General features: G+C 58.8%; 51 protein-coding genes and 9 tRNA genes (1 of these 60 running past the window's edge). 27 read left to right on the forward strand and 33 right to left on the reverse strand.

Annotated features, from left to right (window positions below):
- The first annotated feature begins 71 nt into the window (after positions 1-71).
- Positions 72-452 carry an autonomous glycyl radical cofactor GrcA gene (grcA, locus tag I6L47_RS08245; protein ID WP_005334936.1) on the forward strand — a complete coding sequence of 127 codons (381 nt, stop codon included), beginning with the start codon at positions 72-74 and terminating at the stop codon, positions 450-452.
- A 116-nt stretch (positions 453-568) separates the two neighbouring features.
- Here grcA and I6L47_RS08250 read toward each other — a convergent pair whose 3' ends face one another.
- The 7 genes from I6L47_RS08250 to hemA all read right to left on the reverse strand — a co-directional run bounded on the left by I6L47_RS08250 (position 569) and on the right by hemA (position 7,763).
- Positions 569-1,849 carry a dicarboxylate/amino acid:cation symporter gene (locus tag I6L47_RS08250; protein WP_005353887.1) on the reverse strand — a complete coding sequence of 427 codons (1,281 nt, stop codon included), beginning with the start codon at positions 1,847-1,849 and terminating at the stop codon, positions 569-571.
- A 310-nt stretch (positions 1,850-2,159) separates the two neighbouring features.
- The gene (gene kdsA / locus I6L47_RS08255) at positions 2,160-3,014 is read right to left on the reverse strand and encodes a 3-deoxy-8-phosphooctulonate synthase (RefSeq protein WP_005334937.1); all 855 of its coding nucleotides are present in this window, start codon (positions 3,012-3,014) and stop codon (positions 2,160-2,162) included.
- Positions 3,015-3,197: 183 nt separating this feature from the next.
- On the reverse strand, positions 3,198-3,998 hold the full coding sequence (locus tag I6L47_RS08260) for a SirB1 family protein (RefSeq protein WP_005362204.1): 801 nt from the start codon (positions 3,996-3,998) through the stop codon (positions 3,198-3,200).
- 12 nt (positions 3,999-4,010) lie between these two features.
- On the reverse strand, positions 4,011-4,394 hold the full coding sequence (locus I6L47_RS08265) for a SirB2 family protein (protein WP_216949078.1): 384 nt from the start codon (positions 4,392-4,394) through the stop codon (positions 4,011-4,013).
- A gap of 56 nt (positions 4,395-4,450) precedes the next feature.
- Entirely contained in the window at positions 4,451-5,302 is an 852-nt protein-coding gene (prmC, locus tag I6L47_RS08270; protein ID WP_216949079.1) for a peptide chain release factor N(5)-glutamine methyltransferase, read from the reverse strand.
- A gap of 61 nt (positions 5,303-5,363) precedes the next feature.
- Positions 5,364-6,452 (reverse strand): peptide chain release factor 1, encoded by a 1,089-nt coding sequence (prfA, locus tag I6L47_RS08275; protein ID WP_005353897.1) that lies wholly within the window; start codon positions 6,450-6,452, stop codon positions 5,364-5,366.
- A gap of 51 nt (positions 6,453-6,503) precedes the next feature.
- Positions 6,504-7,763: a glutamyl-tRNA reductase gene (gene hemA / locus I6L47_RS08280; RefSeq protein ID WP_005362209.1), complete on the reverse strand. Its 1,260-nt coding sequence runs from the start codon at positions 7,761-7,763 to the stop codon at positions 6,504-6,506.
- A gap of 126 nt (positions 7,764-7,889) precedes the next feature.
- Between hemA and lolB the strand changes: the two genes are divergently transcribed.
- The 15 genes from lolB (at position 7,890) to I6L47_RS08355 (ending at position 15,709) form a co-directional block, all read left to right on the forward strand.
- Positions 7,890-8,468, forward strand: a complete 579-nt coding sequence (gene lolB / locus I6L47_RS08285) for a lipoprotein insertase outer membrane protein LolB (RefSeq protein ID WP_216949080.1) — start codon at positions 7,890-7,892, stop codon at positions 8,466-8,468.
- Complete coding sequence (gene ispE, locus I6L47_RS08290) at positions 8,468-9,316, forward strand: 4-(cytidine 5'-diphospho)-2-C-methyl-D-erythritol kinase (protein WP_118854712.1); 849 nt, start codon at positions 8,468-8,470, stop codon at positions 9,314-9,316. The genes lolB and ispE overlap by 1 nt, the downstream gene beginning before the upstream one ends.
- A gap of 1 nt (position 9,317) precedes the next feature.
- Positions 9,318-9,392 (forward strand) — tRNA-Gln (locus tag I6L47_RS08295).
- A gap of 197 nt (positions 9,393-9,589) precedes the next feature.
- On the forward strand, positions 9,590-10,537 hold the full coding sequence (locus tag I6L47_RS08300) for a ribose-phosphate pyrophosphokinase (protein ID WP_005343846.1): 948 nt from the start codon (positions 9,590-9,592) through the stop codon (positions 10,535-10,537).
- A gap of 115 nt (positions 10,538-10,652) precedes the next feature.
- Positions 10,653-12,641, forward strand: coding sequence for a bifunctional UDP-sugar hydrolase/5'-nucleotidase (locus tag I6L47_RS08305; RefSeq protein WP_216949081.1), 1,989 nt, complete (start codon positions 10,653-10,655; stop codon positions 12,639-12,641).
- Positions 12,642-12,859: 218 nt separating this feature from the next.
- The gene (gene pth, locus I6L47_RS08310) at positions 12,860-13,456 is read left to right on the forward strand and encodes an aminoacyl-tRNA hydrolase (protein WP_058059203.1); all 597 of its coding nucleotides are present in this window, start codon (positions 12,860-12,862) and stop codon (positions 13,454-13,456) included.
- A gap of 116 nt (positions 13,457-13,572) precedes the next feature.
- Entirely contained in the window at positions 13,573-14,664 is a 1,092-nt protein-coding gene (gene ychF, locus I6L47_RS08315; RefSeq protein ID WP_005353921.1) for a redox-regulated ATPase YchF, read from the forward strand.
- Positions 14,665-14,898: 234 nt separating this feature from the next.
- Positions 14,899-14,975, forward strand: a tRNA-Met gene (locus I6L47_RS08320).
- Between the two features lie 8 nt (positions 14,976-14,983).
- Positions 14,984-15,058: transfer RNA gene (locus tag I6L47_RS08325), tRNA-Gln, on the forward strand.
- 46 nt (positions 15,059-15,104) lie between these two features.
- Positions 15,105-15,179: transfer RNA gene (locus I6L47_RS08330), tRNA-Gln, on the forward strand.
- Between the two features lie 46 nt (positions 15,180-15,225).
- Positions 15,226-15,300 (forward strand) — tRNA-Gln (locus I6L47_RS08335).
- 39 nt (positions 15,301-15,339) lie between these two features.
- Positions 15,340-15,416: transfer RNA gene (locus I6L47_RS08340), tRNA-Met, on the forward strand.
- A gap of 10 nt (positions 15,417-15,426) precedes the next feature.
- Positions 15,427-15,501, forward strand: a tRNA-Gln gene (locus I6L47_RS08345).
- 39 nt (positions 15,502-15,540) lie between these two features.
- Positions 15,541-15,617: transfer RNA gene (locus tag I6L47_RS08350), tRNA-Met, on the forward strand.
- 8 nt (positions 15,618-15,625) lie between these two features.
- Positions 15,626-15,709, forward strand: a tRNA-Leu gene (locus I6L47_RS08355).
- A gap of 218 nt (positions 15,710-15,927) precedes the next feature.
- On the opposite strand, the gene I6L47_RS08360 is transcribed toward I6L47_RS08355, so the two are convergent.
- Complete coding sequence (locus I6L47_RS08360; protein WP_216949082.1) at positions 15,928-17,760, reverse strand: SLC13 family permease; 1,833 nt, start codon at positions 17,758-17,760, stop codon at positions 15,928-15,930.
- Between the two features lie 263 nt (positions 17,761-18,023).
- On the opposite strand from I6L47_RS08360, the gene pnuC reads away from it, so the two are divergent.
- From pnuC to nifJ, 7 genes are all read left to right on the forward strand, one after another.
- Positions 18,024-18,740 carry a nicotinamide riboside transporter PnuC gene (pnuC, locus tag I6L47_RS08365; protein ID WP_042656944.1) on the forward strand — a complete coding sequence of 239 codons (717 nt, stop codon included), beginning with the start codon at positions 18,024-18,026 and terminating at the stop codon, positions 18,738-18,740.
- A gap of 3 nt (positions 18,741-18,743) precedes the next feature.
- Positions 18,744-19,469 carry a nucleoside phosphorylase gene (locus I6L47_RS08370; RefSeq protein WP_216949083.1) on the forward strand — a complete coding sequence of 242 codons (726 nt, stop codon included), beginning with the start codon at positions 18,744-18,746 and terminating at the stop codon, positions 19,467-19,469.
- A 105-nt stretch (positions 19,470-19,574) separates the two neighbouring features.
- On the forward strand, positions 19,575-20,246 hold the full coding sequence (locus I6L47_RS08375; protein WP_216949084.1) for a Crp/Fnr family transcriptional regulator: 672 nt from the start codon (positions 19,575-19,577) through the stop codon (positions 20,244-20,246).
- 42 nt (positions 20,247-20,288) lie between these two features.
- The gene (gene yqfB, locus I6L47_RS08380; RefSeq protein ID WP_216949085.1) at positions 20,289-20,612 is read left to right on the forward strand and encodes a N(4)-acetylcytidine aminohydrolase; all 324 of its coding nucleotides are present in this window, start codon (positions 20,289-20,291) and stop codon (positions 20,610-20,612) included.
- 67 nt (positions 20,613-20,679) lie between these two features.
- Complete coding sequence (locus I6L47_RS08385) at positions 20,680-21,060, forward strand: DUF1622 domain-containing protein (protein WP_127005888.1); 381 nt, start codon at positions 20,680-20,682, stop codon at positions 21,058-21,060.
- 200 nt (positions 21,061-21,260) lie between these two features.
- On the forward strand, positions 21,261-22,901 hold the full coding sequence (locus tag I6L47_RS08390; protein ID WP_216949086.1) for an alpha-glucosidase: 1,641 nt from the start codon (positions 21,261-21,263) through the stop codon (positions 22,899-22,901).
- A 228-nt stretch (positions 22,902-23,129) separates the two neighbouring features.
- Positions 23,130-26,675, forward strand: a complete 3,546-nt coding sequence (gene nifJ / locus I6L47_RS08395) for a pyruvate:ferredoxin (flavodoxin) oxidoreductase (RefSeq protein WP_216949087.1) — start codon at positions 23,130-23,132, stop codon at positions 26,673-26,675.
- A gap of 111 nt (positions 26,676-26,786) precedes the next feature.
- On the opposite strand, the gene I6L47_RS08400 is transcribed toward nifJ, so the two are convergent.
- Positions 26,787-28,163 carry an MDR family MFS transporter gene (locus I6L47_RS08400; protein WP_216949088.1) on the reverse strand — a complete coding sequence of 459 codons (1,377 nt, stop codon included), beginning with the start codon at positions 28,161-28,163 and terminating at the stop codon, positions 26,787-26,789.
- Between the two features lie 173 nt (positions 28,164-28,336).
- On the opposite strand from I6L47_RS08400, the gene I6L47_RS08405 reads away from it, so the two are divergent.
- Complete coding sequence (locus I6L47_RS08405) at positions 28,337-28,939, forward strand: HAD family phosphatase (protein WP_216949089.1); 603 nt, start codon at positions 28,337-28,339, stop codon at positions 28,937-28,939.
- A gap of 85 nt (positions 28,940-29,024) precedes the next feature.
- On the opposite strand, the gene I6L47_RS08410 is transcribed toward I6L47_RS08405, so the two are convergent.
- The 19 genes from I6L47_RS08410 to tapM form a co-directional block, all read right to left on the reverse strand.
- On the reverse strand, positions 29,025-29,285 hold the full coding sequence (locus I6L47_RS08410) for a hypothetical protein (protein ID WP_216949090.1): 261 nt from the start codon (positions 29,283-29,285) through the stop codon (positions 29,025-29,027).
- A gap of 234 nt (positions 29,286-29,519) precedes the next feature.
- Positions 29,520-30,317 carry a DUF1338 domain-containing protein gene (locus I6L47_RS08415; RefSeq protein WP_021229798.1) on the reverse strand — a complete coding sequence of 266 codons (798 nt, stop codon included), beginning with the start codon at positions 30,315-30,317 and terminating at the stop codon, positions 29,520-29,522.
- A gap of 191 nt (positions 30,318-30,508) precedes the next feature.
- Positions 30,509-31,978, reverse strand: a complete 1,470-nt coding sequence (gene astD, locus I6L47_RS08420) for a succinylglutamate-semialdehyde dehydrogenase (protein WP_216949091.1) — start codon at positions 31,976-31,978, stop codon at positions 30,509-30,511.
- Between the two features lie 72 nt (positions 31,979-32,050).
- On the reverse strand, positions 32,051-33,070 hold the full coding sequence (gene astA / locus I6L47_RS08425; RefSeq protein WP_005334994.1) for an arginine N-succinyltransferase: 1,020 nt from the start codon (positions 33,068-33,070) through the stop codon (positions 32,051-32,053).
- Positions 33,071-33,146: 76 nt separating this feature from the next.
- Positions 33,147-34,364, reverse strand: coding sequence for an aspartate aminotransferase family protein (locus tag I6L47_RS08430; RefSeq protein WP_058055649.1), 1,218 nt, complete (start codon positions 34,362-34,364; stop codon positions 33,147-33,149).
- A 277-nt stretch (positions 34,365-34,641) separates the two neighbouring features.
- Positions 34,642-35,223 (reverse strand): aminodeoxychorismate synthase component II, encoded by a 582-nt coding sequence (locus I6L47_RS08435; RefSeq protein ID WP_139441861.1) that lies wholly within the window; start codon positions 35,221-35,223, stop codon positions 34,642-34,644.
- A gap of 21 nt (positions 35,224-35,244) precedes the next feature.
- The gene (locus I6L47_RS08440) at positions 35,245-35,460 is read right to left on the reverse strand and encodes a hypothetical protein (RefSeq protein WP_005334997.1); all 216 of its coding nucleotides are present in this window, start codon (positions 35,458-35,460) and stop codon (positions 35,245-35,247) included.
- A 118-nt stretch (positions 35,461-35,578) separates the two neighbouring features.
- Positions 35,579-36,583 (reverse strand): tryptophan--tRNA ligase, encoded by a 1,005-nt coding sequence (trpS, locus tag I6L47_RS08445; protein ID WP_005334999.1) that lies wholly within the window; start codon positions 36,581-36,583, stop codon positions 35,579-35,581.
- Between the two features lie 42 nt (positions 36,584-36,625).
- Positions 36,626-37,294 carry a phosphoglycolate phosphatase gene (locus I6L47_RS08450; protein WP_005335004.1) on the reverse strand — a complete coding sequence of 223 codons (669 nt, stop codon included), beginning with the start codon at positions 37,292-37,294 and terminating at the stop codon, positions 36,626-36,628.
- Positions 37,281-37,955 carry a ribulose-phosphate 3-epimerase gene (gene rpe, locus I6L47_RS08455; RefSeq protein WP_005335006.1) on the reverse strand — a complete coding sequence of 225 codons (675 nt, stop codon included), beginning with the start codon at positions 37,953-37,955 and terminating at the stop codon, positions 37,281-37,283. The genes I6L47_RS08450 and rpe overlap by 14 nt, the downstream gene beginning before the upstream one ends.
- Before the next feature lie 188 nt (positions 37,956-38,143).
- Positions 38,144-39,016 (reverse strand): Dam family site-specific DNA-(adenine-N6)-methyltransferase, encoded by an 873-nt coding sequence (locus tag I6L47_RS08460; protein ID WP_005335008.1) that lies wholly within the window; start codon positions 39,014-39,016, stop codon positions 38,144-38,146.
- A 70-nt stretch (positions 39,017-39,086) separates the two neighbouring features.
- Complete coding sequence (locus tag I6L47_RS08465; RefSeq protein ID WP_216949092.1) at positions 39,087-40,667, reverse strand: SPOR domain-containing protein; 1,581 nt, start codon at positions 40,665-40,667, stop codon at positions 39,087-39,089.
- On the reverse strand, positions 40,657-41,739 hold the full coding sequence (gene aroB, locus I6L47_RS08470) for a 3-dehydroquinate synthase (RefSeq protein ID WP_139460497.1): 1,083 nt from the start codon (positions 41,737-41,739) through the stop codon (positions 40,657-40,659). Before aroB ends, I6L47_RS08465 begins: the two co-directional genes overlap by 11 nt.
- 14 nt (positions 41,740-41,753) lie before the next feature.
- Positions 41,754-42,272, reverse strand: coding sequence for a shikimate kinase AroK (gene aroK / locus I6L47_RS08475; RefSeq protein WP_005335014.1), 519 nt, complete (start codon positions 42,270-42,272; stop codon positions 41,754-41,756).
- A 191-nt stretch (positions 42,273-42,463) separates the two neighbouring features.
- Positions 42,464-44,698: a type IV pilus secretin PilQ family protein gene (gene pilQ, locus I6L47_RS08480; RefSeq protein WP_216949093.1), complete on the reverse strand. Its 2,235-nt coding sequence runs from the start codon at positions 44,696-44,698 to the stop codon at positions 42,464-42,466.
- A gap of 16 nt (positions 44,699-44,714) precedes the next feature.
- Positions 44,715-45,248, reverse strand: a complete 534-nt coding sequence (locus tag I6L47_RS08485; protein ID WP_005335020.1) for a pilus assembly protein PilP — start codon at positions 45,246-45,248, stop codon at positions 44,715-44,717.
- Positions 45,245-45,844 (reverse strand): PilO family type IV pilus biogenesis protein TapO, encoded by a 600-nt coding sequence (tapO, locus tag I6L47_RS08490; protein WP_019446350.1) that lies wholly within the window; start codon positions 45,842-45,844, stop codon positions 45,245-45,247. Before tapO ends, I6L47_RS08485 begins: the two co-directional genes overlap by 4 nt.
- Positions 45,841-46,419, reverse strand: a complete 579-nt coding sequence (tapN, locus tag I6L47_RS08495) for a PilN family type IV pilus biogenesis protein TapN (RefSeq protein ID WP_005353997.1) — start codon at positions 46,417-46,419, stop codon at positions 45,841-45,843. Before tapN ends, tapO begins: the two co-directional genes overlap by 4 nt.
- Positions 46,407-47,468: a PilM family type IVa pilus assembly protein TapM gene (gene tapM / locus I6L47_RS08500; protein ID WP_042082638.1), complete on the reverse strand. Its 1,062-nt coding sequence runs from the start codon at positions 47,466-47,468 to the stop codon at positions 46,407-46,409. The genes tapN and tapM overlap by 13 nt, the downstream gene beginning before the upstream one ends.
- Before the next feature lie 300 nt (positions 47,469-47,768).
- Between tapM and I6L47_RS08505 the strand changes: the two genes are divergently transcribed.
- A complete protein-coding gene (locus tag I6L47_RS08505) occupies positions 47,769-50,240 on the forward strand; it encodes a penicillin-binding protein 1A (protein ID WP_216949094.1) in 2,472 nt (823 codons plus the stop codon).
- A gap of 49 nt (positions 50,241-50,289) precedes the next feature.
- Here the strand turns inward: I6L47_RS08505 and oxyR are convergent, their stop codons facing one another.
- From oxyR to I6L47_RS08525, 4 genes are all read right to left on the reverse strand, one after another.
- Positions 50,290-51,189: a DNA-binding transcriptional regulator OxyR gene (oxyR, locus tag I6L47_RS08510; protein WP_005354003.1), complete on the reverse strand. Its 900-nt coding sequence runs from the start codon at positions 51,187-51,189 to the stop codon at positions 50,290-50,292.
- Positions 51,190-51,345: 156 nt separating this feature from the next.
- Positions 51,346-52,986 (reverse strand): methyl-accepting chemotaxis protein, encoded by a 1,641-nt coding sequence (locus I6L47_RS08515; RefSeq protein ID WP_019446348.1) that lies wholly within the window; start codon positions 52,984-52,986, stop codon positions 51,346-51,348.
- 172 nt (positions 52,987-53,158) lie between these two features.
- Positions 53,159-53,803, reverse strand: a complete 645-nt coding sequence (locus tag I6L47_RS08520) for a DsbA family protein (RefSeq protein ID WP_216949331.1) — start codon at positions 53,801-53,803, stop codon at positions 53,159-53,161.
- A gap of 76 nt (positions 53,804-53,879) precedes the next feature.
- Positions 53,880-54,740: a Vmh family MBL fold metallo-hydrolase gene (locus tag I6L47_RS08525; protein WP_005335035.1), complete on the reverse strand. Its 861-nt coding sequence runs from the start codon at positions 54,738-54,740 to the stop codon at positions 53,880-53,882.
- 126 nt (positions 54,741-54,866) lie between these two features.
- On the opposite strand from I6L47_RS08525, the gene I6L47_RS08530 reads away from it, so the two are divergent.
- Positions 54,867-55,766: a LysR family transcriptional regulator gene (locus tag I6L47_RS08530; RefSeq protein ID WP_005362277.1), complete on the forward strand. Its 900-nt coding sequence runs from the start codon at positions 54,867-54,869 to the stop codon at positions 55,764-55,766.
- 66 nt (positions 55,767-55,832) lie between these two features.
- On the opposite strand, the gene I6L47_RS08535 is transcribed toward I6L47_RS08530, so the two are convergent.
- On the reverse strand, positions 55,833-56,612 hold the full coding sequence (locus I6L47_RS08535) for a BPSS1780 family membrane protein (RefSeq protein WP_042054576.1): 780 nt from the start codon (positions 56,610-56,612) through the stop codon (positions 55,833-55,835).
- A gap of 302 nt (positions 56,613-56,914) precedes the next feature.
- On the opposite strand from I6L47_RS08535, the gene I6L47_RS08540 reads away from it, so the two are divergent.
- Positions 56,915-57,671: the 5' portion of a peptidoglycan DD-metalloendopeptidase family protein gene (locus I6L47_RS08540; RefSeq protein WP_216949095.1), read on the forward strand. 65 nt of this gene lie beyond the right edge of the window; the window shows 757 of its 822 coding nt (coding positions 1-757); it begins with the start codon at positions 56,915-56,917; the stop codon falls past the right edge of the window.

The following is a 57,671-nucleotide window of genomic DNA, read 5'->3' on the forward strand; positions in this document are numbered from 1 at the left end:
CGACGGTAGCTTAAATACATCAGGGTAATTTCCTTACAGTTGGATTCGCGTTCCCATTGAGGAGTCATACCATGATCAAAGGCATTCAAATCACCCAGGCCGCCAACACCGCTCTGCTGAACTCTTTCTGGCTGCTGGACGAAGAGAAGCAACAAGCTCGCTGCATCTGCGTCAAAGGCGATGCTTTCGCTGCCGATCAAGAAGTGCAACTGGCTGACCTGGGTCAGTTCGAATACCGCGAACTGCCGGTTCAGGCTGAGCCTGCTGTTGAAGGTGGCCAGCACCTGAACGTCAACGTGCTGCGTCGCGAAACTCTGGAAGATGCTATCGAAAACCCGGAGAAGTACCCGCAGCTGACCATCCGTGTATCTGGCTACGCAGTGCGTTTCAACGCCCTGACCCCGGAACAGCAGCGTGACGTGGTTACCCGTACTTTCACCCAGAGCCTGTAATCAGCGCCCTGCAGTGAAGAGCTGATACTTGCGGTATCAGCACAAAAAAACGGCCAATCGGCCGTTTTTTTATTGCCCCCGCACCAGCCAACGCGGTCGTGCGGGGGAAACAGCGCTTACGCCCTGTCCGCTTCCAGTTGCCCGACCTTGCCGCCGAGCACTGCATCCATTTTCTTCTCGTCCAGCTGCTTGCAGTATTTGGCGACCACCACGGTGGCAACCCCGTTACCGATCAGGTTGGTCAACGCCCGCGCTTCGGACATAAAACGGTCGATCCCCAGGATCAGCGCCAAACCAGCCAGTGGCAGATGGCCCACCGCCGAAATAGTCGCCGCCAGCACGATAAAGCCACTACCGGTCACCCCTGCCGCCCCTTTCGAGGAGATCAGCAGTACCACCAGCAGGGTGATCTGTTGGAACAGATCGAGCGGCGTATTGGTAGCCTGGGCGATAAAAATCGCCGCCATAGTCAGATAGATGGAGGTGCCATCCAGGTTAAAGGAGTACCCGGTCGGAATGACCAGCCCCACCACCGATTTCTGGCAACCCAGCTTCTCCATCTTGTCCAGCATCCGCGGCAGTACCGACTCGGAAGAGGAAGTCCCCAGCACGATCAGCAACTCCTCACGAATGTAGGAGATGAAACGCAGGATGCTAAAACCTGAGGCTTTAGCGATGCTGCCCAGCACAATGAAGATAAAGAAGAGGCAGGTGAGATAGAAGCAGGCAATAAGCTGGCCCAGCTGTACCAGTGAACCTACTCCATATTTGCCGATGGTAAATGCCATTGCCCCGAATGCACCGACCGGCGCCAGTCTCATTATCATATTGATAATGCCAAATATGACTTTGGAGAAACTGTCGATGACGCCGAAAATAACCTGTCCCTTTTCACCGATATGATGCAGGGAGAAGCCGAACAGTACCGCAAACAGTAACACCTGCAAGATATTACCGCTGGCAAAGGCACCGATCACACTGCCCGGAATAATATCCAGTAAAAAGGCGATAATGCCCTGAGATTTGGCCTGCTCCGCATAGGCGGAGATGGCGCTGGCATCCAGCGCAGCCGGATCGACGTTCATACCGGCACCCGGTTGCAGCAGGTTGACCACACACAGCCCGATGATCAAGGCGATAGTGCTGACCACCTCGAAGTAGAGCAGAGCAATGGCGCCGGTCTTGCCGACCGCCTTCATGCTCTCCATCCCGGCAATGCCGGTAACCACGGTACAGAAAATAACGGGGGCGATGATCATCTTGATCAATTTGACGAAGCCATCACCGAGGGGCTTCATATCGGCGCCCAGTTCTGGATAGACATGCCCCAGAAATACCCCGAGGGTAATCGCGAGCAATACCTGAAAATAGAGGCTGCTAAATAGTTTCTTTCGCATTATTAACGTCCTGTTAATTTAATTGCACATTGTTATGGCAGCAATAAACATGCAGATAGCCGGACGAGATATTTGCGTACCTCACCCGATCCATGCTGTTTCTGCATTACTACGGTCACCACTTTACATGTAATAAAAAACAATTAAGAGACATCAATCACACAACAAAATTAACACCATTAACACCATTAACACCACGGCAACCGATAATTGTTTGCTCGCAGATTAATTTGAGTCTTCAACTAAATATGGCAGATATAAAAATACCCCGCATTGCGGGGCATTTTCATCAGGCATGACAGCGTCGGGATCAGGCCGAAGTATCGAGGGGTTCGAAGCCCTTGATCAGGTCATCGATGGCCTTCATCTGTTTGAGGAAGCCTTCCAGCTTCTCCAGCGGCAGGGCGCTCGGGCCATCACAACGGGCAATTTTCGGGTCTGGGTGGGATTCAATAAAGAGACCGGCCAGACCGACCGCCATACCGGCGCGCGCCAGCTCGGTCACCTGCTCGCGACGACCACCGGAGGCGGCCCCCAGCGGATCACGGCACTGCAGGGAGTGGGTCACGTCAAAGATCACCGGATAGCCACCAGTGCTCTTCTTCATCACGCCCAGGCCCAGCATGTCCACCACCAGGTTGTCGTAGCCGAAATTGGCACCGCGCTCGCAGAGGATCAGCTGATCGTTGCCGCACTCCTCAAACTTGTCGGTGATGTTCTTCATCTGGCTTGGGCTGAGGAACTGCGGCTTCTTGATGTTGATAACGTTGCCGGTGCGGGCCATGGCTTCCACCAGATCAGTCTGGCGCGCCAGGAAAGCGGGCAGCTGGATAACGTCAACCACCTCGGCGACCGGCTTGGCCTGATGGGGTTCGTGCAGATCGGAGATGACCGGCATGCCGAAGGTCGCTTTCAGCTCCTGGAAAATCTTCATCCCCTCTTCCAGACCCGGACCGCGGTAGGAGTGGATGGAGGAGCGGTTGGCCTTGTCCCAGCTCGCCTTGAACACAAACGGGATGCCCAGCTTGCTGGTCACTTCCACGTACTTCTCGCACACAGCCATCGCCATATCGCGGGATTCCAGCACGTTCATGCCGCCAAACAGCACGAACGGTTTGTCGTTGGCAACGTCGATCTGGTTGATCTTGATATTCTTCTGTTCCATCTAAGACTTCCTTAATGAAGGGGCCTGAAGCCAAGTTACTCCGTTGCAGCCGAGCGCTGCGGCCTTGATATTCTTCTGTTTCAACTCCAAGACATCCTTAATAAAAGGGCCTGAAGCCTAGTTACTCCGTTGCGACCGGACGCAGCGGCCTTGATATTCTTCTGTTTAAGTTTCAAGCCGCCCTTAATGGAGGGGCTTGGGGCTCAGATCCAGCGCGGCCAGTTGCACTTTCAGCACATCGGCGACCGGATCGTCCGGGCATTGTTCAATAAAATATTCAAAATCGTCGGCGGCCTGGCGCGGGCAATCGAGCTGCTCGTAGATAAAGCCGCGATCCCGCGTCTCCAGCGGATCGCCGGGCTTCATACGCAACAACAGCTCGCTGCAACGCAGCGCCTCGGGCATACGATCTTCCCGCAGTAGGGCCCCCTTGCTGACGTTGAGCAGCCGTTCGATGATCTCCCACTGGCCGGAGGGCTGCAGGTAGTCGGGGGTCAGGGTCGCCAAGTCCCCCAACGCACCGCGCAGCAGCAGCTCGATGCGGGCCAGACTCAGCTCGTCGCCGGTAAAGGGGTCGACATAGACCTCCCCCTCGCCACCGGCAAAGCTCACCAGGAAGTGACCGGGGAAGCAGATCCCCTCTACATCGAGCCCAAGCTTGCGCCCCAGCTGAATGATGAGAATGCCGAGGCTGACCGGGATCCCCTTGCGCTGAACCAGCACCTGATTGAGATCGCAGTTGTTGGCAGAGAAATAATCCTGCCAGTCGCCATGAAAACCGAGGCTGTGGTAGAAGCCCTGCAGCAACTGCTGGCGCACCTCGTCGCAGGTGCCCTCTTCGATCTGCTCATCCAGCCACTCGTCCAGCAGGTTCAACTCGCGGATCCCCTCCTCGACCGAGCCATAAATTTCGTCACTGACTGACAACGCCAGCTCGGTGATGTCGTGGGCTTCGAAATCGGTCCATTCGTCTATGTGTAACATTCTCTTCATGCCTTAGCCGAACACACTCGTCTGTTTGAGCACTGCCAACTTGGCAATAAAGTAGATCCAGCCGAGCGCCCCCAGAAAGGAGCACCAGCGCACCAGATTGCTTTTGGCCAGCCGCAGCGCCATCGCCGCCAGAAATACCAGCACCAGAATGGCCATCAGCTTCTCGCTGAGCCAGGGCGTTCCGTTATTGAGCGGGTTGAGATCCAGCACCATGCAGAGCAATACGCCGGAGAGCACCACCAGACCGTTGAGCCAGCCGCTGACCTTCATCACCGGCGCGCTGTAGGCTCGGCCAGTAGCGGTCTGTACCCAGTAGAAGCGGAGCATAAACATCAGCACGGCCACGGCTATCAGGGTGAGGTGCAGGTGTTTGAGCACAAAAACCATATTCAATCCTTGCATGGGGGCGCACAGGCAACCCGCCGTGTAACAGTGAGGAACCGTCAGCGCAGCGGGCAGAGGCCCAGTGTCACCCTGTCGTTATCCCCGTAATCACGCACCGTGGCTACCTCGCGGTAACCGCCATCGCGCAGCAACTGACGCACCGCCTCACCCTGATCCCAGCCATGCTCCAGCAGCAACCAGCCATCGGCCAGCAGATAAGCGGGGGCATGGGCCACGATGTGGCGGATATCAGCCAGCCCGGCGTCATCGGCAACCAGCGCCGAGCGGGGCTCAAAGCGCACGTCACCCTGCTCGAGATGGGGATCGGCGCCATCAATATAGGGGGGATTGGAGACAATCACCGCAAAACGTGGCGTATTGTCGCGATCCGGCTCGCCAAGGGGCTCGAACCAGCTGCCGTCGCGCACCTCGATGGGTAACCCCAGCGCGGCGCTGTTCTCGCGAGCCAGTGCGGCAGCGTCCACCATCCGATCCACCGCCCACACATCGATTTCGGGCCGCTCGGACTTGAGCGCCAGCGCGATGGCGCCGGTGCCGGTGCCCAGATCCAGCACGGCGCACGGCCCCTGCGGGATTTTGGTCAACGCTTGCTCGACCAGTACCTCGGTATCGGGGCGCGGGATCAGGGTCGCCGGACTTACCTTGAGGGGCAGCGACCAGAACTCCCGCTCTCCCACCAGATGGGCGATGGGTTCGCCATTGAGACGTCGGGTCAGCCACGCTTGCAGGGTGGCCTGCTGGGCGGCATCCAGCTCGCACTCTGGCCAGGTCATCAGATAGCTGCGACGACACCCGAGCAGATGGCAGAGCAGTACATCGGCGTCGGCGCGGGGGGATTCTCCCTCAGCCAACACAGTCATGATATGGGCGCGGGCCTGCTGGATCTGCATCAGTGCCACTCCACTTTATGGGCAGAACACTTAATACGAGCTTGCCGGATCACCATTTGCATCAGTTGTTCTCGGCCAGCGAGGCGAGCTGATCGGCCTGATACTCCTGCACCAGCGGGGTGATGACGCAGTCCAGATCCCCTTCCAAAATTTCGGAGAGGCGATAGAGGGTCAGGTTGATGCGGTGCTCGGAGAGGCGGCCCTGCGGATAGTTGTAGGTCCGGATGCGCTCGGAGCGATCGCCGGAGCCCACCAGATTGCGGCGGGTGCTCTGCTCGGCGGCGCGGTGGCGCTCATCCTCGGCCGCTTGCAGGCGGGCGGAGAGCACCGACATTGCCTTGGCGCGGTTCTTGTGCTGGGAGCGCTCGTCCTGACACTCCACCACCAGACCGGTCGGCAGGTGGGTGATGCGAATGGCCGAGTCGGTCTTGTTGACGTGCTGACCACCGGCACCGGAGGCGCGGAAGGTGTCGATCTTCAAGTCGGAAGGGTTGATCTCGATCTGCTCGGCTTCCGGCACTTCCGGCAACACGGCGACGGTACAGGCGGAGGTGTGCACCCGGCCCTGAGATTCGGTCTCCGGTACCCGCTGTACCCGGTGACCACCGGATTCAAACTTGAGGCGGCCATAGACGCGCTCGCCGTCGATCTTGGCGATCACCTCCTTGTAGCCACCGTATTCACCATCGTTGCAGCTGACGATGGAGACGCGCCAGCCCTGACGCTCGGCAAACCGTGAATACATGCGGAACAGGTCACCGGCAAAGATGGCCGCTTCGTCGCCACCGGCACCGGCGCGGATCTCCAGATAGCAGTTATTGTCATCCTTGGGATCCTTGGGCAGCAACATCAGTTGCAGCTCCTGCTCCAGCGCCTCCAGATTGGCCTTGGCCAGCGGCAGCTCCTCCTGCGCCATCTCGCGCAGGTCGGCATCATCCTCCTCCAGCATCATCTGGGTGGTCTCCAGATCATCCTGAGCCTGACGGTAACGCTGGAAGGCGTGAACGATATCTTCCAGCTGGGCATATTCGCGGGTCAGGGCGCGGTAGCGATCCTGATCCGAGACCACATCCGGCTCGCCGAGCATGGCCTGTACTTCTTCGTGGCGCTCGATGAGGCCTTCCAGCTTTCTGATCAGTGACGGATTCATAACTCTTGCATTCTCAATGGAGGACGGGACAACCGGCAGGTTGCCCGAAAATTATGGCTCTTGTGACAACCCCAGCGCCTGCCGCAAGCGGGAGAGCTCGCTCTGATCCCCCTGGGAGGCAGCCTGGCGCAACGCCTGGGTCGGCGCGTGGATCAATTTGTTGGTGAGGCGATGGGCCATCGCCTTGAGCGCCTGTTCGGCACTCTCGCCCTGCGCCAATGCCAGCAGGGCCCGTTGCAACTCTTCATCAGCCACTTGCTGTGACTGATGGCGGTAATCGCGAATGAGGTCGACCGAGCTCTGGCCGCGATACCAGCCCATAAACTCGTCGCGCTCTTCCTGCACTATCACTTCCGCCTGGGCGGCAGCCCGTTTACGGGTTTCGAGGTTCTGCTCGATGATCCCCTGCAAATCATCCACCGTGTAGAGATAGGCATCGGAGAGCTCATCGACTTCGGCTTCGATGTCGCGCGGCACGGCAATATCCACCAGAAACATGGGTTTGAAGCGGCGGGCCTTCAGCGCGCGCTCCACCATCCCCTTGCCGATGATGGGCAGTGGGCTGGCGGTCGAGCTGATGACAATATCCGCCTCGTGCAGATAGTCGGGGATCTCTTCGAGCGTCATCACCTGGGCGCCGAATTCGGCTGCCAGGGTCTGGGCACGCTGCAGGGTGCGGTTAGCCACCATCATCTTGGTGACGTTCTGCTCGCGCAGATGACGGGCCACCAGTTCGATGGTCTCCCCCGCCCCGACCAGCAATACCTTGGTCTGGGAGAGATCGGAGAAGATCCGCCGACCCAGACTGACGGCGGCAAACGCCACCGACACGGCACTGGCACCAATCTCGGTATCGGTACGCACTCTTTTCGCCACCGAGAAGGATTTCTGGAACAGCCGCTCCAGCGCCCCCTTCACCGACTCCGCCTGCTGGGCATGAGCGTAGGATTGCTTGATCTGCCCCAGGATCTGCGGCTCCCCCAACACCAGCGAGTCGAGCCCGCACGCCACCCGCATCAGGTGGCGCACCGCCTCTTCATCGTGATGCTGATAGATGGCAGTGACCAGTTCGGCCGCGTCCAGCCCGTGGAACTGTTGCAGCCAGCGCAGCACTTGCTCCTGCCGCTCCTCCTCCAGATTGCAATAGAGTTCGGTCCGGTTGCAGGTGGAGACGATCACCGCCTCGCTGACACCGGGTTGGCTCACCAGCTCACGCAAGGCGCGATCGATGCAGTCCGGGCCAAAGGCGACCCGTTCCCGCAAGGCGACACTGGCGGTGTTGTGGTTGATTCCGAGGGCAAGCAAACTCATGAGTGGGCGACGATCATTTCATACGCTGGGTGCAAAGGCTGCCAATTGTACGAGAAAGGGTAAGTCTTTAAAAGCAATACGGCCGCCCCGTATACTGTGGCAAATTCCTCTCTCTGGAGCCGTATCTTGCTGCTACGTATTTTTACCCTCACCTGCCTGCTGTTGCTGGCCGGTTGTGTCACCACCCAGCCCCAGCGTGACCAGGTGAACTGGAACCAGGAGCGGACCCGTCTCGAGCAGCTGACCCACTGGCAGCTATCCGGCAAGATGGCCATCATCACGCCCCAGCAAAAGGGCAGCGCCCGTCTCAACTGGCAGCAGGATGGGGAGGATTATCGCCTCAACCTCACCAGCCTGATTGGCACCAACATTCTCGAGCTCTCCCGTAGCAAGGGGGAGATCACCCTGCTCGACAGCGACGGCAATCGCCACCAGAGCCAGGATGCCGAAGCGCTTATCTATCAACTGACCGGCTGGAATATTCCGGTTGCGGGATTGCCAGAGTGGATCAAGGGACTGCCGGGTCAGGCGGAGTTTGAACTCAACCCCGACAGCAGTCTGGCCAGCGTGCGCGATGGCCAGTGGCAGATCGTCTATGGTGATTATCGGGATCAAGATGGCTACCGCCTGCCACACCAGCTGACCATGACTGGCCAGAACAGCCGCCTCAAGCTTCAGATCAACCAATGGACTCTTGCACGTTAATGGCTTCCACACGCTGGCCGGCACCGGCCAAACTCAACCTGTTTCTACACGTCAATGGCCGTCGTCCCGATGGCTATCACGAGCTGCAGACCCTGTTTATCTTCCTCAACCACAGCGACTGGCTCGAGTTCGAGGTGATACCAAATAGCGACACACTCACCCTGACGCCGGCCATTCCCGGGGTGCCGGATGAGCAGAATCTGATTATCCGGGCGGCGCGGCTGCTGCAAGCAACCCTGCCGAGCCCGCAGGGGGCCCATATCCGGCTGGAGAAAGTGCTGCCCATGGGGGGCGGCATTGGCGGCGGTTCGTCCGATGCTGCAACCACGCTGGTGGCGCTTAACCACCTCTGGCAGGCGGGTTTGAGTGAAGATGAACTGGCAGCACTTGGCGTCCAGTTGGGGGCTGATGTACCGGTGTTTGTTCGTGGCAAGGCGGCCTTTGCCGAAGGAGTGGGCGAGCGGCTGCAACCGGTCGAACTGCCCGATGCCTGGTATCTGGTGCTCAAGCCCGATTGCCATGTGGCGACCGCGGCCGTATTCCAGGATCCGGACCTGCCGAGAGCCACGCCGAAAATGGCGCTGGACAACCTGCTGGAAGGCGAGTGGAAAAACGATTGCGAATCACTGGTGAAAAAGCGCCACCCCGAGGTTGCCAATGCGCTCGGCTGGTTGCTAGAATACGCGCCGTCAAGAATGACGGGCACAGGAGCCTGCGTCTTTGCTCAATTTGAAGACGAAGTGACTGCTCGGGAAGTGTTGGCCTGCGTGCCGAAGGGACTTGATGGGTTTGTCGCCAAGGGCGAGAACATATCACCTCTCTTCTCCACATTGCAACAGTTCAAATGATTGGGGTATCGCCAAGCGGTAAGGCAGCGGGTTTTGATCTCGCCATTCCTAGGTTCGAATCCTAGTACCCCAGCCAATTCCCAAGTAGCAATGATGCGTAGTGATAAACGTGGCCGGTTTCGCACTCGGCCACGGATTCGGGTTACCGGTATCATCACAATCATTGGGCAGCAGACACCTTGTACGTTATCTTGATAAATCGTTTGCCCCAAAACGATAGGGTCTGATTTCAGACTCCCCCACATACTGGATGCAACCCCGAGGTTTCAAACCGTGCCTGACATGAAGCTGTTTGCTGGTAACGCAACGCCGGAACTAGCCCAGAAGATCGCAGATCGCCTGTTTATCAAACTCGGCAATGCTGCCGTAGGTCGCTTTAGCGACGGCGAGATCAGCGTACAGATCAATGAGAATGTACGTGGTGGCGATATCTTCATCATTCAATCCACCTGTGCCCCGACCAACGACAATTTGATGGAATTGATCGTCATGGTGGATGCTCTGCGTCGTGCTTCAGCTGGCCGTATCACTGCCGTTATCCCCTACTTTGGTTATGCCCGTCAGGACCGCCGAGTCCGCTCCGCCCGTGTACCCATCACCGCCAAGGTTGTCGCTGACTTCCTCTCCAGCGTCGGTGTGGATCGCGTGCTGACCGTTGACCTGCATGCCGAGCAAATTCAAGGTTTCTTCGACGTTCCGGTAGACAACGTGTTCGGTAGCCCGGTGCTGCTGGAAGACATGAAGTCCAAGAACCTCGAGTCTCCTGTCGTTGTCTCCCCGGACATCGGTGGCGTCGTGCGTGCCCGCGCCATCGCCAAGCTGCTGGATGACACCGACATCGCCATCATCGACAAGCGCCGTCCCCGCCCGAACGTCTCCCAGGTCATGCACCTGATTGGTGACGTTGCCGGCCGCGACTGCATCATCGTTGATGACATGATCGACACCGGCGGCACCCTGTGCAAAGCCGCAGAGGCCCTGAAAGAGCGCGGTGCCAAGCGTGTATTCGCTTACGCTACCCACCCGGTCTTCTCCGGTTCCGCCGTCGAGAACATCAAGAACTCCGTGATCGATGAACTGATCATCACCGACTCCATCCCGCTCACTGCGGAGATGAAAGCGGTCGGCAAGGTCAAGCAGCTGACGCTGTCAACTGTACTGGCCGAAGCCATTCGTCGCATCAGCAACGAAGAGTCCATCTCTGCCATGTTTGAGCATTGATAGATTCAGCAATAACGAAAACCGCCATCAGGCGGTTTTCGTCTTTCTGGACCTTCTCTTTCCAACTTTCTGCTATCTGGTACGACCCTGCCCCGGCAGGCTTAAGGATTTACCCATGAATTGCTTGCGTCCCCTCCTGCTCGCGACCCTCACCTCCGCCCTGTTCGCCTGTCAGCCCGCCAAAGAGAACCCGCCCTTCGTGCTGACCCTGGCTCACATGAACGACACCCACTCCCAGTTTGATCCGGTCAATGCCGAGATCAAAGGGCAGATCTTTACCCAGCAGGGGGAGACAGACACCCTCTATACCCGCTTTGGCGGTTATCCACGCCTGCTGACCATGGCGAAAGCCTATCAGGCCGAGGCGCTGGCCAAGAACCAGCCCTTGCTGCTGCTGCACGGCGGCGATGCCTGGCAGGGCAGCGGCTACTTCAAACTCAACGAGGGGATGGCCAACGCCGAGTTGCTGAGCCAGTTCGGCCTCGATGCCATGGCGCTGGGCAACCACGAGTTCGATCTGGATAACCAGAAGCTGGCCCGCTTCATCGAGGGGGTCAACTTCCCGGTGCTGGCCGCCAACCTCGACACCAAGGCCGATCCGGCCCTTAGCAAGGCTGACAACCTCAAGCCCTTCGTGGTCTACGCTTTTGACGGCAACCAGAAGAGCCCGGTCACCGATCTCGACAACCTGCCACAAGGCAAACAGCTGGTCGCCGTCATCGGTCTGGTGCTGGAAGACATGGGCAATATCGCCCCCAACGTCGGCAAGCTGCGCTTTGGCAAGGAGGTCGCCTCGGCTCAGGCCACGGTCGACATGCTGCAAGCCAAGGGGATCCATCAGATCGTGGCGCTCACCCACATCGGCAACGAGCGGGATCTGGCACTGGCGGCCAAGGTAAACGGCCTCGATGCCATCGTCGGCGGCCACTCCCACAGCCTGCTCGGCGATTTTCGCAATATCGGCTGGGGCAAGACCGGCGATTACGCCAAGCTGGTGACCAATCCGGATGGCATCGGCAAAACCTGCGTGGTGCAGGCGGGCTCCTACGCCCAGGCCATCGGTCTGGCACAGGTGACCTTTGACAGCCAGGGTCAGGTGACCGACTGCCAGGGCCACAACAGCCTGCTGGCCAGCCGCGACTTCTTCGCCGATGCGGCGCGCAAGCAAGCACTCGACGACGCCCGCAGCAAAGAGGCGAGCCAGTTTGTCGACAACCAGCCCAATCTGGTGACCGTGGATGAAGATCCGCGCCTGCGCGGCATCATCGACAGCCACTACAAACCGGCGCTGGAGAAAGCCTACGGCCCGGTGATCGGCACCATCCCCGAGCAGCTGCAAAATGCCCGTCGTCCCGGTGACAACGGCAGCGACAGCCACGGCTCAGATGTAGCGCCGCTGGTTGCCGAAGGGGAGTTCTACTGGGCCAATACCCCAGCAGTGCAAGCCCTGACCGGCGGCCCGGTCGATTTTTCTCTGGTTGCGGTGGGCGGCGTGCGCGCCGAGCTGCCGGCCGGCGAGTGGCGCGAGGGGGATAGCTCCCTCACCCTGCTGCCGTTCAAGAACCAGCTCGCGGTGCTAACCCTGACTGGCGCCGAGGTACGCGCCCTGCTGACCGAGACCATCACCGCCACCCTGCCCGCCAGCGCCCATGCCGGCAAGTTCCCCTATGGCGGCCACCTGCGTTACACCTTCCAGGAGACCAACGCAGGCAAAGCGGGCACCCTGACCCAATTGCAGCGCAAGACCGCAAGCGGCGAGTGGCAAGATCTGGTGGATAGCCAGCACTATCGGGTGGTGATGAACGCCTACAGCGCCAACGGCAACGATGGCTGGCAAGCACTGGCAAATGCCCAGCGTCAGAAGAGCGAGCGGGTCGATATCGCCAGCGTCAATGGCAAGCTGACCGCCTTCCCGGTGCTGAAAGTGGCACAAGACGGCGAGCTGCTCGGCGCCGTCTATGCCCCGGGCCAGCCACTCGATTGCAAAGCCAGCGGCGTGGATTGCGGCACCGATGCAGCGTCTTTCGTGGAGTATGTGCGCGATGCCCGTCCCACCCTGACCGCACTGGATGAAGAGACCGTCACCCTGCTGCGTACCAAATAACGACGGTAGTCAACCGGGCACAATCCATCGGTAAACTGAAACGGGCCTCTTGCAAGAGGCCCGTTTGCCCACAGTTAGCCACCCATTGGCCGCAATAATGCTGCAAATCCCGCCATAACATGCGCATTGGTTGAGTGATCGCCACTCGGCGGCTAGAATATTGCGTCCTATTGCCCTGGGTAGTGTGCCCACGGCAGCTGCGAGTGAAGACATCAAGCGTGACAAGCGAAATCAAACTGATCGTCGGACTGGGCAACCCCGGCCCGGAATATGCCAAGACCCGCCACAATGCGGGCGCCTGGTATGTGGAGCAACTGGCCCGCTGGCACAATGTCAGCCTGCGTGAAGAACCCAAGTTCTTCGGCCATACTGCCCGCATCCTGGTCGAGGGGCAGGATGTGCGGCTGCTCATCCCGAACACCTATATGAACCTCTCTGGCAAGGCGGTGGCCGCACTGGCGCGTTTTTATCAGATTGAGCCGGAAGCGATTCTGGTGGCCCATGATGAACTGGATCTGCCGCCAGGCATCGCCAAGTTCAAGCAGGGTGGTGGTCACGGTGGCCATAACGGCCTCAAGGACATCATCGCCAAGATGGGCAACAACAATAACTTCTTCCGGCTGCGTCTCGGGATCGGCCATCCCGGCAGCAAAGAGCAGGTGGCTGGCTTCGTCCTGACCAAGGCCCCCAGCAGTGAACAGAACCTGATCGACGCCGCGCTGGACGAGTCCCTGCGCGCCACCGACATCCTGTTCAAACAAGATATGACCAAGGCCATGAATCGCTTGCACAGCTTCAAGGCTGAAAAGGGTTAGGTCGGTTTGACCCTGTACGGGCATTGTGCCGGTACATGAGCAACGACCAGAACAAGCATGACATGGGCCGCCTGCGGGCGACCCCCAACAGCATCCATCAAGTAAGGTAACAATCCATGGGTTTTAAATGCGGTATCGTGGGCCTGCCCAATGTAGGCAAATCCACCCTGTTCAACGCGCTGACCAAGGCCGGTATCGAAGCCGCCAACTTCCCGTTCTGCACCATCGAGCCGAACACCGGTGTGGTGCCGATGCCGGATCCCCGCCTCGATCAGCTGGCTGCCATCATCAATCCGCAGCGCGTTGTGCCGACCACCATGGAATTCGTCGACATCGCCGGTCTGGTTGCCGGTGCCTCCAAGGGTGAAGGTCTGGGTAACCAGTTCCTGGCCAACATCCGTGAAACCGAAGCGATCGGCCACGTTGTGCGCTGCTTCGACGACGAGAACATCATTCATGTTGCTGGCAAGGTATCTCCCGCTGACGATATCGAAGTGATCAACACCGAGCTGGCCCTGTCGGATCTGGACGCCTGCGAGCGCGCCATTCACCGTCAGTCCAAGCGCGCCAAAGGCGGCGACAAGGATGCCAAGCTGGAAGTGGAAGTGCTTGAGAAGATCAAGGTCGCTCTGGAAAACGGCCAGATGATCCGCGGCATGAAGCTGGATAAGGAAGAGCTGGCCGCCGTGAGCCACCTCAACTTCCTGACCCTCAAACCCACCATGTATATCGCCAACGTGGCGGAAGATGGCTTCGAGAACAACCCCTATCTGGACAAGGTGCGTGAAATCGCCGCCGCCGAGAACGCGGTCGTGGTCGTGGTCTGCTGTGCCATCGAAGCGGACATCGCCGAACTGGACGATGAAGATCGCGCCGAGTTCATGGCTGACCTTGGCATCGAAGAGCCGGGCCTGAACCGCGTTATCCGCTCCGGCTACCAGCTGCTCAACCTGCAGACCTACTTCACCGCCGGTGTGAAAGAGGTACGCGCCTGGACTATTCCGGTCGGTGCCACTGCCCCGCAAGCGGCTGGCAAGATCCACACTGACTTTGAAAAAGGCTTTATTCGCGCCCAAACCATCGCCTTTGAAGACTTTATCAACTACAAGGGTGAGCAAGGCGCCAAGGAAGCGGGCAAGATGCGCGCTGAAGGGAAAGATTACATCGTCAAAGATGGCGATATCATGAACTTCCTGTTCAACGTCTAATCCCATGACAGGCCAGCATTTGCTGGCCTGTTTTTTATCTGCCATTGCCCGGGCAATCATGGCAATGTCTTAAAAAAAAGCAGATTGTTGGGCTTTTGCGCAACAGAGACCAATAACTGGTCAAACGCACTCAAATTGCGTTTTTCTGGCAAAAAAAGGGTTGACGCCCCAGAGCCAGATACGCATAATTCGGCCCGCACGGTGACGAGGTAACGACTCACCGGAAGCAAGGTTGGCTATGTAGCTCAGTTGGTTAGAGCATCGCACTCATAATGCGGGGGTCACAGGTTCGAATCCCGTCATAGCCACCATCTCTAGTTGGGGTATCGCCAAGCGGTAAGGCAGCGGGTTTTGATCTCGCCATCCCTAGGTTCGAATCCTAGTACCCCAGCCATTTTTAAAAGTTCTTTGCCAGTCTCGCGACTGTTGAGGAGCGCTGTTGGGGTATCGCCAAGCGGTAAGGCAGCGGGTTTTGATCTCGCCATCCCTAGGTTCGAATCCTAGTACCCCAGCCATTTTTAAAAGTTCTTTGCCAGTCTCATGACTGTTGAGGAGCGCTGTTGGGGTATCGCCAAGCGGTAAGGCAGCGGGTTTTGATCTCGCCATCCCTAGGTTCGAATCCTAGTACCCCAGCCATTTTTCTGTTCTCTTCCACATCAGTGGTCGATAACAAACGGCTATGTAGCTCAGTTGGTTAGAGCATCGCACTCATAATGCGGGGGTCACAGGTTCGAATCCCGTCATAGCCACCATTATTTCTGTTGGGGTATCGCCAAGCGGTAAGGCAGCGGGTTTTGATCTCGCCATCCCTAGGTTCGAATCCTAGTACCCCAGCCATTTTTCTGTTCTCTTCCACATCAGTGGTCGATAACAAACGGCTATGTAGCTCAGTTGGTTAGAGCATCGCACTCATAATGCGGGGGTCACAGGTTCGAATCCCGTCATAGCCACCATTAATATTGCGGAAGTGGCGAAATTGGTAGACGCACCAGATTTAGGTTCTGGCGCCCTAGGCGTGAGAGTTCGAGTCTCTCCTTCCGCACCATTAATAGCAGTACCAAACAGACCAGCTCACGCTGGTTTTTTTGTATCTGAAATTTGCCTCTCCCCAGTTTTTCTCTCGCGCCTCTATTAACCCAGCGCCACGTTAGTTCACGTTCACGTCCCTCTTCACTGATTCCGAGCACGCCTTGCCACTCTTGTCTCCTGGCCACAAAAAAGCGGCCCGCAGGCCGCTGGTGCACACATTCATCATCCCGGTTATCAGAACGGGAAGAACCAGGGGATCGCTACCACGCTCACCGCCATCACCAACAGGGTGAATGGCACCCCGATACGGATAAAGTCGGCGAACTTGTAGTTGCCCGGCCCCAGCACCAGGGTATTCACCGGTGACGAGACCGGCGTCATAAAAGCGGCCGAGGCGGCGATGGCAATGGTCATGGCAAACGGATAGGGCGAGACCCCCATCTGCTGCGCCGTGCCCAGCGCAATGGGCGCCATCAGCACTGCGGTGGCGGTGTTGGAGATAAAGAGCCCGATCACCGCGCAGAGGGCAAACAGGCTGGCCAGCATGACCCGCGGCCCCATCTCCCCTACCGCATTGATCAGACCACCGACGATCAGATCCACCCCGCCGGTTTTTTGCAGCGCCAGCGCAAAGGGGAGCATGCCGACGATGAGGATCAGGGTCGGCCAGTGGATCGACTTGTAGGCACTCTCCATATCGATGCAGCGAAACTTGCCCATCAGCAGACAGGCGATCAGCGCGGCAATCACGTTGGGCACAGGATCGGTCACCATCAGCAGGATCATCACTCCAAGACAAAAGAGGGCATGAATGGCCTGACTGCGGGCGGGGGCCATCTCGTCCACTTCGGCGGGCAGCCCCATCAGCAGAAAGTCGCGGCTATGGGTCTGCAACTGTCTGATGTGGCTCCAGTTTCCTACCACCAGCAGGGTGTCGCCCATCTGCAGCGGCTCATCCACCAGCTTGCCTGCCAGTGCCTCACCGTCGCGGCGCAGCCCCACCACGCTCAGACCATAGCTGGAGCGGAAGGTCACCTCACGCACGCTTTTACCCAGCAGCTTGGACTCGGGGATCAGCGACACCTCGGCCATCCCCACCTCCCGCGCCTGATCGGAGAAGTACTCCCCGCGCAGGATCATGGGTTCGAGCCGCGCCTCGGTGCAAAACGCCCGCACATCCACCTCGGGGTCTGACATGTCGATCAGCAGCACATCCTTGGCCTGAAATTCACTGATCCCCGACACCGGCACCATCACCCGGCGAAACTTGCGCCAGCGCTCCACCCCGATGACGTGGGCACCATAACGGGCGCGCAGTTGCAACTCATCCAGGGTATGACCAATCAGCGGGGAGTTAGGCCGCAGCGCCAGACGACGGGCCCGACCGGCCAATCGGTAGTCTCGGATCAGATCGCGCAGGGTGCGGCGCCCGGTCGGCTTGCCCTTGCCCTCTTCTCCCTCGCCCACCAAGGAGCCGCGCACCAGTAGCATGTAGAGGATGCCTAGCCCTAGGATCAGCACGCCCATCGGGGTGAAATCGAAGAACCCGAAACCATGTATGCCGTGGCGCATCAGTTCACTGTTGACCACCATATTGGGCGGTGTCGCCACCAGCGTCATCATGCCGCTGATCAGCCCGGCAAAGCCGAGGGGCATCATCAGGCGACCGGCGGGGATCCCCATCCGGTTCGCCACGCTCAGCACCACCGGGATAAAGATGGCCACCACCCCGGTGCTGCTCATCACAGCCCCCAGACTCGCCACCGCTACCATCAGCAACACCAGCAGCTTGGTCTCGCTGCTGCCCGCCACCTTCACCAGCGCATCCCCCACCTGATAAGCGATACCGGTGCGAACCAGCCCCTCACCCACCACAAACAGGGCGGCAATCAGAATGACGTTGGGATCGCTAAAGCCCGCCAGCGCCTCCGGCAGGGTGAGGGTGCCGCTCAGCACAAACAGGATGACCACACCCAGGGCCACCACATCCATGCGCACCTTGTTAGTCATGAAGAGATAGATGGCGCCAGCCAGCAGACAGAGCACCCAGACAAGCTCGGAATTCAATACAACCTCCTTTTATCACGTGATTCTCCTCCCGGAGAGTGGACTCTATCAGACCACAGCCACGGCGCTATCATCTTGCTACATATCAATAAAGTCCGGCCAGCGGGGGCACCATAACCCATCACTGCTGGAATAACCGGGCACCAGTGGTGATTTCTTTGATATGGGCCAAGCCCGGGGCGGACAAAAGTCCTGCCCCTCCTCCCCCTCACCCCTTAGAATGGCGCCCTCGCATACTAACCCTCATGCCCAAGGATCAGAAAATGAGCATATTCGAGCTGTTCAGCATCAATAACACGCTAGTGACCATACCGCTGGGTGGCGGCTATGCCATGTCATGGATTGAAGCCATCGGCACCCTGTTCGGGCTGGCCTGCATCTGGTTTGCCAGTCAGGAGAAAACCATCAACTACCTGTTTGGTCTGATCAACGTCAGCCTGTTTGCCATCATCTTCTTCCAGATCCAGCTCTACGGACTGTTGATGTTGCAGCTGTTCTTCTTCTGCGCCAACGTCTACGGCTGGTACGCCTGGACCCGCCCGGCCAACGATCAGGGGGATACCCTGCAGATCCGCTGGCTCAGCAAATCCAAACTGATGGTGACCGCCGCCGTGAGCGTGCTGGCCATCGCCCTGCTGACCCGCTATATCGACCCGGTCTTCGCCACCCTGGCGCGCACCTCGGTCTCCCTGCTCAACCTGTTTGGTGCCAACCTTGCCACCCCAGAGCCCTCCCCTGATGCCTTCCCGTTCTGGGATGCCAGCATGACGGTGCTCTCGGTGGTCGCGCAGATCCTGATGACCCGCAAATACGTGGAGAACTGGATCCTCTGGGTCGTCATCAACATCATCAGCATCGGTGTCTATGCCGCGCAGGGCGTCTACGCCATGTCGCTCGAATACCTGATCCTGCTGTTTATCGCCGCCAACGGCACCCGCCTCTGGGTGATTGCCGCCAAGCGCCAGCCACAAGGTCTGTAAGCCATGAGTCTGTTACCCCATCTCCAGTGCCGCCCCGACCAGATTGCCGAGCGGGTGGTGCTATGCGGCGACCCGGCCCGGGTCGATCGCATCGCCAGCCAGCTCGAGCAGTGTGAGGTGCTGGGGCAAAACCGGGAGTTTCGCCTCATCAACGGCCGCTATCAGGGGCTGCCCATCACGGTCTGCAGCACCGGCATCGGCGGCGCCTCGGCCGTCATAGCGCTGGAGGAGCTAGTGCAAGCCGGTGCCCACTCGCTTATTCGGGTCGGCTCCGCCGGTGCCCTGCAGCACGACATCGGGCTCGGCGACCTTATCGTGGTGGAAGGGGCGGTACGCAATGAGGGGGCCTCGCAGGCCTATCTGCCCGCCGAGTACCCCGCCTGCGCCGACATCTGGCTGCAGGCCGCCCTGCTCAATCAGGTAGCAACCAGCGGCCAACCTCATTGGCACGGATTGGTACGCTCCCACGACAGCTTCTATCGGGATGATGAGCAGGAGGTGTGCCGCTACTGGCATGCCCGTGGTGTGCTGGGCGCCGATATGGAGACCGCCACCCTGTTGACCGTGGGGCGCCTGCGCAAGGTGCGGGTTGCCGCCGTGCTCTGCAACGTGGTGCTGTTCGAGCAGGATGTGCAACAAGGGGTAGCGGATTACGCCAGCGCCGAACAGGCGATGATGGCCGGTGAGCAGCAAGCCATCGCCGCCGCCCTCCACGCTCTGGTGCAATAAACCGCAAACCGTTAATCACGGCACATTCAACAGGAGGCGGGCTGGTATCCGGCCCGCACTCTTGCTAGCCTCATGGCCCTCGTCATCCGGTACGACAGGTACGTCATGCAGCAACAGCCCTACCCCCTCGGCCGTTTTCACGCCGAACTCCAGCAGCTTGAACCCCGCTTTGCCGCGGCGCTCGACACCTGCACCCTGTTTCTGCGTCGCTACCTGCCGGGCGAATTGATCATGCGGCAGGGGGAGCAGAGCGAGCAGCTCTATCTGGTCGAACGTGGCCGGGTCTCCCTCAACAGCACGGTACACTCTGGCCGTCGCTTCCAGCTTGGCGAAATTGAGTGCCACAGCCAAATCTTCGGCGAGATGGAGTTCTTCAGCGCCACCCCGGTACAGTGGAACGTGGTGGCCGAGACCGAGCTGGATGCCCGAGTCATCTGCGCCAACAAGCTGGCCCAGCGGCTGCTGGCAGAACCTGAGTTGACCCTCTTCTTCGCTGCGGCGCTTGCCAGCGACTATCTCGATACCCTGGAGATCACCACCAGCCGGCTACTCCACCCCATTGCCTACAACATCGCCTATGAGCTATGGCGAGAACGCCAGCGCACCCCCATGCTGGGATCACGCAAGCGGGCCCACGAGGCGGCCCGCTTCGGCACCACCGAGCGGGTCTACCGCCGCGCCCTCAAGGAGCTGGTCGAACAGGGCATAGTTGCCGACGGCAGCGACGGCCCTGTTATCGCCGATCTGGCCAGGCTGCGCGCCTATCTCGATCTTTGATTTCAATTCACCTCATTTCGATTCACCCTGTCAGGAGTCACCATGTCTGCCCATCCCTATCCCGAATTCACCTTCTTCAGCCGCTTCGTTGCCGATATTCAGGCGGGCCGCAAGACCATCACCATCCGCGACGAGAGCGAGGCCAACTGGCAGCCCGGCCAGCGGCTGGCCCTGTTCACCAACCCGGAGCACCAGCCCTTTGGCACCATAGAAGTGCTCTCCGTCAACGCAGTGGCCTTCGATGAACTGAATGAGGAGCACGCCCGTCAGGAGAACATGACCCTCCCCGAACTCAAACAGGTGATCCGCGATATCTACCCCGCTCTGCCGCCGCTCTATGTGATTGAATTCAAACTGATTGCCTGAGCCGGATTTGGCCTTTGCCGAGCGATGTGTTAATAGTGTCCTCTTTTGAATCAGGGAGGTGACCCGAGTGTTTGAGATAGCGAGCCTGAAAGAGGGGATGATGCACGGGGTCGAGCTGTTCCAGCTGCTGCTGGAGATCATCTCCATCGCCTGTGTGGTGATAGGGCTTGGCAAAACCCTCTGGCTAGCGGCGCGGGTGCGGGATCACCAGCCCGGATTTCCGCGCATTCGCCTCTGCTTTGGCAGCTGGCTCATTCTGGCGCTGGAGTTTCAGCTCGCCGCAGACATCCTGGCCACCACGGTCGCGCCGAGCAAGGAGGAGCTGATCCGCCTCGCCATCATCGCGGTGATCCGCACCTTCCTGAACTACTTCCTCGGCAAGGAGCTGGAAGCACAGACCGAACGCCAGCAGGAGCAGCGCAGCGAGCAGGCCAAGGCTGCTCAATAACCGGTATTCCTGCATAGCATCAGCGCTAAGTGCCGTGCCATCCCGACCACAGCCGTGGCCCGGGATGGCACCTTTGTGACCCTCCCCTCACTTTTGGCGATCAGTCAACAATGGAACCCTTTTCAAGGTTTCCTCAGCCCTGTTGACTGCCCGTTCATCTGCGTAAGATAGGAAATCTCTTCCCCCAATCGGCCAAGCTGATGAACCCGCATACCCTCCACACGCCCGATATCGACCTCGAGAGCTGCGTCATCTACCAGATCTACCCCATGAGTTTTCAGGACAGCGATGGCGACGGCATGGGCGATATCAACGGCATCCGTCAGCGTCTCGGTTATCTGGCCACCCTCGGGGTCGATATGCTCTGGCTCACCCCCATCTATCGCTCCCCCAAGCGGGACAACGGCTATGACGTGGCGGACTACCGTGCCATCGACCCCGCCTTCGGCACCCTGACCGAGATGGAGCAGCTGATAGCCGAAGCGGCCGCTCACGGCATCGGTATCATGATGGATATCGTCGCCAACCACACCTCCATCGAGCATGAGTGGTTTATGAAGGCACTGGCCGGCGACTCGCGCTATCAGGAGTACTACGTATTTCGCGATCAAGCCTTTGTCGATGCTCACCCCATTACCTCGATTTTTGGCGGTAGCGGCTGGCAGTATGTGCCAGCGCTTGATCGCTACTACCTGCACAACTTCGATCCCAGTCAGGCCGATCTGGACTGGGATAACCCGGCGGTGCGTGCCGAGATGGCAGAGGTGATCAACTTCTGGCTGGGCAAAGGGATCAAGGGATTTCGCTTCGATGTGATAGACATGGTGAGCAAGGAGTGGGACCGGCTTGCCATGAGCAATGGCCCGCGTCTGCACGACTATATTCGCGAGCTCAATACTGCCAGCTTCGGCGGCAAGGGGATCATCACGGTGGGGGAGACCTGGGGGGCCGATCTCGCCCATATGCAGAACTATTCGAACCACGATGGCAGCGAGTTCAGCATGGTGTTCAACTTCGAGCATCTGGGGCTGGGCAGTGACAAGTGGTCATCCCGCTTTGATCCCCTCGCCTTCAAGCGAGCCATGGCCCGCCACCAGCAAGGGCTACACGGGCGTGGCTGGAACAGCCTGTTTCTCGGCAACCACGACCTGCCTCGCGCCGTCTCCCGCTTTGGCGATGACAGGCCAGAGTGGCGGGAAACCAGCGCCAGGCTGTGGGCCATGGTGCTGTACCTGATGCAGGGCACTCCCTTCATCTATCAGGGGGAGGAGCTCGCCATGACCAACCGCCACTGGCAGCCGGGCGAGCTGCGCGATGTGGAGGCCATCAACTATCGCGCCAGCCAGTCAGGGCTGGATCCTGCCGAGCTGAGTCGGCGGCTCGATGCCATCGGCCGCGACAACGCCCGCACCCCGATGCAGTGGGACGGCGGCCCCCACGCCGGTTTCAGCACGGCCACGCCCTGGATTGCCCTCAACGCCAACCACATTGAAATCAACGCCGCCGAGCAGTTGATCCGCCCCGACTCGCCGTTTCACTGTTATCGCCAGCTCATCGCCCTGCGCAAGGCTCACCCTGTCGTTCGCCACGGCAATTTCGATCTGCTGGATGGGGATGACCCCGAGCGCATCAGCTATCGCCGCCACTGGCAGGATCCGGCCAGCGGAGAGCGGCACACCCTGCTGCTGCTCGCCAATCTCACGGCGAACCCCTTGCCGATGCCCCACTTCGACAAGGTGGCAGACGAGATGCGGTTGCTGCTGGCCAATTACCCAAGCGAACCGATGCAGCTCTTCGCCCCTTATCAGTGCGCCATCTGGCTGCAAGTGGATCAGGGTTAACCCCGTGCTGACGGGCCATACCAATGGCCCGTCAGCCACCTCCCGTTGGCTGTCAGCAGAAAATCATGCACCCACGCAGCGGGATTAAATTAACCACTGTTACTGACTTATTAATTGATTATTTATCCCGTTTGATACGCTCTCATTGCCCCTCTTACTATGCCAGCGACCTATCCATTGCCGATGCAACTATCGGCCTTCAAACTGGCATAGCAAAGTGGAAAACACATGATCACCACAGACGGGAATAACGCAGTCGCCTCGGTGGCGTACCGCACCAGCGAAGTCATCGCCATCTACCCCATCACCCCCAGCTCGGCCATGGCTGAGCAGTCGTCGGCCTGGTCGAGCGAGCGGGGCAAGAACCTTTGGGGGGATGTCCCCCGGGTTGTCGAGATGCAGTCGGAAGGTGGCGCCATTGCCGCCGTCCACGGCGCCCTGCAGACCGGCGCGCTGGCGACCTCGTTTACCTCGTCGCAGGGGTTGCTGCTGATGATCCCCAACCTCTACAAGCTGGCGGGTCAGCTCATTCCCTTCGTACTGCATGTGGCAGCGCGTACCGTGGCGACCCACGCGCTATCGATCTTTGGGGATCACTCGGACGTGATGGCGGTGCGCCAGACCGGCTGTGCCATGCTCTGTGCCAGCAATGTGCAGGAGGCGCAGGACTTTGCCCTGATCTCCCAGATAGCGAGCCTCAACAGCCGCCTCCCCTTTATCCACTTCTTCGACGGCTTTCGTACCTCTCACGAGATCGCCAAGATAGCGCCGCTCGCTGATGACACCCTGCGCGCCCTGCTGCCCGCAGATGCCATCCGTGCTCATCGTGACCGGGCGCTCACCCCCGACAAACCGGTCATTCGCGGCACCGCGGCCAACCCGGACACCTACTTCCAGTGCCGGGAGGCAAGCAACCCCTGGTATGACGCCGCCTATGGCCATGTGAGCGAGGCGATGCAGGCTTTTGGCGAACAGACCGGCCGCCACTACCGGCCGTTTGAATATGTCGGCCACCCGCAGGCGGAGCGGATTGTGGTGCTGATGGGCTCAGCCATCGGCACCTGTGAAGAGGTGATCGATCGCCTGCTGGCCCAAGGGGAGAAGGTGGGGCTGGTGAAGGTACGGCTGTTCCGTCCCTTCTCGGCCGAGCATCTGCTGGCCGCGATTCCCGAGAGTGCCCGCACCATCGCCGTGCTGGATCGCACCAAGGAGCCGGGCGCACAGGCCGAGCCCCTCTATCTCGATGTGATGACGGCGCTGGCCGAAGCGGTCAGCCGGGGCGAGCGGGCAAGCCTGCCGCGAGTGATTGGGGGTCGCTACGGCCTCTCCTCCAAAGAGTTCGGCCCCGCCTGCGCGCTGGCGGTGTTTGTCGAGCTGGCGCAAGAGCCCCCCCGCCCGCGCTTTACCGTCGGCATCTTCGATGACATCACAGGTCTCTCACTGCCGCTGCCCGCGCTGAATTCACAAAGCCCCATCAACGGCCAGCAACACAAGCTGGAAGCGCTCTTCTACGGCCTTGGCAGCGACGGCACCGTCTCGGCGGCCAAGAACAGCATCAAGATCCTCGGCAACCACACCGACCTCTATCCGCAGGGCTATTTCGTCTACGACTCCAAGAAGGCGGGCGGCCTCACCGTCTCTCACCTGCGGGTGGGCGAGCGGCCGCTGCAATCGGCCTATCTGGTGGAAGAGGCGGACTTTATCGGCTGCCATCAGTGGCAGTTTGTCGACAAGTACCGGATGGCGGAGCGCTTGAAGGCGGGCGGCATCTTCCTGCTTAACACCCCCTACAGCGAAGCGGATATCTGGCAACGTCTCCCCAGCGAGGTGCAGCATGCCCTGCGCGAGAAAGAGGCGCGCTTCTACATCATCAACGCCGCCAAAATTGCCCGCGACTGCCAGCTCGGCAACCGCATCAATACCGTGATGCAGATGGCCTTCTTCCAGCTCAGCGCCATCATTCCCCCCGCAGAGGCGACCAGCCTGCTGAAGCAGGCCATCGCCACCAGCTATGGCAGCAAGGGGCAGACACTGGTCGAGCGCAACTGGCAGGCACTGGAGGCAACCTGCGCCGCCCTGACCCGAGTGCCGCTGGGTGAGCTGGATCCCGCCTGCCGCCCCCGCCTACCGGTGGTTTCGGCCAAGGCCCCCGACTTTGTCCAGACCGTCACCGCCGCCATGCTGGCAGGGCTGGGTGACAGCCTGCCGGTCTCCGCCTTCCCGCCGGATGGCACCTGGCCGGTCGGCACCACCCGCTGGGAGAAGCGCAACATCGCCAAGGAGATCCCCATCTGGGAGGCGGAGCTCTGTACCCAGTGCAACTACTGCGTCGCCGCCTGTCCCCACTCGGCCATTCGCGCCAAGGTGGTAGAACCGGATGCGCTGGCCGATGCCCCCGCCACTCTCGATGCGCTGGATGTGAAATCCCGCGACATGCGCGGCCAGCAGTACGTGCTGCAGGTGGCGCCGGAGGATTGCACCGGCTGCAACCTCTGCGTCGAGGTGTGCCCGGCCAAGGATCGCAGCAACCCGGATCGCAAGGCGATCAATATGGCTTCACGCCTCGATCACCTCGACGAGCAGAAGGCCAACTACGACTTCTTCCTCGATCTGCCAGAGCGCAGCGCCGAGCAGCTGGAGCGCATCGATATTCGCACCTCCCAGCTCATCTCGCCGCTATTTGAATACTCCGGCGCCTGCTCCGGCTGTGGCGAGACTCCCTACATCAAGCTGCTGACCCAGCTCTATGGCGATCGGCTGCTGATTGCCAACGCCACCGGCTGCTCGTCCATTTATGGCGGCAACCTGCCTACCACCCCCTACACCACCAACGCCGACGGGCGCGGGCCAGCCTGGGCCAACTCGCTGTTTGAAGACAACGCCGAGTTCGGACTGGGCTTCCGTCTTACCGTCGATCAGCACAGGGAGCGGGTGCGCCGTCTGCTGGCGAGCCTGGGCGACACCATACCGGCAACGTTGCACGAGGCGCTCGGCGATGCCACCCTGCCGGTTTCCGAGCAGCGGGCCCATATCCAGCAGTTGCGGGAGCAGCTGCAAGAGAGCAAGACTCCGGAGGCCCTTGAGCTGGCTCGCGATGCGGACTATCTGGTGGAAAAATCGGTCTGGCTCATCGGCGGCGATGGCTGGGCCTACGACATCGGCTTTGGCGGGCTCGACCATGTGCTGAGTCTGGGGGAGAACATCAATGTGCTGGTGCTCGACACCCAGTGCTACTCCAACACCGGCGGCCAGCAATCGAAGGCAACCCCGCTTGGTGCCATCACCAAGTTTGGCGAGCAGGGCAAACGCAAGGCGCGCAAGGATCTCGGGGCCAGCGTGATGATGTATGGCCACGTCTATGTGGCGCAGATCTCCCTCGGGGCCCAGATGAACCAGACGGTGAAGGCGATTCAGGAGGCGGAAGCCTATCCGGGCCCCTCGCTCATCATCGCCTACAGCCCCTGCGAGGAGCACGGCTACGACATGGCCGAGAGCCATGAGCAGATGAAACAGCTGACCGCCACCGGCTTCTGGCCCCTCTACCGCTTCGATCCGCGCCGCGCTGACGAGGGCAAACTGCCGCTGGCGCTCGACTCGCGGGCACCCAATACCTCACTGGCCGAGACCTTGCGCCACGAGCCCCGCTTCCAGCGGCTGGAGCGCCAGCTGCCTGAGGTGGCCAGCCAGCTCTATGAAGAGGCAGAGCAGGAGGCTAATCGCCGCTTCGCCTGGCTGAGCCAGCTGGCAGGCAAGGAGAGTCCGGCGCAGGAGTAACTCGCGCATGGCTTGATGGCAACAGCCACGCTATTCGCCAAATAACAATCAGGGCTCCCCGCGGGGAGCCCTGATGCTAGCTATGGTGAGCTAATGTCGGCACAGGCCAAATCAGGCGCTGATGGAGGCCAGCTCATGGCGCTTCAACGCCAGCAATGTGATGAGCAGCGCCAGCGTGGCGATCAATGCCATGCCGATATAGGTCGCGCTGAAGCCCGGGGCCAGCAGATCGGGGGCGAGCCGGCTCAGATCGCCACCGCTGCCAGCTGGCAGGCGCAAGTGAAACAGCATGGAGCAGATAGCCACGCCGACGGCACCGCCAAGCTCCCGCCCGAAGTTGAACAGCGACATGCCGATGCCGCGATCTTCCCGTGGCAGGGCATTCTGTACCACCACTGAGAGGGCGGGCAGCACCAGACCGAGACCAATACCGGCAAACCCTAGGGCCAGCTTGACCCAGGCATCGAAGTGGATCTGCCAGAGCGCCACCGCCGCGAGGCCAAAGCCCACCGCGACAAAGCTCTTGTAGTGACCGGTACGGCCTATCAACTTGCCGCCGACAAAGGCGCCAGCGGTGATGCAGATCATGAAGATCACCATGCTCATCCCGCTCTCGCTGGCGCTCAACCCCTTCTGCCACTGCATCTGCAACGGCAGATAGACCAGCACGGCAAACATCAGCAACTGGGAGAGCATCACCAGCAGCACGCTCACCAGATAACCGGGCAGCCGTGCCAGATGAGCAGGCAATATGGGGTCGTGGGCACGCCGCTCAATCAGAATGAGCAGCAGCAGTGCCACGCCCAGCGCCACCGAAAGCCAGACGTCAGGCAGCGCCGCCTCCGGCGAGAGCAGCAACAGGGTGAGCGTGGTGACAGTAATCAGCAGACCCGCCCCTTTCCAGTCGAAGCGACTGTGGCGACGTACGTTGAGCTGCTTGAGGTTGCGGTTGATGAGAAAGACCGCCAGCGCACCGAGCGGCAGGTTGATCCAGAAGATCCAGCGCCAGCTGAGCTGCTCGGTGAAATAGCCGCCAAGCAAGGGGCCAGCGATGCTGGAGACCGCATAGACCGCCGAGATGTAGCCCTGATACTTGCCCACCTCCCGCGGCGGTATGGTATCGGCAATCACGGTAAACGCGAGGGCAATCAGACCGCCGCCCCCTAGCCCTTGCAGCACCCGCGCTGCCAGCAAGGTCGGCAGATCCTGGGAGAGGGCGCAGGCCACCGAGCCCGCCAGAAACAGGCCGATACCGATATTGAGCATCCGCACCCGGCCAAAGAGATCGCTCAGCTTGCCGTAGAGGGGCAGCACGGCGGTGGCCGCCAGCAGATAGGCGGTGACCACCCAGGTGAGGGCGGCACCGGCGTGCAACTCGGCGCCAATCATGGGCAGCGGGGTGGTGACTATGCTCTTTTCCAGTGAACCGAGCGCAATCACCAGCGCCACACTGGAGAAGATGGTTTTGGGGGATATTTTCGAGGTCATAAGCGGACTCGCTGATCTGATATGCCAAAGTATCCGGCAATGAACGGATTATTGTCTCACAAATCAGCAAGAGATAGAAAAAACGGCGGCCACAATCTGCCCAACCATGAGGACGATCCCACAAAACGCCGACCGTTTCTGCTAGCCTGCTCTATTTGATTCGAGGAGCCCCCATGAGCGAGCGTGAGCAGTACGGGTTTGATCACTACGATGCCCTGATTTTCGATATGGATGGCACTTTGGTAGATTCCATGCCCCTCCATCTGGATGCGTGGGAGCTTACCTGCGCCGAGTTCGGCATCCCCTTCGAGCGGGATCAGCTCTATCAGTACGGCGGCATTCCCACCCGCAAGATCATCGCCATGCTGGCCGAGCAGCAGGGGGTGACGGTGGATGTCGAGGCTTTTACCCGTCGCAAGATTGCCCTCTATATGGAACATATCGACAAGGTCAGCGTCTTTCCCAAGATGTGGGAGCTGGTCAGGCACTATCACGGCAAGGTCAAGATGGGGATTGGCACCGGCTCACCGCGCAATCAGGCGGACTCCATCCTGAAAAGCACCGGGCTCGATGCCTATCTCTCTGTGGTGGTCAGTGCCGATGATGTCACCAACCACAAACCGCATCCCGACACCTTCTTGCAGGTGGCCGAACTGCTCGGCGCCAATCCCGCCAACTGTCTGGTGTTTGAAGATACCCGGATCGGGCTTGAGGCAGGCAAGGCGGCAGGAATGGATACCGTGCTGGTCATCGAAGGTGACCTGCACCCACGCTAAACGGCTCAGGGGCAAGCAGGCAAACCGATAAAATGGTGCCATCACAGTGGCACCATTTTTTATTCAGGTGAGCATGGCGGTAGCGTCAGTGCCCGGACAGAGTTGCGATCACCGCCGGAATGGTGGCAACCGCCAGACAAAGGGCGTTGGCGTTGGCCTCATCCTGTAGTGCCTGATGAGTGCGAAGCAGCTCAAGAGCTTCGGCCGGGGTATCTGCAAAGGTGGGGGCGGCGATGGCGGCAAATCCCTGTTCGACCAGTTGACGACGCTCATCGCTATAGCTGGGTGCATTGGCATCTAGATAGGTAAGCGCCTGACCCTGCTTGAAAAAGTGATAGTTAGGCATCGATTGGCCCCGCAAAAATAAAGCGCCATTCTACTCCTTTTTGCTCCGCCGCCAGCGTCAATCTGTGACGTATCAAGTGATCTCGTTCACATTTTTATCAACAAATTTCCACCTGTTAGGTGCCGTCCAAATCCCCTCTTCGCGCGGCGTCAGACAACACCCGATACCGTCACTCTGCGCCAAACAAAACGCCTCCACAAAGGAGGCGTTGCGACTGAAACAGGGTGGCTCCCGTTACATGGCATTCGTCGATTCGAAGATCTTGTCCGCCGAGGCCTCGACGAAGCCCGGATAGAGCACACCATCGGCCTGCGGATAGCGCAGGGCAAACTCGTAGAAGCAGCTCGGGATGGTACGCACCCCATCGCTGAACGGCACCTCGGCTTTGTCCGCCATGGTGGAGGATTGCTCCAGCATCACCTGCGGATCCCCCTTCACCTCGCCACCCACGCTGTTGAGCACAAAACCCGCCGCCTTGAGCGCCGCATTGACCTGATGGATGGTGTCAAAATCCTTCAATTTGTTGATATTGACCGTGAAGTGGTTGGCACGATAGCCCCATGCTGCCATCCATGCCGCGTACTCGCTCTCCGCCAGCAGGGTCTGATAATCGGCATAGGAGACCTGCCAGGGGGCACCGGTGTAGAGAAATGCCGGGGTATCGGTCAGATGATCGGGTACCTGATCCGCCAGCTTGTGGATGATGGCCTGCGCCGCTGGGGAGAGTTCTTCCACCTTCAGCTCGCTGATAAACACCTTGGGAGCGTCCGGATCCTGATGTTCAAAGTGCTTGGCGTAGAGCTTCTTGGCCTTGAAGACGTACTCGCCCTTCTGCTCGTAACCGAGTGCCAGAAAGTGGGCGGCCAGCTTCTCCAGCCCCAGCTTGGGCAGGTTGTAGGTACGAAACGCCACGTGATCGTTGACGATGGGCTCACCGCCCCCCAGCAGGGTGTGCACCTTGAGGGCGCTCGGGGTCACCTTGATGTAGTTGTCCCACAGATGGCTGAACAGGGTGTCGATATCCTTTTGCATCTCTCTTTCCTTTGATTGCGGGTACAGATGGGGGCACCGCTGGATGCCCCATGTCGTTATTAGAAGCGCAGGCCGGGCGACAGTTGATCCGGCATGGCGGCTTTGCTGTCTTCGACAGAGGCAACCGGGGATATGACACAGTAGTCGGCGGCGTTGAGCCATCTCTGCTGCATTGGCATCCCCGTTTGCTCTTAAAACGTCAAGCCAGGAGACAGCTGCTCCGGCATGGCGGCCTTGCTGTCTTCGACAGAGGCAACTGGATACGCACAGTAGTCAGCAGCGTAGTAGGCGCTCGCTCTGTGGTTGCCGGAAGCACCGATACCACCAAACGGCGCGGCACTGGAGGCACCGGTGATAGGCTTGTTCCAGTTGACGATACCGGCGCGGATCCGCTTGAAGAAGTGGTGCCAGTCCGCCTCCTTGTCCCCCAGCAGACCGGCCGAAAGACCATAACGGGTAGCATTGCCCTGATCGATGGCAGCATCGAAATCATCGTAACGAATGAGTTGCAGCAGCGGGCCGAAGTACTCTTCGTCAGGCAGCGCGCTCACTGAGGTCACGTCGATAATGCCCGGGGAGACAAAGCCGGTACCCGCTTCCAGGTGCTTGAGGGGAAGCAGGCTCTCGCCACCGAGGCGCTGCAGGTTGGCTTGTGCTTCGACTATGCCAATCGCAGCCTTCTCGCTTATCATCGACCCCATGAAAGGCTGCTCGGCGGCGTCATAGAGGCCGACCTTGATCTGGCCGACCACCTCGATCAGTCGCTTGACCAGGGCATCGCCCCGCTCGCCACGCTCGACAAACAGACGGCGAGAGCACGTACAGCGCTGACCGGAAGTGATGAACGCCGACTGGACGATGGCATGGACAGCGCCGTCGATGTCGCTCACATCTTTCACAATTAGCGGGTTGTTGCCGCCCATCTCCAGCGCCAAAATTTTTCCCGGCTGACCGGCAAACTGCTGATGGAGGAAATGACCGGTGCGGGAAGAACCAGTAAAGAAGAGGCCGTCGATGTCGGGATTGCCCGCCAGCGCCTTGCCAGTCTCGACCTCCCCTTGCACCAGATTGAGCACCCCCTTGGGCAATCCGGCCTCCTGCCACACCTTGACCATGGCCTCGGCCACCATGGGGGTCAGCTCGGAGGGTTTGAACACCACGGCGTTACCCGCAATCAGCGCCGGGACTATATGGCCGTTGGGCAGATGACCCGGGAAGTTGTAAGGGCCGAACACCGCCACCACACCGTGGGGCTTGTGACGGACAAACGCCTTGGCGCCCGGCATGGCATTTTCAACGGTGCCGGTACGCTCGTCATGGGCACGGATGGAGATAGCAATCTTGCCCTGCATGGCGACTACTTCGGTACGGGTCTCCCACAGCGGTTTGCCTGTTTCGCGGGCGATGGTCAGGGCCAGCGCCTCTTTCTGCTCGCCAAGCAGGTCGGCATAACGACGCACTATGGCCAGACGATCCTCAAGGCTCATGTCCGCCCAGTGGTAGAAGGCGGCACGGGCGGCCTTGACGGCGGCATCCACCTGCGCCGCACTGGCGGCAGCCCCCTGCCAGATCACCTCGTTCTTGGCTGGATCCTTTGACTCGAACGGCTTGCCTTCACCGGCAAGCCACTGACCGTCGATAAATTGCACTAACTGGCTCATCCATTCACTCCCTGTCGCTGGCAGGCAGCCTCGGCTGCCTGTCTGATAATCGGTTTGCTTGTCCTGCTTGTCTCAGTCGAGGTCAACCACCCGCACCATGTCGCCATCCTGCACCTTAAGTGCCGCCGCCATCTTGGGCGGAATGATGGCTTCGTGCTTGTCGAGATCGACCCGGATATTGCCGTAGCAGGCGCGGTAATGCTCGAAACGGCTGTTGCAGATAAGGTGGGTCTTGCCACCGATGGGCTCGCCCACCAGCACCCGCAGCTTCTTGCTGCGGCGCACGCTGCGAATATTCTTCACGTCGCACTCGACGGTGGGGCCCGCATCGAAAATATCGACGTAACCACGGTTCACGAAGCCCTCGTCCTGCAGCATCTTGATGGCCGGGCGGGTCTTCTCATGGGTCTGGCCGATAACGGCCCGCGCCTCTTTGCTCAGCAAATTGACGTAGATGGGGTACTTGGGCATCAGTTCGGCGATAAAACGCTTCTTGCCGATGCCGGTCAGATAGTCGACGGTAGGAAAATCCATCGAGAAGAAATGGGTTTGCAGCCACTCGTAGAAGGGGCTGTGACCGTTGGCATCGGAGACGCCGCGCATCTCGGCGAAGACGGTCTCGTCAAACAGCTCGGGGTGCTCGGCCATAAACAGAAAGCGGTGCTTGGAGAGCAGGCGGCCGTTGAGCCCCTCGCGGGCACATTCGCGCAAGAACAGGGTGCAGAGCTCGGAGTTGCCGGTGTAGTCGTTGGAGAGGGTCAGGGTTTCAACGACGTTGTAGATGCCGAGCTTGGGAGAAGAGTGCACCACCTTGCCGATATGGTAGTTGTAAAACGGCTGGGAGAGGCCAACCGCGGCATCGATGGCACAGGTGCCCACCATCTCGCCAGTCTCCAGATCCTCGGCCACGAAGAAGTAGAGGCAGTCCCCCTTGCCGGCGGGCTTGTCGGAAAAAGTCTGGGTAGAGGCGTCAATCTTGCGCTGCAGCAGCTCATCGTTGACGGGCAACGAGGTCATGCCAGTGCCGGACTCGATGGCGCAGGTCTTGAGCCCGGCAAAATCTTTTTGCTCGATGGGACGGATAACCAACATAAATGACAACTCCCTTTCATTGACGACAGGTGGGGTCCCGGCTCCTGCCGGGAGAGCTCCCCACCTCAATTTGGAATCAGGCGTTAACCACCTGGGCAACCGCCTTCTCGAAGCGGGCCAACCCTTCCTTGATGTCCGCTTCCGGGATCACCAGTGAAGGGGCAAAACGAACCACGTTGGTACCAGCCACCAGTGCCATCAGCCCCTGATCGATGGAGGCCAGCAGGAAGTCACGGGAACGCCCCTTGTAGGCATCGCTCAGGGCCGCGCCCAGCAGCAGACCCTTGCCGCGGATCTCGCTGAAGCAGTGGTATTTGGCATTGATGGCTTCAAGACCATCGCGGAACAGCTGTTCGCGCTGCTTGATGCCAGCCAGCACCTCCGGAGTATTGATCACGTCGATCACCGCCTCGGCGACCGCACAGGCCAGCGGGTTGCCGCCGTAGGTAGAGCCGTGAGTGCCCACTTTCAGGTAAGAGGCGATTTCGTTGGTAGTCAGCATGGCGCCGATGGGGAAACCGCCACCCAGCGCCTTGGCGCTGGTGAGGATGTCCGGCGTGACGCCCAGACCCATATAGGCATAGAGATCACCGGTCCGGCCAACCCCTGACTGCACTTCGTCATACACCAGCAAGGCATTGTGTTTGTCGCACAGCTCGCGCACCCCTTTGGCAAACTCGTCGGTAGGACGAATGATGCCCCCCTCCCCTTGCAACGGCTCCATCACCACGGCGCAGGTGTTGTCGGAGATCACCTCGGCCAGCGCCGCCAGATCGTTGTAGGGAACATGGGTAATGTCACCGGGCTTGGGACCGAAGCCATCTGAGTAGGCAGCCTGGCCACCGACGCTGACGGTAAAGAAGGTACGACCGTGGAAGCCCTGATTGAAGGCGATGATCTGGGTCTTCTGCTCGCCAAACTTCTCGATGGCATAGCGGCGTGCCAGCTTGAGGGCAGCCTCGTTTGCTTCGGCGCCGGAATTGCAGAAGTAGACCTTGTCGGCGAAGGTGGCGGCGACCAGCTTCTTGGCCAGACGCAGGGCCGGCTCGTTGGTCATGACGTTGGAGAGGTGCCACAGCTTCTCGCCCTGGGTTTTCAGGGCCTCGACCAGCTTGGGATGACAGTGACCCAAACCGTTGACGGCGATGCCACCGGCGAAGTCGACATACTCGCGCCCTTCCTGATCCCAGACACGTGACCCTTCACCACGCACCGGGATGATCTTGGCGGGCGCATAGTTGGGAACCATCACTTCATCAAACACTTCACGTGTCACTGCCAACAACTCTGACATATAGCTCTCCTTCGATTCGGCGACAGAATAATCCACCGCCCAAAAGTTAAATCCGTGTAAACGCGACGGGATTATCACAGAAATAAAGTAAAAAGTCTGTAACAAGACGGCCTATAAGGAACAATGTTCGATTGCTCTTGAGATTTTAGGCAACCGCATTGCATAACGACTCAGGGGGGCTTGGCAAGAGATAATTTGGGCAGGAGAGGGGGTGAATAAAGTGTCAGGGAAATTTTTTTTGCCTTCTCTCGAACTTGAGGAGGCGATCACAACTTTTTTATGAACGCGCCAGAAAGTTGGCCAGCAACTGATGGCCCTGCTCGCTCAAAATACTCTCCGGATGGAACTGAACACCCTCGACAGGGAGCGTCTTGTGGCGCAGCCCCATGATCTCGTCAAACGAGCCATCGGCATGCTCGCTCCAGGCGGTGACCTCGAAGCAGTCGGGCAGCGTATCGCGCTCCACCACCAGTGAATGGTAACGGGTCACCCTCAGCGGGTTGTTGAGCCCCTTGAACACCCCCTCATTGCGATGGCGGATAAGCGAGGTTTTGCCGTGCATTACCTGACGGGCACGCACTACGCGGGCGCCGAAGGCCTGCGCCAGCGACTGATGACCGAGACAGACGCCGAGAATGGGCAGCTTGCCAGCGAAGTGGCTGATGGCATCGAGAGAGATCCCCGCCTCATTGGGCGTACAGGGACCGGGAGAGATCACCAGAAAACGGGGGGAGAGCTGCGCTATGGCATCGAGCGTCAGTTCATCATTGCGCTTGACCACAACCTCTTGCCCCAGGGCGCCGAAATATTGCACCAGGTTCCAGGTAAAAGAGTCGTAGTTATCGATCAACAACAGCATGAGATAACCAACAGCGGAGAATTAACGATCGAGATAACGACCCTGTTCCATTTCCCGTTCACGCTGACACTCGGCCAGATAGATGGCGGCAGCAACGGCAGGGGTTTTATGGTGCTTGTCGATGGCATTGGAGACCATCAACTGCAGAGTATTGAGGTTTTTCGCCTTGCGAAATTTACGTAGCCAGTGACCTTTGTCACTCAGCTCTTCAGCAGAAATAGTTGGTTGAACAGGCATGCTTTCTCTTGGGGATATTACCCAGGTTGAAATAAAGAAATTAAACAAAATTGCCGGGCAGAAAATAAAGAAAGCCAGGCAAATACCCAGCTCTCTTCTACTACACCTTCCCAGTATGTCAGGCTCGAGGAACGAAGCCGACTACATCATATACGCTGGTCAGGGTTTTTTCAGCTCTTTCGCGCGCCTTTTGTGCGCCTTCTGCCAGAATCGCGATCAGATGAGCCTCATCCTGACGCAACTCGTGGAAACGGGCCTGGATCGGTTCCAGCAGCGCAACCACGGCTTCGGCGGTTTCGGTCTTGAGGTGACCGTACATCTTGCCTTCGAAGTGCTGCTCCAGCTCGGGGATGGAGCGGCCGGTCACACCGGACATCAGGGTCAGCAGGTTGGAGACACCCGGTTTGTTTTCCGGGTCGAAACGCACCACCGCCGGCTCGTCGGAGTCGGTCACCGCACGCTTGATCTTCTTGACGATCTGCTTGGGATCTTCCAGCAGGCCGATGAAGTTTGCCTCGTTGTCATCCGACTTGGACATCTTCTTGGTCGGATCCTGCAGGCTCATCACTCGCGCCCCTTCAGTTGGAATAAAGGGCTCCGGCATGGTGAACACGTCACCATAGAGGTTGTTGAAACGGGTGCAGATGTCGCGGGTCAGCTCCAGATGCTGCTTCTGGTCGTTGCCGACCGGTACCTGATTGGCCTGATAGAGCAGGATGTCGGCCGCCATCAGCACCGGATAGCCGAACAGGCCGACGTTGACGTTGTTCTCGAAACGGGCGGACTTGTCCTTGAACTGGGTCATGCGCGACAGCTCACCCATCTGGGTATAGCAGTTGAGGATCCAGCCCAGCTCAGCGTGCTGCGGCACGTGAGACTGGATGAAAACAGTGCTCTTCTTGGGATCGATTCCGACCGCCAGATAGAGGGCGGCTGCGTCCAGACAAGCCTTGCGCAGGGCAGCCGGGTCCTGACGAGTGGTGATGGCGTGTAGATCGACGATGCAGTAGAGGCAGTCGAACTCATCCTGCATGTTGACCCACTGACGCAGGGCCCCCATGTAGTTGCCGATGGTCAGTTGACCGGAGGGTTGCGCTCCGCTCAATACGATTGGTTTAGTCATGAGAGTGTTAATCCTTGTTATTCAGCCAGCCCAGCTGCGCTATTAGACCAAAAGTGCATCGAGCTGGGCAAACTGCTCGAATACCCAGTCTGGATGGGAGTCGGCGATGGGACGGCCATAGTTGTAGCCGTAGGTAAGACCCACCACCTTCATGCCAGCCGCCTTGGCCGCCAGCACGTCATTTTCGGAGTCGCCCACCATCAGAGTGCGAGCCGGGCTAACCCCCAACTCCTGGCAGGCGTGCAGCAAGGGCTCCGGGCTCGGCTTCTTGACCGGCACGCAGTTGCCGCCAAGCCAGAGTTCGAAACAATCGCTGATGCCAAGGGCATCGAGGATGGGTGCCACGAAATCGCTCGGCTTGTTGGTGACGATCGCCTGCTTGTAGCCCAGGCTTTGCAAGCGACGCAGACTCTGGGCCACCCCGTCATACATAGCCAGCCCTTGCAGCAGGCATGCGTTGTAGTGCTGGAAAAAAATCGGTCTGGCCTTGGCAAACAGCTCGGGATCGGCCTCGCGATAGGCGAGCGCCCGCTGGATCAGCTTGTCGGCACCATTGCCGACCCAGGTACGGATAACCGCTTCATCAGCTTGTTCCAGACCCAGATCAGCCAGAGTCAGATTGACCGCCAGCGCCAGCTGGGCGGCACTGTCAATCAGGGTGCCATCCAGATCGAACAGCACCAAATCAAATGCGCGCTCAGCGTGTGACATGAGCCAGCTCCGCACGCATCTTGTCGATCACCGCCTTGTAGTCAGGCTGGCTGAAAATGGCAGAGCCGGCGACAAACATGTCGGCACCCGCTTCGGCGATCTCGCGAATGTTGTCGACCTTCACCCCACCATCGATCTCGAGACGGATATCGCGGCCACTCTCGTCGATCAGACGACGCACCTGACGCAGCTTGTCGAGGGTGCCCGGGATAAAGCTCTGGCCACCGAAGCCCGGGTTGACCGACATCAGCAGGATCACATCCAGCTTGTCCATCACATACTCGAGGCAGGAGAGCGAGGTAGCCGGATTCAGCACCAGACCCGCCTGGCAGCCCATCTCCTTGATCAGACCCAAAGAGCGATCAACGTGATCGGACGCTTCCGGATGGAAGGTGATGAGGGAAGCACCGGCCTTGGCAAAATCGGGAATGATGCGATCCACCGGCTTGACCATCAGGTGCACGTCGATGGGGGCCTCGATACCGTAGTCACGCAGCGCCTGACAGACCATGGGGCCAATGGTCAGGTTGGGGACATAGTGGTTGTCCATCACGTCGAAGTGAACCACGTCGGCACCGGCAGCCAGTACCTTGGCTACATCGTCACCCAGACGGGCAAAATCGGCAGAGAGGATCGAGGGGGCAATCAGAAAGTCTTTCATCAGCATCATCCATTGGCAGCCAGGGAGAAAAAGCGGCGCAATTTTAACGTAAAAGGCGGGCGAAAACGACTCGAATGCGGGGTAAATGGGGCAATCGCCTCCCCTCCCCCAGCCACCTAGGTTTTGGGGCATCGGCACGGGCCCAGGGGCGCCCATAAAAAACGGCGCCCTGGGCGCCGCATGATCTGTTACGTCAGTGGCAGCAGTTCACTGTCGCTGGGATAGTAGCCCTGCTCCGGTTCGATTCCGGGGGGATAGAGCGCCAGCAATTCGGCCACCTTGTTGCGGGTGCCGCCGTTGCGGCTGATGGTGCGCTTGACCAGGATCTCGTCGAGGCGGGCACCGCGATAAAGCTCACGAGTCAGCTCGATATCATGGTTGCTGATCAGCACCGGCACCCCTTTGTGAGCGGCTGTGTGACGGGCCAGTCGCGCCAGGATCGCCTGATCATCCAGGGTAAACCCGCCGGAGGCATAGGTGGTGAAGCTCGCCGTAGTGGAGAGCGGCGCATAGGGTGGATCACAATAGATAACCCAATCCTCTTCGGCACGCTTGATGGCGTCGGCGTAGCTCTCGCAGATAAAGGTCGCCTTCTGCGCCTTTTCGGCAAAGGCCCACAGCTCTTTTTCCGGGAAATAGGGCTTCTTGTAGGAACCGAACGGCACGTTGAAGCCGCCCTTCTTGTTGTAGCGGCACAGTCCGTTGAAACCGTGACGGTTGAGAAACAGGAACAAGAGTGCCCGCTCGAAGGTGGTCTCGGTCTGATTGAACTGGGTACGCAGCCGATAATAGGCCGCCTTGTGGTTGTGCTCTGCCACAAACAGCTTGCGCGCCTCGGCAATGAAACTGTCCGGCGTCAGCTTGAGGTGGTTGTACAGGCAGATCAGATCCGGATTGATGTCGTTGAGCACATACGCGTCGTAGTCGGTGTTGAGAAACACAGACCCGGCCCCGACGAAGGGCTCCAGCAACACACGCCCGGCCGGCAGGCGCTCGGCAATCTCTTCAACCAGGGAGTATTTTCCCCCGGCCCATTTTAAAAAAGCGCGTGTTTTTTTCATGGAAATCCGGTGTGTAAGAAGGCAAGACCCAAAAAGGGGGACGATTCTACCCCCTTATCCGGTATCAAGGCTATTGCTTCAGCTCTTTTTGTACCTGTGCAAACGACTTGGGCCAGGGCTGGCCTTTCAGCAAGGCTGGCGGAAGCTTGCGAATGGCACTCTTGGCCTGGGTCAGACCGGCATAGTCCCCTTGCAGCACCACATACCAGGGGCTGCCACGGAATTTGGTCTGATAGACCCATACCTTGCCCGCCAAACCATGCTCGGCAACAAATTGATCCACCGCCTTGGTGTTGCTCGCTCCCATCAGCTGAACGCTGTAGTGGTTGCGCGGCTTCTTAGTGAGAGTCGCCACGGGCGTGAGCTCCACCTTGGGTGCTGGCGCGGCAACCGGCTCGTTGCTGGCGGTTTTGGTGGTGGCCGCAGGCGTTGCGGTTGTCGCCGGATTCAGTGCTTTGGAGGTACTGGCTGGCGCCGTGGTTGCGATTGCACCACTGGGGGCTGTGCCACTCGGGTTCTTGCCGGTCAGCTCGTCCACCACGTCAGTAGGCAGAGCGCCGCTCACCTTGGGTTCGGTCATCAGCTTTTGCACGACCTCGTCAGAGATCACCACCCGACGCCCTTCGTAATTGGTTGATTCGGTGGTCACAGTTTCGCTCTCCACCGATTTGGGCAGCACTTTCGCCTCCGGCTGCCAATCCTTCACTACCCCGTTGGGATTGCTGGCAGCAGCGCTGTTTTGCGCGCCTTGTGCCGCGGAATCTGTATTCGAACCGCCTGCGGTGAGGGGAGCGCCTCCCGCTACCGGGATCGGCAATGCCGTGTTCTGCGCCGGATCCTGCAGCGCCGGTTTGCTTTCATTGTCAAACAGCGCAGGCAGCAGGTAGCTCAACGCCAACAGGCCGCCAGCGACCAGCGCGATAGCAGTGGCAATCTTCTTGACAGGCAACTCCGCCTGACGCTTCTTGGGCCTTCTGTCGGTCATGATATCCTCCAGTAACTGCATGATGGTGGACGGATGTCCGTTCGCCGTTTTCAGGATCTCCTCCACTTGCGGCTTGGGCAAGAGGGTCGCCGGGATCTTGAGCTCTTTGGCTTTTTCATACAAGAAGATGCGCTGCTCGGGCGGGCTAAGTGGCGGCACTTCCAGCTCAAGGGCTGGCATGGCACGCCCTTTGAGCTGCGGTCGTTGGGTACGACACCAGACGTCACTGCCCGAGACGATAATGGCAAGCTGATGGGGCGCCGCCAGGGTATCGTTATGACGGATGATCGCCCACAACTCTCCCAACATCTCGGCCGGCAACTGATCGGCCCGCTCTATCAGCAGCAACAGGGTGGCAGGCTTGCTCCCCTCCAGCATGCGAAAGAAGCTCTCCGCCAGCGCATCCTGTGGATTGAAGAGCGGGCGCGCCACCACCTGTGGCAGCAACAGCTGGCGCACATCCACCATCTTCATGGCAGGTGTACCAATCAGGCTTACCACCCGCACTTTTTCCGGCAACACGCCGAGCAGGGATTCGCACAGGGTACCGCGACCACAACCGGGTTTACCGGAGAGAAAAATGAAAGGGTGATTGAATTCGATCAGATGCAGCAGCCGGTCAACCAGCTGCCGCTGGGAAGGAAGTTTTAGCAGTTTATTCGTCACGACCAGACTCGATCACCGCCAGCAACTCGGCATCGGACACATCCCCCACCACCTGCGCATGGCCGATACCAACCGGCAACACCAGACGCAGCTTGCCTTCCAGCACCTTCTTGTCACGGCGCATATGGCGAATAAAGGCGGAGAAATCCATCTCGGCAGGCGCATGAATGGGCAAATTGGCGGCCAGCAGCAGAGCGCGCACTCGCGCAACGTCCGCTTCACTCATATCGCCGCGGGCCTGCGCAGTCCAGGCTGCCAGCATGGTGCCAGCGGATACCGCTTCACCATGCAGCCAGTTGCCATACCCCTGCTCGGCCTCGATGGCATGACCAAAGGTGTGACCCAGATTGAGCAGCGCACGGACGCCGTGCTCGGTCTCATCCTGACCGACCACATCGGCTTTGATCTCGCAGCAGCGTTTGATGGCGTAGGCCAGCGCGGCAGGTTCCAGCTGTTGCAGACGCACCATGTTCTGCTCCAGCCAGCTGAAGAAATCAGCATCCCAAATGATGCCGTACTTGATCACCTCGGCCATCCCTGCGGCAAATTCGCGGGCTGGCAAGGTACTCAGACATTCGGTATCGATAACAACTTGTTTGGGCTGATAAAAAGCCCCAATCATGTTCTTGCCGAGGGGGTGGTTGACAGCGGTTTTACCGCCAACAGAGGAGTCAACCTGGGAGAGCAGGGTGGTCGGGATCTGGATAAAAGGAATGCCACGTTGATAGCTTGCTGCCGCAAAGCCCACCACATCCCCGATCACGCCGCCCCCCAGAGCGATCAGTGTCGTATCGCGCCCATGGTTGGTTTCAAGCAGAGCAGACATGATCTGCTCAAAGGTCGCCAGGTTCTTGTATGCCTCACCGTCAGGCAGGATCAGGTGTTCAACCTGAAAACCCGACAGCAGAGCGGTTACCCGTTCAAGATAAAGCGGAGCAACAACCGTGTTGGTCACTATCATCACCCGCTTACCCTTGATGGTCGATACCAGCGCCTCGGGGCGCTGCAACAACCCGGCAGCTATCTCGATGGGATAGCTGCGTTCACCCAGTTCGACCTTCAACCGTTCCATGGACGTCCTCTAGATTACATACCGATCAGCTTTACAATTTGATTGGCAACGATTTTTGCGCTCTGGTCATCGGTGTGCACAACAAAGTCGGCAACCTCTTCATACAGGGCATTGCGCTCTTGTGCCAGACGTTCCAGCACTTCGCGTGCCGGTTCTTCGGTCTGTAGCAGAGGGCGGCGTTTGTCTCGCTGTGTGCGCGCCAGCTGCTTTTCAATAGTGGTTTCGAGGTAGACCACGATGCCACGAGCAGACAACTTGTTGCGGGTTTCGCGACTCTTGATGGCACCGCCACCCGTCGCCAGCACGATACCCTGCTGCTCTGACAATTCGCCGATCACCTTCTCTTCGCGAATCCGGAAACCTTCTTCGCCTTCAACATCGAACACCCAGCCGATATCAGCACCACTGCGGCGCTCAATCTCATGATCTGAGTCGAAAAACTCCATGTGCAGTTGTTCTGCCAGATGTCTACCTATGGTGCTCTTGCCCGCACCCATGGGACCTATCAGGAAAATATTGCGTTTCTCAGCCATGTCTTTTCGTTAGTAATTACAAACTGTACGACCCCGATGAATACTGGATCGGGGTACCTATGAACCTTATCTTGCGATGGATCAGGAGGGGGATTATCTCAATAGATATCGGGACTGGCAACCGCAGCCCTTACGCCCCAGCCTCATTGGGGCGTAAGGTTATATGTGTTTTACCCTCACATGTAAAGCATTCAGAAGGCGTCGGTGACTATCTTGGGCGTCACGAAAATCAGCAACTCCCGCTTTTTGTTCTCGCTGGTGGTCTTGCGGAACAAGGCCCCCAATCCGGGAATGTCACCCAGCAACGGCACCTTGGTCACATCGCTCTTGATGGTCTGCTGATAGATGCCGCCCAGCACCAGGGTCTCGCCATTGTTCACCAGCACCTGAGTAGTGATGGACTGGGCGTTGATGGAAACCGCATCACCGGTACCGGTCGGTACCGTTTCACCCTTGGTATCCTGGGTCACGGTCAGGTCGAGAATCACCCGATTATCAGGGGTGATCTGCGGGGTAACCTTCAGGCTCAATACCGCCTTCTTGAAGGTAACCGAGGTAGCGCCACTGGAAGAGGACTCCACATAGGGGATCTCGGTACCCTGCTCTATCAATGCCGGTTTCTGGTTCGCCGTGGTCACGCGTGGACTGGCGATAATCTCGGCCTTGCTCTCTTTTTCCAGCGCCGACAACTCGAGATCCAGCAAGGTGCCATCAGCCAAACGGGCAACCTGGAAGGCCAAAGTACCGGCGGCATTGGTCACCGGCAGGTTGACGTTCAACCGATCGTCTGCTGATGGCCGAGGGCTGGGATTAATCGCAGAACTGCCGTTGTTGTTACCAGAGCCATCATTCCCCTCGATGGAGCCGGACGTACTGTTGCCATGACCATCATTCTTGGTCACCCCCCACCGCACCCCGAGCGCTTCATCAAAACCGTCATCAATGGTCACCATCCGCGCCTCGATAACCACCTGCTTGACCGGAATATCGAGAATATCGAGCATCCGTTTGATGCTGCTGATGACATCGGCGGTATCCTTGACCACCAGCACGTTGGTTCGCTCGTCCACGCTGACCGCACCACGGGGTGACAGCAACTTGGTACTTTCGGAAGAGAGCAGGGCAGCCACTTCCGAGGCCTTGGCATAGTTTATCTGCAGATATTCGGTATAGAGCTGCGCCAAATCAGCGACCTGATTTCGGCTCTCCAGCTGTTGCTTCTCGCGTGTTGCGATCTCTTCTGCAGGCGCTACCAGCAAGATGTTGTTATCCAGCCGTTTATCCAGACCCCGCACCTTCAAAATAATGTCGAGCGCCTGCTCCCACGGCACCCCATCCAGACGCAGGGTAATATTGCCTGATACCGAATCTGTGGTTACCAAGTTAAGGTTGTTGAAATCGGCAATAAGCTGCAATACGGTACGGACTGGAATATCCTGAAAGTTCAATGAGATGGGCTTTCCCTGATACTGCTTGGATGCCGTGGCCGTCGTCCGCTTTTTCACCTCGATAATGAAGAGCTTGTCTGCCTGATCGTAACGGTAATCAAACTGACCATTGATCGACAATTCAAACAGGGTATCGCTGCCCTGCCGGGAGACTTCAACCTGAGAGACCGGCGTTGCAAAATCCTGCACGTTGATCAGATTAAGCAAGCCATCCGGTACCCGAGTGCCATGAAACTTGGCCAGTACGGTCTGGCCGCGGCTGCTCACATCAACAGCGGCCGAGCTGTTATCCAGCGTGACCAGAAACTCCCCCTGGCCATCTTTGCCACGACGAAAATCCACACCGGTAACCGAGTTGAAATAGGCACCGCCCCCACTGCTCTGATAGTTGTTAAGCACCGGCTTGCTGGCAGGCTGTGTGGCTACCGGCGTTGTCACGGGTGCAACAGGCATAGACCGGGCGACGACCTGAGGATTGAGCAGCGCCGAGGGAGAGGGTGTGGCCACCATCGCAGAGGGCGCTGTCACAGGAGTAGCCGAGGTTGCGGGTGCAATCAGCGCGCTCTCACCATTGATGAGCCCGGAAGAGGCCCCCTCGCCCAATGACACCAGTAATTTGTTCCCCTGTTGCTGAACCTGATAGGGGGCCAGCTGATCGAGTGCGATCTTGATATCCAGACCTGCGCCCTTACCCTCAACCTTGATATTATCAACCCCCAGGCGCTGGATCGGCAGCGGGTTCACTTTCAGCGCCCCTACCGCACCGGGAACATGCAACAACAGCTGATTGGGTTGGTAAGAGAGACGATCGGTAAAGCCCGTGACCGGCTCACTGAAACTGAGCTCGACCAGTAATTGATCGGCCAGCAGCGGATTGACCTTGATCTCCTGCAGGGTTGCCACTGCCCACGCCTGACTGAGGGCGCTGGCGCAAAACAGCAAAGCCACTTTGGATACACTCTCTATTGTTGTTCTCATTGCTGTTCGTCCCTGATTATTGTTTTTCTTGCACATTGGCCATCGCCAACTGGGTTTCTCTTGTTACCCAGCACCCCTTCCCGTCCGGAATGGTTTCCAGCAAATCCACGGCAGTGTCAGTGATCTTGATGACCCGGCCCTGATCAAGCCCCATATACTGGTTGAGTCCGACCCGCATCGATTTGCCATCCGGGGTGCTGATCAAGGCCCACAACTGACCTGCCTTACCCAAAGAACCATGCATCGACAGACTGGCCAGCGAATAATTTTCCAGCACCTCTTTCTCACGATCCATCAGGGTCTGAGCACAATCCGGCTGGGCCTTGGCAGTGCTTGTACTTCCGACCGTCGCCTCAGGCTGAGGAACCATGAAGGGGCTGCGCAACTCGCGTTGCTGGTAGTGCATGGGGGCAAAAGGCTTCAGCTCGGGCAAGGGCTCGATAGGTATGGGCGGCCTTGCTTTGGTCTGGGCGACATAGCTATCCATGTCCTCCTGACCACCACACGCCGCCAGCAAGAGGGCAGGCAACAACCAGCAGATGCGTCTCATTGTTTCGGCTCCACTGTTTTACCGTTGTACTTGTAGGTCTTGGCCAGCATCGACATCGAAATCAGCTCCCCTTCATCCTTGCTCTGGCCCAGAGTGAAGGAGTCAAGGATGACGATACGGGGCAAGGCAGCCATGTCAGCGGTAAACTTGCCAATTTCATGGTAAGTGCCCACGACTTCGATACGCATCGGTAGCTCTGTCGAAAACTCGTGCTTGACCTCGGGTTCCCAGTTGATCCGGTTCAATTTCAAGCCATTGTCGGTAGCAATAAAGCTGATATCGTCCAGCAGCCCGGCGACCTCATGGGTATTGGGCAACTGCTTGAGCTGGGTATCAACCAGTTGCTCAAGCTGAACCATTTGCGCCTTGTATGCCCCCAGGTTAGCAGCCAGCATCGCCTTGCTTTCAAACTGGGCTTTCAGTTCGGTCTCCTTCCCCGCTTCCTGAGTCAAACTGGTCAGTGAGTTGGCAATCACGTAGTAGTAGATGGCGCCACCGGTCAACACGCAGCAGAAAAAGATGAAGACCCCTTTTGCCCATTTTGGCCAGCTTGCTATGTCATTGATATCCAGCTCGTTGAGTTGCTGAAGATTCATTGTTGCTCCTTGGCCACATTCCCTGCAGCCGCAGCATTGTTGGCGATCAGGAACATCATAGAAAACTGGCTCAATGACACTGGCGCAACATCAGCCGCAAAAATAGTGCTTATCTTTGCCTGACCCAACCAACCGGAACCATCAATCCGCCGCATCATGCTGGCCACCCGACCATAGGCTTCGGTCTTGCCATTAACATCAATAATATTGTTCTGCATCGAAAGGGTGTTGAGGTAAACCCCATTGGGTACCAATGAAGGCAGTTGATTAAAGAGGCGAACGGGCACATTGCGTCGCATCTGCAACTGCTCGATGAGCTGCATCCGATCGATCAGCTCCTTGCGACGCTCTTTGAGCAGACGGATCTCCCCCAGTTGGGCATCCAGAATAGTCATCTCCTGAACCAGCCGCTGGTTGCGCTGCTGCTGGGCGACGATCTGGCGATCAACCAGCCAGTTGGCAAAAAATCCCAGCGCGACCGTGGCCAGCACAAAAATCCCCAGCAAGGCCCCGAACTGTTTCTTTTGGCGCTGGGCCCGGGCTTCACGCCAGGGTAGAAGGTTTATATTTGACATGGTGTGAAACTCCTCAGAGCCAACCCGAATGCCGTCATATATTTAGCACCATGTACCAGCTCGGCCTCCCCTTTCGGTTTGCCAAACAGAGCGAACAGATCTGGGTGCAACACCTCGCAATTGACCTCTTCTTTTACCTGCACCAACAAACCGGGTAGCAGACTGCCTCCCCCCGTCAGCACCAGTTTTGCGATGTCGCGATAACCGGATGAACTGCAAAAGAGCTGGATATTGCGCCGCACTTGCTGCAACAGCGAGTTGATGTGGGGCATCAGCACATCCAGCTCATGGTCAACAGGCAAGGTACCTTTGGTTTTAGCCTGCTCAGCCTCATCCAGCGTCATGCCATAAAAGGAGGAGAGCGCCTGGCTGTACTGATCGCCGCCGAAGTTTTGCAAGCGGGAGTAGATCACCTCTCCCTTGACCAGCGCCGCAAAGGTCATGGCACTGGCACCGATATCTATCACCCCGATCGGCCGTTCACTCTCCTGCAATTCGGGCAGACATGCCACCACGGCACGGCCCAGCGCATGGGCGCCCACATCCACCACCTTGACGGCAATACCGGCTTCGGCAAGGGCGCTGACCCGGCCGTTGACACTCTCGGTGCGGGCTGCGCTCAGCAGCACATCTTGACGATCTTCGCTATTGTTGGTGCTCAGCACCTCAAAATCGAGACTCACTTCATCGAGGGGGAAGGGAATGATCTGCTCGGCCTCCAGCTGCACCTGACTCTCCAGCTCCTTGTCACTGAGGCGGGCATCAATCTGGATCACCTTGGTTATCACGTTGGAACCGGTCACCGCAGTGGCGGCATAGTCGCTGTGAGCTGGGATCAGGCGCTTGAGGGTCTTGAGAGATTGGCTGACACGCTCGATATCCTGCAATTGATAGTCAACCAGCGTCCCTTTCGGGGTGGCAATATCGGCGACCGATTCGAGATGAAGCTTGCCGGGTCGGCCACTGAGGGTAACGGCCTTGATGGTCTGGCTGCCGAAATCAATGCCCACCAGAGGGAGGAGGGATCCCTTGTTAAAAAGCCCAAACATATACACATCCATGCGTTATTTGGTTTTATTCCTGAACAGAGTGTAGGACACCCGATCAGAGGAGTGCTTCACTCATCCTAAATGCTCTAACTATCAATGTCATAAAGTTTATGTCGAAAAGTGACCCATCTCGCTTTCTTCATGGCAAGTGGCCCTCCTTGGTAATTGCTCCCTGTAGTGCTAACCTCTCGCATCCTTTTGAGGTGGGTGGCTCGCCACAGGAAAACCTCGAATTCCCGATGGCAAAAGGGCTATACTCTGCGCCCGTTGGCTAATTTTAAGACGATTGGTAGTTCTTCCATGCTGAAATGGCTCGTTCGCCTGTTTATTGTCATGATGCTGGGTGCAGTGCTGGGTGTTGCCAGCCTCATCGGTATCTACTTCTATATCAAACCCCAACTGCCCGATGTCACCGCACTGCGTGACGTCAAGCTGGCAACCCCGATGCGGGTTTACAGCCGGGATGGGGAGTTGATCGCCCAATATGGCGAAATTCGTCGCATTCCGCTGCGTCTGGACGAAATTCCGCAACCCATGATCGATGCCGTACTGGCGACCGAAGATGCACGTTTCTATGAGCACCCGGGCATTGACCCGATTGGTATCATTCGAGCTGCATCCGTCTGGGCTGTCTCCGGCCATGCCCGTCAGGGGGCCAGTACCATCACCCAGCAGGTTGCCCGCAACTTCTTCCTGAGCAATGAGAAGACCATCATCCGCAAGATCAAGGAGGTCTTCCTGGCCTGGCGGATCGAGCAGAATCTCTCAAAAGACGAGATCCTCGAACTCTACCTCAACAAGATCCCCCTCGGTTATCGCTCCTTCGGGATCGGTGCTGCGGCACAGGTTTACTTTGGTAAAGAGGTCAAAGATCTGGGACTGGACGAGATCGCCATCATTGCCGGTCTGCCGAAAGCTCCCTCCATGCTCAACCCCATCCGCTCCCCCGAACGCGCCTTTGCGCGCCGCAACGTTGTGCTGGGCCGGATGCTGGAAACCGGCAAGATAACCCAGGCCCAGTTTGACGAAGCGTCCAAAATGCCGATCAAGGCCCGTTTTCACGGCGCCGAAGTGACCCTGCACGCCCCTTATCTCGGTGAAATGGTGCGCCAGAAGATGGTCGAGCAGTTCGGTGAAGATGCCTACACCATGGGCCTGCACGTCTACACTACCGTCTCTGCCGAACGTCAGCGGGCGGCAAGACAGGCACTGCTGGATGGCGTTTTTGCCTATGACATGCGCCACGGCTATCGCGGCCCGACGGCTCAGTTGTGGAAGGCTGGCGAGACAGCCTGGGATTACGAGCAGATTGTCGCTCACCTTGGCAAGCAGCCCACTTATGATCCGCTGATGGCGGCGGTCGTGACCAAGCTCGGTGATCGCAGCGCCACGCTGGTACTGAAAAATGGCAAGGAAGCAGAGCTCGGCTGGAATGGCATCAAATGGGCTCGCTCCTTTATTACCGACGACCGTCAGAGCTATGCCCCGAAATCGGCGCACGATGTGCTGAAAGTCGGCGCCCAAATCTGGGTGCGGGAAGAGGGCGAAGAGTTGCTGCTGGCCCAAATCCCGGACGTCAACGCCGCGCTGGTTGCCATGAACCCGAAAAATGGCGCGCTGGAAGCGCTGGTCGGTGGTTTCAGCTTCGAACTATCCAAATTCAACCGGGTCGATCAGGCGCGTCGCCAGATCGGTTCCAATATCAAGCCTTTCCTCTATGCGACCGCGCTGGAGCATGGCTATACCCTGGCGTCGCTCATCAACGATGCGCCGATCAACCAGTGGGATCCGTCAAAAGGGCCCATGTGGCAGCCCAAGAACTCCCCGGCCGTTTATGATGGCCCCACCCCGCTGCGTCTGGGTCTGGCCAAGTCCAAGAACGTGATGTCGGTTCGACTGATGCGCGCCATCGGTCTGGATACCTATATCGACGGTCTGACCCGCTTTGGCTTCCCCCGCGACTTCATCTCTCCCCATGAGTCGCTGGCGCTGGGTGCTGCCGAATTCACCCCCCTCGAGGTAGTGCGTGGTTACTCGGTTCTGGCCAACGGTGGCTTCCTGGTGACCCCATACTTCATCGACAAAGTGACCGACAGTCTGGAGAACACCCTCTATCAGGCCAACCCTGCTATTGCTTGCACCACCTGCGAACAGCAGGCCGCACCCGAGCAGAGCACACTGCCGCAGACAACTGTTGATGGAGCCTCACAAGATGGCACACAGACCCCTCTCGCGCCAACCATCGCACCTCATACCATCAGTGCCCAGAGCGCATTCCTGATCACCGACACCCTGAGCACAGCCATCTGGGGTGGCAACGGCTGGCGTGGTACCGGCTGGCGTGCAGCCCGCGACCTGAAACGTCACGACATCTCCGGTAAAACCGGTACCACCAACGAATCGCGGGATGCCTGGTTCTCCGGCTACACCCCGGACATCGTTGCTACTTCCTGGATCGGTTTTGACAACCACCAGCGTGGCCTTGGCCGTGCCGAGTTTGGCGGTGGCGCCGCGCAGCCTATCTGGATCGACTTCATGAAAGTCGCCCTCAAAAAACTGCCGGAGCACAAAATGCCGGTTCCCGAAGGGATCATGACAGTGAAGATTGATAGCGAAACCGGCCTGCTGGCAACCAGTGGCGGCACCGACGAATACTTCAAGGAAGGGACCGAGCCGACCCGCTATGCAGCACCGAGCTCGGATGGCAATCAGGTCTACGGTGGTGACAACCCCGATGTGGAAGGGCCTGTCTCAACCGACGATATCTTCTAAGCTGCTCTCGCGGCAGAAGCAAAACCGGCAGCCTTGGCTGCCGGTTTTTTTATTGGGCCAACTGCTTGCTCATCAGCGTGGCAATCGAGGCTGCCAGCTCATTGAAACAGGGGCGACGCACCGAGTAGTGGCGATAGAGCAGCGAGATGGTCCGCCCCGGCACAGGGTCAACCACCGGCCGATAGCTCACCCCGCCCTCATCATGATCGGCAGGTACGGCCAACTTTGGCACCAAAGTCATGCCGCTACCGGCGGCCACCATGTTGCGCAGCGTCTCGAGACTGGTCCCCTTGAAGCGTTGATCCTCACCTATCCCGCCGGCGAAACAGAATCCCATCGCCTGATCCCGCAAACAGTGGCCATCGGCCAGCATCAGCAATTTCTTGCCCTTGAGATTACCGAGTGGCACCTGTCTGGCCTGTGCTTCGGGGTGATGGCAAGGCACAGCCAACCACATCGGCTCATGATAGAGCTGGATTGAACCAAACCCTTCCATCCCCGGCATCTCGGCCAGAATGACGCAATCCAGCTCCCCCTCTTCCAACCGCTTGAGCAGGGTTTGGGTCTGCTCCTCATAGAGGTAGAACTCCAGCTGGGGGAAACGCTCACGCAGGGTCTGGATAATGCGGGGCAACAGGTAGGGGCCCACGGTCGGAATGAAACCGATATGGATCTCCCCGGACATCGGCTCGGAGAAGTGCTGACCGATGCTCTTGAGCTCGCGCACCTCCTTGAGCACCCGACGCGCCTGATGGGCCATGGCATCGCCAGCCGGAGTAAACAGCACCTTGCGCGAGGTACGTTCGATCAGAATGACCCCGAGTTCATCTTCCAGCTTGCGCAGCTGGCCGCTCAGGGTGGGTTGACTGACAAAGCAGCGTTCAGCGGCTTTGCGAAAATGTTTTTCCTCATCCAGCGCCACCAGATATTCGAGATCGCGAAGATTCATACAGCAAGAGTCCTGCCTGGAAAATGGGCCATCAGCATGCACAATATCGTCCGGCGGGACAAGTCATCCACTTGCAGTGAGCCTCTCTGGCTGCCCCTCCAAAACAGAAAAGCCCGACCACCTTGCGGTAATCGGGCTGTTTGACTCGCCGATGGATTACACCCTGAAACGGCGCACCATATCCTGCAGTTGGGTAGCCAGGTGGTTCAACTCGTTGCACGCCTGAGCCATCTGGGTGGCACCGGCGGCCACCTCTTCGGAAGCATGACTGATATTGACCACGTTACGGTTGAGCTCCTCGCTCACCGCGCCCTGCTCTTCCGTGGCCGTTGCAATCTGGATGTTCATGTGGGAGATGCTGCTGACCGAGCCACTGATCTGGGAGATGGACTCGCCAGCTTCCCGCGCGGTAGCAACCGTGGTGTTCATCAGCTCCTGACTCTGTTGCATTGTACTGCCGGCCTGTTCGGCACGCTGCTGCAACTCGGCAATGATGGTATTGATCTGGGAGGTGGAGTCCTGAGTGCGCTTGGCCAGAGTACGCACCTCATCAGCCACCACCGCAAACCCCCGCCCCTGCTCACCGGCACGGGCCGCTTCAATCGCCGCATTCAATGCCAACAGGTTGGTCTGTTCGGCAATACCGCGGATCACCTCCAGCACCATGCCGATATTGCGACTGTCATCGCCCAGTTGGCGGATCACCACCGCGGTACTCTCGATGGCACCGGCGACCCGTTCAATACGTTGAATGGAGTCATTCACCGTTTGCGCACCAAGTTCGGCCGTTTCACTGGCCGAGGTGGCGGCACTGGCCGCATCGCTGGTATTGCGAGAGACCTCCTGCACCGTGGCTTGCATCTCGTTCATCGCCGTTGCCAGCTGATTCAACTCATGTTGCTGAGCATTCATGTTGTTGGCTGACTGGCTGGCAACAGAGCTGATCTCCTCCGCGGCGGAACTCAGTTGCACCACAGAGCCCGACACTTCACTCACCAGAGTGCGCAGATTGGTCTGCATTTCACCAAACCCTTTGGCAAGGGTTCCCAGTTCATCATTGTTGAACTGCTGCATATCGATGCGGGAGGTGAGATCACCAGAGGAGACCCGCCGGGTCTGTTCCAGCAACGCCATCACCGGATTGCGGATCTGACCGGTCAGCAGCCAGGCAATTGCCACAACAAAACCCAGCGTCACCAAACTGACAATGACGCTCATGGTTCTGGCACTGCTGTAGAGCGCCTCCACATCTTTTGTCATCTGGGCCGCAATCTCGTTATTGATTTCCCGCAGGCGGAAGGATTTTGCTCCCACCTCCTCCAGCGCGACCCGGGTTTCGTTTTTGCGCAGACTTCTGACTCGCTCCAGATCGCCAGCAGCGAAGGCGCTCAACAGTTGGTCATGCACCGCAAAATACTTGGCCCCCGCCGCAACCACCTGCTCATAAACCTGTTTCTCTTCACCTGTAGTGAAAGCTAAAGCACCGTATTTTTGGGCTGCTTGCTCAAATTCCTGCCTGGCCTTATTGAAGGTCAGGGTGCGATCGCTTACCTCTTGATCATCCTTGTTCAGACCACCGATGACCTGGGCCAGCTCTGAGCGGCGCGCATCCAGAATGGCAACATGCATCTGGCTGGCATAGCGGGTTGACGGCAGCAGGTTGTCAGTGATGGTTTCGGTATCACCATAGAGCTTTGCCAACTGGCTGATGGAAAACCAGGCCAAGCCCAGTACCAGCAGTGCCAGGATGGCAAATCCGGCACTCAGTTTCTGGCCGATAGACATGTTTTTGAACATATGGGGGCTTCCTTGAAATGAGTCTGCACTCCCGCAACATCCGCCGGGAATGGTCACATAGAGCATAGTCTGCAAGCAGAAAGTCGAAGGCTTTCATATCGCTTCTGCATACAGGAATATCGGCCCGTTCACTTCACTTCTAAAGAGACCTTGTCCGTTCACATTCTAATAACTATTCCATCAACTCAAGAAGATGCTGACGCAACCCGGCAGGATCGCCCAAAAAGTCCGCCACTCGAACAGCACTCACCTTACCGTTGTGCATCAACCCAAGGGTGGGATAACCCTGACCGCCCAGCCATTTCATCCAGCCCTGGCTATCTGCCAGATGTTGCAGCAAGGGGGCCTGCAGATAAGCTTGTTGGAATTCCTCAGCTGAAATCCCCTGCTCTGCCGCCAGCGTGGCGAGAAATGCTGGCTCACCAATCCAGATCCCGTCCCGATAGTGGGATTGCTGGATCCGGTGCAACATGACCAGCCCATCGCCCCCCAAGGCCGTGACGGCCAAAACCGCACGGATCGGCGGCTCGGAGTCCAGCAGACAGCCTTCCCGCAGCAGCAGTTCGTTAAAGTAGCGTTCGCCAAAATGCTGGCCGGTCAGCGCTTCGATCCGCTGATCATGGGGGCGCACATAATCACGCAATGCCTCGCCCATCGGCTGACGGCGACTACCCATCCAGAGACCGCCCGCATGCAGCTCGATCTTGAGTCCGGCCATGGTGGCTGCCGCCTGCAACAGGGGGGCGGCACCGTAGCACCAGCCACAGAGCGGGTCATAGACATAATGGAGGGTGGTTTGTTGTTCGCTCATCTTTATTCTCACTTCAATCTCGGATAAAAAAACCGGGCCCTTAGGCCCGGTAAAAAAACACAGGGAAAGCAGGCTCAGTGGCTTACCACTTCATCTCGCCGGTATTGACCTTGGCACCGATGGCCAGACCATCGTCAACCGGCAGTGCCGGATAGGCTTTCTTCAGAGCCTCAATCAGCTCACCAGAGTTTTTCGCCTTGGCCAGCTCCTGTTCGAAACGCTCTACATAGTCACGGGTAAAGGTCACAGCAGCAGTGCCTTTAGGAGCAGTGCCCAAGAAGTGGCCCGGTACCACACGCTCGGGTTTCAGGGCCAGCAGGTTATCCAGCGCCTTGACCCAGTTGCTGCGAGCCGCCTTGGTCTGGCTGTCCGCCATCCAGACATGCACCCCGTGGTAAACCGGCACACCACCGAAAGCAGTCTTGATGGAAGGGGCCCAGAGGTAGGCATTCGGGGTATTCATCTCTTTGATTTCAATCTTCTCGCCATCCAGCGTCAGGTGGCTGGCGGTCATCACTTGCGGCACGGTCAGGCTCTTCGGTGCACCCTTCCCGAGGATCGGGCTCCAGTAGCTCAGCTTGGCATCCTTGGTCTGGTTGATGTGGTCAACCACATGCTGGTCGGCCAGCACTTTGACATCCGGGAACGCCGCCATGACTGGCTCCAGACCGAAGTAGAAGTCGGGGTCACCGGCACTGATATAGACAGTGGTCAGCTTCTTGCCACTCTTCTTGATCATGTCGACCAGCGCCTGACCATTTTGCACATCGAATTGGGCATCGATCAGGATGGCCTCTTTGTCACCGGTCACCAGTGAGGAGGAGACCGGGAAGATCGCCTTCTCGCCAGGGTTGTAGACGGTCACGCTCAGGGGGGCGGCCAGTGCGGCGCCACTCAGCAGAGTGGTCGCCAGAGTCAGGTTGCGGATCAGGGTGTTGTTCATCATCTATTCCTCATTAAGTATTCGGGGGTTCATTTGATGGACACAGTGTATTGGATCACTTAAGGTGCAAATACAGCATAAAAAGCGCATCACTGTTGCACATATCGAACATATAGAGAGCCGTACATGGATCGACTGACCGCCTTGCGGGTCTTTGTCAGCGTAGTCGAACAAGGGAGCCTGAGCGGCGCCGGAGAGAAACTGGATATGTCGCGCGCCATGGTGTCTCGCTATCTGGCCGAGCTGGAGAGCTGGATGGGCGCCCGACTGCTGCACCGTACCACCCGTCGTCTGAGTCTGACCGGACCGGGAGAGGAGGCGCTGAACCGGGCCCGCGCCATGCTGGCGCTCGGCGAAGAGATGGAGCAGATCGCCGTGAAGGGAGATGACGCCCCCAAGGGGCAACTGCGGATCACCAGCAGCTACTCCCTGTCAGAAGCCTTGCTGGTCGGGGCTGCCAACGACTATCTGGCTCAATACCCGGGGACGGCCATCGACATTCTGCTGCTCGACAGAACCGTCAATCTGGTGGAGGAGCGGATCGATCTGGCGGTGCGCATCACCAACGACCTCGACCCCAATCTGGTGGCGCGCCGTCTCGGCACCTGCCACTCGGTAGTCTGTGCCAGCCCGGCCTATCTGGCCCGTCATCCGATGCCACACAAGGTGCAGGATTTGGCGCTGCACAACTGCCTCACTTACACCTACTTCGGCAAGAGCCTGTGGGAGTTCAATGGACCGGACGGTCCCGAGTCAGTGCCGGTCAGCGGTAACCTGAGCGCCAATATCTCCAACCTGCTGCTGGAAGCAACGCTGGAAGGCGCAGGGATCAGCCTGCAACCCCGCTACTCGGCACAACCCTATCTGGAGCGCGGAGAACTGGTGCCCCTGCTGACCGACTGGCAACCCAAGCGCCTCGGCGTCTACGGGGTGTATGCCACCCGCAAGCAGATGTCGCCACTGCTGCGCAGCTTCCTCGATTTTCTGCTAGCTCGCATGGCGGCGGATCCCATCTGGCAGGAGTAAGCACTCCGCACACCCAAACATAACGAAGGGGCCGCTGCGGGCCCCTTCTTCACTCTGATCCCTTGATCAGGCTTCAAATCCGAATGGTTCTGAGTGCGGCGCTTCCGGCTGCGCACTCTCGTCCAGGAAAATATCCCGATAAGCCACATAGATGGAGTAGTTGAGCGCCGGGATCACCACCAGCAGACCTACCAGTAACAGCACAGCGCCAAACAGCAACAAAATGGCTGAGAGCAGCCCCCACCAGAAGAAGGGAAAAATATTGCGCCAGCAGCCGAAGAAGCTCAGCCGTACCGCCTGGATGATGCCGATATCGTGGTGGTAGATCAGCGCCGGAGCAAAGGTGACCCCCATCAGCACGGGAATGATAAGCAGCATCCCCACCAGCAATACCAGCAGTAGTTGCTGCAACTGGCTCGCAGAGACCACCATGCTCTCGGGATCCTGCGTCAGCAGCGGGAGCAGCCCCCACATGGAGAGCAGACCGAGACAGACGAGGCCCACCAGGCTAAACAGCAGCAACACCAGCAGACCGCCTAGCATCAGCGGGGTCAACTTGTGGCGAAAACCGGCGAAGAGATCGGCAAACTGCAGCGGCTCCCCCCGATAACCCCGAGCGGCGACCGCCACCCAACCCGCGCCCCACACCATGTAGAGCAGCTGGGAGATAAGGCCCCCTGCCGGCAGTTGCTCCAGCAGCATGCCCACCATAAACCAGACCAGCACCATGGCTACGCTGATCCCCATCCCCTTGTTGAAGATATCGAACCCGCTGCGAACCCAGAGCCAGCCACGACCTGTCGTGTACCGGGCCGGAGTGGTGCGCAAAGGGGGTAATCCGTTCATATCGTCTCCTCGGAGTGTCGGTGGCATCAGTGCCGGAAGCAGATTCTAGAGCCAGGGCGGGGGCGACTCAATGGCGAAGCAACCCGACCACGACATAAAACCTGACGCAGCGATGCACAAAAGGGGCGTCAGCCACGCCCCGCCACTGGCTGCCCCGACCATAACGAGGCACAATCTGTCCCCTCCTCCAGCCGCGCCTGTCGTGGCCAGCATGTCGTGATCACCCTTTAGTGATCGGCGAATGCCGGACAGGGGGTTGTCATCCCGCCATCCCGGGCGTTTTAACATCGAGTGGTATCGTCATGAGAGTTGTGTGTTGTCTGTTGTTGTTACTGGCCAGCCAGTCAGCCCTGGCCGAGGGTTTTATCAGTCGCCTGCTCAACCATCCGGTGCCGGGTGGCGTTGCGGTGATCCCTCTTGGCGCGTCACCCACTGCCCCCACGGCCCGCTATCACGACAAACCCGTGCTGGTAGTGCGCGAAGATAACCAGTGGATCGCCATCGTCGGCATCTCTCTGAAAAGCACGCTCGGCGCCCAGCAACTGACCACAGGTGATGGCCGTACTCTCGGCTTCACCGTGACCCCCAAGCACTACCGCGAGCAGCACATCAAGCTCAAGAACAGCCGTCAGGTCAATCCGCTCGCCGAGGATATGACCCGTATCAACCGCGAGCTGGCGGAGCAAACCCGAGCTTACCAGACCTTCAGCCCCAACCAGCCGAGCAACCTGCTGTTCGACAAGCCGGTCAACGGCCCCCTCTCCAGCCCGTTTGGCCTGCGTCGCTTCTTTAATGGCGAGGAGCGCAACCCCCACTCCGGCCTCGACTTCGCCGTGGGCGCCGGCACCCCGATCAAGTCCCCCGCCGCCGGCAAGGTGATCCTGATCGGCAACTACTTCTTCAATGGCAATACCGTCTTTGTCGACCACGGTCAGGGGCTCATCAGCATGTTCTGCCACATGTCGAAGATCGATGTGAAGCTCGGTCAGAGCCTGCCGCGTGGCGGCATCGTCGGGCGAGTCGGCTCAACCGGCCGCGCTACCGGCCCCCATATGCACT

The sequence above is a fragment of the Aeromonas sp. FDAARGOS 1417 genome, assembly GCF_019046985.1.
Taxonomy (GTDB): domain Bacteria; phylum Pseudomonadota; class Gammaproteobacteria; order Enterobacterales; family Aeromonadaceae; genus Aeromonas; species Aeromonas veronii.

Excerpts from the sequence above, each read along its gene's own strand:
- I6L47_RS08415 (WP_021229798.1), bottom strand. The coding sequence starts at position 30,317 with ATGCAAAAGGATATCGACACCCTGTTCAGCCATCTGTGGGACAACTAC.
- I6L47_RS08515 (WP_019446348.1), bottom strand. The coding sequence starts at position 52,986 with ATGTTCAAAAACATGTCTATCGGCCAGAAACTGAGTGCCGGATTTGCC.
- I6L47_RS08400 (WP_216949088.1), bottom strand. The coding sequence starts at position 28,163 with ATGACCTCGAAAATATCCCCCAAAACCATCTTCTCCAGTGTGGCGCTG.
- I6L47_RS08370 (WP_216949083.1), top strand. The coding sequence starts at position 18,744 with ATGAGTCTGTTACCCCATCTCCAGTGCCGCCCCGACCAGATTGCCGAG.
- ispE (WP_118854712.1), top strand. The coding sequence starts at position 8,468 with ATGGCTTCCACACGCTGGCCGGCACCGGCCAAACTCAACCTGTTTCTA.
- aroK (WP_005335014.1), bottom strand. The coding sequence starts at position 42,272 with ATGGCTGAGAAACGCAATATTTTCCTGATAGGTCCCATGGGTGCGGGC.
- oxyR (WP_005354003.1), bottom strand. The coding sequence starts at position 51,189 with ATGAATCTTCGCGATCTCGAATATCTGGTGGCGCTGGATGAGGAAAAA.
- I6L47_RS08525 (WP_005335035.1), bottom strand. The coding sequence starts at position 54,740 with ATGAACAACACCCTGATCCGCAACCTGACTCTGGCGACCACTCTGCTG.
- trpS (WP_005334999.1), bottom strand. The coding sequence starts at position 36,583 with ATGACTAAACCAATCGTATTGAGCGGAGCGCAACCCTCCGGTCAACTG.
- tapM (WP_042082638.1), bottom strand. The coding sequence starts at position 47,468 with ATGTTTGGGCTTTTTAACAAGGGATCCCTCCTCCCTCTGGTGGGCATT.
- pnuC (WP_042656944.1), top strand. The coding sequence starts at position 18,024 with ATGAGCATATTCGAGCTGTTCAGCATCAATAACACGCTAGTGACCATA.
- pilQ (WP_216949093.1), bottom strand. The coding sequence starts at position 44,698 with ATGAGAACAACAATAGAGAGTGTATCCAAAGTGGCTTTGCTGTTTTGC.
- I6L47_RS08535 (WP_042054576.1), bottom strand. The coding sequence starts at position 56,612 with ATGAACGGATTACCCCCTTTGCGCACCACTCCGGCCCGGTACACGACA.
- I6L47_RS08440 (WP_005334997.1), bottom strand. The coding sequence starts at position 35,460 with ATGCCTGTTCAACCAACTATTTCTGCTGAAGAGCTGAGTGACAAAGGT.
- yqfB (WP_216949085.1), top strand. The coding sequence starts at position 20,289 with ATGTCTGCCCATCCCTATCCCGAATTCACCTTCTTCAGCCGCTTCGTT.
- I6L47_RS08250 (WP_005353887.1), bottom strand. The coding sequence starts at position 1,849 with ATGCGAAAGAAACTATTTAGCAGCCTCTATTTTCAGGTATTGCTCGCG.
- aroB (WP_139460497.1), bottom strand. The coding sequence starts at position 41,739 with ATGGAACGGTTGAAGGTCGAACTGGGTGAACGCAGCTATCCCATCGAG.
- I6L47_RS08410 (WP_216949090.1), bottom strand. The coding sequence starts at position 29,285 with ATGCCTAACTATCACTTTTTCAAGCAGGGTCAGGCGCTTACCTATCTA.
- I6L47_RS08265 (WP_216949078.1), bottom strand. The coding sequence starts at position 4,394 with ATGGTTTTTGTGCTCAAACACCTGCACCTCACCCTGATAGCCGTGGCC.
- prfA (WP_005353897.1), bottom strand. The coding sequence starts at position 6,452 with ATGAATCCGTCACTGATCAGAAAGCTGGAAGGCCTCATCGAGCGCCAC.
- I6L47_RS08390 (WP_216949086.1), top strand. The coding sequence starts at position 21,261 with ATGAACCCGCATACCCTCCACACGCCCGATATCGACCTCGAGAGCTGC.
- tapN (WP_005353997.1), bottom strand. The coding sequence starts at position 46,419 with ATGTCAAATATAAACCTTCTACCCTGGCGTGAAGCCCGGGCCCAGCGC.
- I6L47_RS08530 (WP_005362277.1), top strand. The coding sequence starts at position 54,867 with ATGGATCGACTGACCGCCTTGCGGGTCTTTGTCAGCGTAGTCGAACAA.
- astD (WP_216949091.1), bottom strand. The coding sequence starts at position 31,978 with ATGAGCCAGTTAGTGCAATTTATCGACGGTCAGTGGCTTGCCGGTGAA.
- grcA (WP_005334936.1), top strand. The coding sequence starts at position 72 with ATGATCAAAGGCATTCAAATCACCCAGGCCGCCAACACCGCTCTGCTG.
- rpe (WP_005335006.1), bottom strand. The coding sequence starts at position 37,955 with ATGAAAGACTTTCTGATTGCCCCCTCGATCCTCTCTGCCGATTTTGCC.
- I6L47_RS08430 (WP_058055649.1), bottom strand. The coding sequence starts at position 34,364 with ATGTCAGAGTTGTTGGCAGTGACACGTGAAGTGTTTGATGAAGTGATG.
- I6L47_RS08260 (WP_005362204.1), bottom strand. The coding sequence starts at position 3,998 with ATGTTACACATAGACGAATGGACCGATTTCGAAGCCCACGACATCACC.
- astA (WP_005334994.1), bottom strand. The coding sequence starts at position 33,070 with ATGTTGGTTATCCGTCCCATCGAGCAAAAAGATTTTGCCGGGCTCAAG.
- kdsA (WP_005334937.1), bottom strand. The coding sequence starts at position 3,014 with ATGGAACAGAAGAATATCAAGATCAACCAGATCGACGTTGCCAACGAC.
- ychF (WP_005353921.1), top strand. The coding sequence starts at position 13,573 with ATGGGTTTTAAATGCGGTATCGTGGGCCTGCCCAATGTAGGCAAATCC.
- I6L47_RS08460 (WP_005335008.1), bottom strand. The coding sequence starts at position 39,016 with ATGAAAAAAACACGCGCTTTTTTAAAATGGGCCGGGGGAAAATACTCC.
- I6L47_RS08505 (WP_216949094.1), top strand. The coding sequence starts at position 47,769 with ATGCTGAAATGGCTCGTTCGCCTGTTTATTGTCATGATGCTGGGTGCA.
- hemA (WP_005362209.1), bottom strand. The coding sequence starts at position 7,763 with ATGAGTTTGCTTGCCCTCGGAATCAACCACAACACCGCCAGTGTCGCC.
- nifJ (WP_216949087.1), top strand. The coding sequence starts at position 23,130 with ATGATCACCACAGACGGGAATAACGCAGTCGCCTCGGTGGCGTACCGC.
- I6L47_RS08305 (WP_216949081.1), top strand. The coding sequence starts at position 10,653 with ATGAATTGCTTGCGTCCCCTCCTGCTCGCGACCCTCACCTCCGCCCTG.
- I6L47_RS08435 (WP_139441861.1), bottom strand. The coding sequence starts at position 35,223 with ATGCTGTTGTTGATCGATAACTACGACTCTTTTACCTGGAACCTGGTG.
- I6L47_RS08485 (WP_005335020.1), bottom strand. The coding sequence starts at position 45,248 with ATGAGACGCATCTGCTGGTTGTTGCCTGCCCTCTTGCTGGCGGCGTGT.
- prmC (WP_216949079.1), bottom strand. The coding sequence starts at position 5,302 with ATGCAGATCCAGCAGGCCCGCGCCCATATCATGACTGTGTTGGCTGAG.
- tapO (WP_019446350.1), bottom strand. The coding sequence starts at position 45,844 with ATGAATCTTCAGCAACTCAACGAGCTGGATATCAATGACATAGCAAGC.
- I6L47_RS08450 (WP_005335004.1), bottom strand. The coding sequence starts at position 37,294 with ATGTCACACGCTGAGCGCGCATTTGATTTGGTGCTGTTCGATCTGGAT.
- I6L47_RS08405 (WP_216949089.1), top strand. The coding sequence starts at position 28,337 with ATGAGCGAGCGTGAGCAGTACGGGTTTGATCACTACGATGCCCTGATT.
- I6L47_RS08375 (WP_216949084.1), top strand. The coding sequence starts at position 19,575 with ATGCAGCAACAGCCCTACCCCCTCGGCCGTTTTCACGCCGAACTCCAG.